This window comes from Thermomonas sp. (assembly GCF_041919455.1).
Lineage (GTDB): Bacteria > Pseudomonadota > Gammaproteobacteria > Xanthomonadales > Xanthomonadaceae > Thermomonas.
In genome coordinates this window covers 1-55,410 of sequence record NZ_JAYRTQ010000016.1, presented here as the reverse complement: position 1 = coordinate 55,410, position 55,410 = coordinate 1, and the positions used below count along the sequence as shown (strand labels likewise).

54 protein-coding genes, 2 tRNA genes and 1 pseudogene (1 of these 57 only partly in view) are annotated in these 55,410 nt (G+C 67.8%); 33 read left to right on the top strand and 24 right to left on the bottom strand.

What is annotated here, in order from left to right:
- The 8 genes from ACE3T8_RS11570 to ACE3T8_RS11535 form a co-directional block, all read right to left on the bottom strand.
- Positions 1-336, bottom strand: partial view of a carbohydrate ABC transporter permease gene (locus ACE3T8_RS11570; RefSeq protein WP_374609349.1) — the 5' portion only. It extends 486 nt beyond the left edge of the window; the window shows 336 of its 822 coding nt (coding positions 1-336); its start codon is at positions 334-336; its stop codon lies off the left edge, out of view.
- Positions 337-340: 4 nt separating this feature from the next.
- Positions 341-1,219 carry a carbohydrate ABC transporter permease gene (locus tag ACE3T8_RS11565; protein ID WP_374609348.1) on the bottom strand — a complete coding sequence of 293 codons (879 nt, stop codon included), beginning with the start codon at positions 1,217-1,219 and terminating at the stop codon, positions 341-343.
- Entirely contained in the window at positions 1,216-2,511 is a 1,296-nt protein-coding gene (locus ACE3T8_RS11560; RefSeq protein WP_374609347.1) for a sugar ABC transporter substrate-binding protein, read from the bottom strand. The genes ACE3T8_RS11565 and ACE3T8_RS11560 overlap by 4 nt, the downstream gene beginning before the upstream one ends.
- Before the next feature lie 3 nt (positions 2,512-2,514).
- Entirely contained in the window at positions 2,515-3,873 is a 1,359-nt protein-coding gene (locus ACE3T8_RS11555; protein ID WP_374609346.1) for a glucoamylase family protein, read from the bottom strand.
- Positions 3,874-4,034: 161 nt separating this feature from the next.
- The gene (locus ACE3T8_RS11550; protein WP_374609345.1) at positions 4,035-7,043 is read right to left on the bottom strand and encodes a TonB-dependent receptor domain-containing protein; all 3,009 of its coding nucleotides are present in this window, start codon (positions 7,041-7,043) and stop codon (positions 4,035-4,037) included.
- A gap of 75 nt (positions 7,044-7,118) precedes the next feature.
- Positions 7,119-8,132: a LacI family DNA-binding transcriptional regulator gene (locus ACE3T8_RS11545; RefSeq protein ID WP_374609344.1), complete on the bottom strand. Its 1,014-nt coding sequence runs from the start codon at positions 8,130-8,132 to the stop codon at positions 7,119-7,121.
- A 187-nt stretch (positions 8,133-8,319) separates the two neighbouring features.
- Positions 8,320-8,604, bottom strand: a complete 285-nt coding sequence (locus ACE3T8_RS11540; protein WP_374609355.1) for a BolA family protein — start codon at positions 8,602-8,604, stop codon at positions 8,320-8,322.
- Between the two features lie 23 nt (positions 8,605-8,627).
- Positions 8,628-8,927 (bottom strand): YciI family protein, encoded by a 300-nt coding sequence (locus tag ACE3T8_RS11535; protein ID WP_374609343.1) that lies wholly within the window; start codon positions 8,925-8,927, stop codon positions 8,628-8,630.
- Between the two features lie 295 nt (positions 8,928-9,222).
- On the opposite strand from ACE3T8_RS11535, the gene ACE3T8_RS11530 reads away from it, so the two are divergent.
- The 8 genes and pseudogenes from ACE3T8_RS11530 (at position 9,223) to ACE3T8_RS11495 (ending at position 17,438) form a co-directional block, all read left to right on the top strand.
- Positions 9,223-10,137, top strand: coding sequence for a ScpA family protein (locus ACE3T8_RS11530; RefSeq protein ID WP_374609342.1), 915 nt, complete (start codon positions 9,223-9,225; stop codon positions 10,135-10,137).
- Positions 10,138-10,262: 125 nt separating this feature from the next.
- A pseudogene (gene scpB, locus ACE3T8_RS11525) lies at positions 10,263-10,842 on the top strand (SMC-Scp complex subunit ScpB); the annotation flags it as partial.
- A gap of 238 nt (positions 10,843-11,080) precedes the next feature.
- Complete coding sequence (locus tag ACE3T8_RS11520) at positions 11,081-12,751, top strand: pseudouridine synthase (RefSeq protein ID WP_374609341.1); 1,671 nt, start codon at positions 11,081-11,083, stop codon at positions 12,749-12,751.
- A 25-nt stretch (positions 12,752-12,776) separates the two neighbouring features.
- Positions 12,777-13,184, top strand: coding sequence for a hypothetical protein (locus tag ACE3T8_RS11515; RefSeq protein WP_374609340.1), 408 nt, complete (start codon positions 12,777-12,779; stop codon positions 13,182-13,184).
- A gap of 148 nt (positions 13,185-13,332) precedes the next feature.
- Positions 13,333-14,256, top strand: coding sequence for a pirin family protein (locus ACE3T8_RS11510; RefSeq protein WP_374609339.1), 924 nt, complete (start codon positions 13,333-13,335; stop codon positions 14,254-14,256).
- 84 nt (positions 14,257-14,340) lie between these two features.
- Positions 14,341-14,769 carry an OsmC family protein gene (locus ACE3T8_RS11505; protein WP_374609338.1) on the top strand — a complete coding sequence of 143 codons (429 nt, stop codon included), beginning with the start codon at positions 14,341-14,343 and terminating at the stop codon, positions 14,767-14,769.
- Positions 14,766-15,326 (top strand): NADPH-dependent FMN reductase, encoded by a 561-nt coding sequence (locus ACE3T8_RS11500; protein ID WP_374609337.1) that lies wholly within the window; start codon positions 14,766-14,768, stop codon positions 15,324-15,326. The genes ACE3T8_RS11505 and ACE3T8_RS11500 overlap by 4 nt, the downstream gene beginning before the upstream one ends.
- 72 nt (positions 15,327-15,398) lie before the next feature.
- Complete coding sequence (locus tag ACE3T8_RS11495) at positions 15,399-17,438, top strand: diguanylate cyclase domain-containing protein (RefSeq protein WP_374609336.1); 2,040 nt, start codon at positions 15,399-15,401, stop codon at positions 17,436-17,438.
- Between the two features lie 3 nt (positions 17,439-17,441).
- Here the strand turns inward: ACE3T8_RS11495 and ACE3T8_RS11490 are convergent, their stop codons facing one another.
- Both ACE3T8_RS11490 and ACE3T8_RS11485 read right to left on the bottom strand, forming a co-directional pair.
- Positions 17,442-18,248 (bottom strand): amidohydrolase, encoded by an 807-nt coding sequence (locus tag ACE3T8_RS11490; protein WP_374609335.1) that lies wholly within the window; start codon positions 18,246-18,248, stop codon positions 17,442-17,444.
- Positions 18,249-18,314: 66 nt separating this feature from the next.
- Positions 18,315-19,463 (bottom strand): pyridoxal phosphate-dependent aminotransferase, encoded by a 1,149-nt coding sequence (locus ACE3T8_RS11485; RefSeq protein ID WP_374609334.1) that lies wholly within the window; start codon positions 19,461-19,463, stop codon positions 18,315-18,317.
- A 103-nt stretch (positions 19,464-19,566) separates the two neighbouring features.
- On the opposite strand from ACE3T8_RS11485, the gene ccmA reads away from it, so the two are divergent.
- The 13 genes from ccmA to ACE3T8_RS11420 all read left to right on the top strand — a co-directional run bounded on the left by ccmA (position 19,567) and on the right by ACE3T8_RS11420 (position 29,325).
- On the top strand, positions 19,567-20,214 hold the full coding sequence (gene ccmA / locus ACE3T8_RS11480; protein WP_374609333.1) for a heme ABC exporter ATP-binding protein CcmA: 648 nt from the start codon (positions 19,567-19,569) through the stop codon (positions 20,212-20,214).
- Positions 20,211-20,882 (top strand): heme exporter protein CcmB, encoded by a 672-nt coding sequence (gene ccmB, locus ACE3T8_RS11475; protein WP_374609332.1) that lies wholly within the window; start codon positions 20,211-20,213, stop codon positions 20,880-20,882. Before ccmA ends, ccmB begins: the two co-directional genes overlap by 4 nt.
- Before the next feature lie 82 nt (positions 20,883-20,964).
- Positions 20,965-21,537 (top strand): azurin, encoded by a 573-nt coding sequence (azu, locus tag ACE3T8_RS11470; protein WP_374609331.1) that lies wholly within the window; start codon positions 20,965-20,967, stop codon positions 21,535-21,537.
- 131 nt (positions 21,538-21,668) lie between these two features.
- On the top strand, positions 21,669-22,421 hold the full coding sequence (gene ccmC, locus ACE3T8_RS11465) for a heme ABC transporter permease CcmC (RefSeq protein ID WP_374609330.1): 753 nt from the start codon (positions 21,669-21,671) through the stop codon (positions 22,419-22,421).
- Complete coding sequence (gene ccmD, locus ACE3T8_RS11460; protein ID WP_374609329.1) at positions 22,418-22,588, top strand: heme exporter protein CcmD; 171 nt, start codon at positions 22,418-22,420, stop codon at positions 22,586-22,588. The genes ccmC and ccmD overlap by 4 nt, the downstream gene beginning before the upstream one ends.
- Positions 22,585-23,067 (top strand): cytochrome c maturation protein CcmE, encoded by a 483-nt coding sequence (gene ccmE / locus ACE3T8_RS11455; protein WP_374609328.1) that lies wholly within the window; start codon positions 22,585-22,587, stop codon positions 23,065-23,067. Before ccmD ends, ccmE begins: the two co-directional genes overlap by 4 nt.
- Positions 23,067-24,998, top strand: coding sequence for a heme lyase CcmF/NrfE family subunit (locus ACE3T8_RS11450; protein WP_374609327.1), 1,932 nt, complete (start codon positions 23,067-23,069; stop codon positions 24,996-24,998). Before ccmE ends, ACE3T8_RS11450 begins: the two co-directional genes overlap by 1 nt.
- Positions 24,999-25,219: 221 nt before the next feature.
- Entirely contained in the window at positions 25,220-25,759 is a 540-nt protein-coding gene (locus ACE3T8_RS11445) for a DsbE family thiol:disulfide interchange protein (protein ID WP_374609326.1), read from the top strand.
- On the top strand, positions 25,759-26,199 hold the full coding sequence (locus ACE3T8_RS11440; RefSeq protein ID WP_374609325.1) for a cytochrome c-type biogenesis protein: 441 nt from the start codon (positions 25,759-25,761) through the stop codon (positions 26,197-26,199). Before ACE3T8_RS11445 ends, ACE3T8_RS11440 begins: the two co-directional genes overlap by 1 nt.
- Complete coding sequence (locus tag ACE3T8_RS11435; RefSeq protein ID WP_374609324.1) at positions 26,193-27,212, top strand: tetratricopeptide repeat protein; 1,020 nt, start codon at positions 26,193-26,195, stop codon at positions 27,210-27,212. The genes ACE3T8_RS11440 and ACE3T8_RS11435 overlap by 7 nt, the downstream gene beginning before the upstream one ends.
- Positions 27,213-27,434: 222 nt before the next feature.
- On the top strand, positions 27,435-28,550 hold the full coding sequence (locus ACE3T8_RS11430) for a homoserine O-acetyltransferase (protein WP_374609323.1): 1,116 nt from the start codon (positions 27,435-27,437) through the stop codon (positions 28,548-28,550).
- Positions 28,551-28,603: 53 nt separating this feature from the next.
- Positions 28,604-29,209 carry a cysteine dioxygenase gene (locus ACE3T8_RS11425; protein WP_374609322.1) on the top strand — a complete coding sequence of 202 codons (606 nt, stop codon included), beginning with the start codon at positions 28,604-28,606 and terminating at the stop codon, positions 29,207-29,209.
- 30 nt (positions 29,210-29,239) lie between these two features.
- Positions 29,240-29,325 (top strand) — tRNA-Leu (locus ACE3T8_RS11420).
- A 71-nt stretch (positions 29,326-29,396) separates the two neighbouring features.
- On the opposite strand, the gene ACE3T8_RS11415 is transcribed toward ACE3T8_RS11420, so the two are convergent.
- Together ACE3T8_RS11415 and ACE3T8_RS11410 are read right to left on the bottom strand one after the other, a co-directional pair.
- A complete protein-coding gene (locus tag ACE3T8_RS11415; RefSeq protein WP_374609321.1) occupies positions 29,397-31,121 on the bottom strand; it encodes a hypothetical protein in 1,725 nt (574 codons plus the stop codon).
- A 15-nt stretch (positions 31,122-31,136) separates the two neighbouring features.
- Complete coding sequence (locus tag ACE3T8_RS11410; RefSeq protein ID WP_374609320.1) at positions 31,137-31,763, bottom strand: NfuA family Fe-S biogenesis protein; 627 nt, start codon at positions 31,761-31,763, stop codon at positions 31,137-31,139.
- Between the two features lie 88 nt (positions 31,764-31,851).
- Between ACE3T8_RS11410 and ACE3T8_RS11405 the strand changes: the two genes are divergently transcribed.
- Together ACE3T8_RS11405 and ACE3T8_RS11400 are read left to right on the top strand one after the other, a co-directional pair.
- A complete protein-coding gene (locus tag ACE3T8_RS11405) occupies positions 31,852-32,193 on the top strand; it encodes a 4a-hydroxytetrahydrobiopterin dehydratase (protein ID WP_374609319.1) in 342 nt (113 codons plus the stop codon).
- Positions 32,194-32,244: 51 nt separating this feature from the next.
- Entirely contained in the window at positions 32,245-32,751 is a 507-nt protein-coding gene (locus ACE3T8_RS11400; protein WP_374609318.1) for a hypothetical protein, read from the top strand.
- A 12-nt stretch (positions 32,752-32,763) separates the two neighbouring features.
- Here ACE3T8_RS11400 and ACE3T8_RS11395 read toward each other — a convergent pair whose 3' ends face one another.
- Together ACE3T8_RS11395 and ACE3T8_RS11390 are read right to left on the bottom strand one after the other, a co-directional pair.
- On the bottom strand, positions 32,764-33,366 hold the full coding sequence (locus tag ACE3T8_RS11395; protein WP_374609317.1) for a hypothetical protein: 603 nt from the start codon (positions 33,364-33,366) through the stop codon (positions 32,764-32,766).
- Complete coding sequence (locus tag ACE3T8_RS11390; RefSeq protein WP_374609316.1) at positions 33,359-34,339, bottom strand: RluA family pseudouridine synthase; 981 nt, start codon at positions 34,337-34,339, stop codon at positions 33,359-33,361. The genes ACE3T8_RS11395 and ACE3T8_RS11390 overlap by 8 nt, the downstream gene beginning before the upstream one ends.
- 451 nt (positions 34,340-34,790) lie before the next feature.
- On the opposite strand from ACE3T8_RS11390, the gene rne reads away from it, so the two are divergent.
- On the top strand, positions 34,791-37,892 hold the full coding sequence (gene rne, locus ACE3T8_RS11385) for a ribonuclease E (RefSeq protein ID WP_374609315.1): 3,102 nt from the start codon (positions 34,791-34,793) through the stop codon (positions 37,890-37,892).
- A 24-nt stretch (positions 37,893-37,916) separates the two neighbouring features.
- Here the strand turns inward: rne and ACE3T8_RS11380 are convergent, their stop codons facing one another.
- From ACE3T8_RS11380 to ACE3T8_RS11370, 3 genes are all read right to left on the bottom strand, one after another.
- Positions 37,917-38,570: a response regulator gene (locus ACE3T8_RS11380; protein WP_374609314.1), complete on the bottom strand. Its 654-nt coding sequence runs from the start codon at positions 38,568-38,570 to the stop codon at positions 37,917-37,919.
- A gap of 116 nt (positions 38,571-38,686) precedes the next feature.
- Positions 38,687-38,776: transfer RNA gene (locus tag ACE3T8_RS11375), tRNA-Ser, on the bottom strand.
- Between the two features lie 275 nt (positions 38,777-39,051).
- Positions 39,052-40,023: a LysR family transcriptional regulator gene (locus ACE3T8_RS11370; protein ID WP_374609313.1), complete on the bottom strand. Its 972-nt coding sequence runs from the start codon at positions 40,021-40,023 to the stop codon at positions 39,052-39,054.
- A gap of 114 nt (positions 40,024-40,137) precedes the next feature.
- Between ACE3T8_RS11370 and ACE3T8_RS11365 the strand changes: the two genes are divergently transcribed.
- Positions 40,138-40,719 (top strand): FMN-dependent NADH-azoreductase, encoded by a 582-nt coding sequence (locus ACE3T8_RS11365; RefSeq protein WP_374609312.1) that lies wholly within the window; start codon positions 40,138-40,140, stop codon positions 40,717-40,719.
- Between the two features lie 92 nt (positions 40,720-40,811).
- On the opposite strand, the gene serS is transcribed toward ACE3T8_RS11365, so the two are convergent.
- Positions 40,812-42,092 (bottom strand): serine--tRNA ligase, encoded by a 1,281-nt coding sequence (gene serS, locus ACE3T8_RS11360; RefSeq protein ID WP_374609311.1) that lies wholly within the window; start codon positions 42,090-42,092, stop codon positions 40,812-40,814.
- Positions 42,093-42,183: 91 nt separating this feature from the next.
- Between serS and ACE3T8_RS11355 the strand changes: the two genes are divergently transcribed.
- Both ACE3T8_RS11355 and ACE3T8_RS11350 read left to right on the top strand, forming a co-directional pair.
- Complete coding sequence (locus tag ACE3T8_RS11355; protein WP_374609310.1) at positions 42,184-42,819, top strand: energy transducer TonB; 636 nt, start codon at positions 42,184-42,186, stop codon at positions 42,817-42,819.
- Positions 42,820-42,970: 151 nt separating this feature from the next.
- Entirely contained in the window at positions 42,971-43,534 is a 564-nt protein-coding gene (locus ACE3T8_RS11350; protein ID WP_374609309.1) for an energy transducer TonB, read from the top strand.
- A 75-nt stretch (positions 43,535-43,609) separates the two neighbouring features.
- Here ACE3T8_RS11350 and aroA read toward each other — a convergent pair whose 3' ends face one another.
- The 4 genes from aroA to serC are packed head-to-tail and all read right to left on the bottom strand — an operon-like array spanning position 43,610 to position 48,284.
- Positions 43,610-44,923 carry a 3-phosphoshikimate 1-carboxyvinyltransferase gene (gene aroA / locus ACE3T8_RS11345; protein ID WP_374609308.1) on the bottom strand — a complete coding sequence of 438 codons (1,314 nt, stop codon included), beginning with the start codon at positions 44,921-44,923 and terminating at the stop codon, positions 43,610-43,612.
- A complete protein-coding gene (hisC, locus tag ACE3T8_RS11340; protein ID WP_374609307.1) occupies positions 44,920-46,035 on the bottom strand; it encodes a histidinol-phosphate transaminase in 1,116 nt (371 codons plus the stop codon). The genes aroA and hisC overlap by 4 nt, the downstream gene beginning before the upstream one ends.
- A 7-nt stretch (positions 46,036-46,042) precedes the next feature.
- On the bottom strand, positions 46,043-47,206 hold the full coding sequence (gene pheA, locus ACE3T8_RS11335) for a prephenate dehydratase (protein WP_374609306.1): 1,164 nt from the start codon (positions 47,204-47,206) through the stop codon (positions 46,043-46,045).
- Positions 47,199-48,284 (bottom strand): 3-phosphoserine/phosphohydroxythreonine transaminase, encoded by a 1,086-nt coding sequence (serC, locus tag ACE3T8_RS11330; RefSeq protein ID WP_374609305.1) that lies wholly within the window; start codon positions 48,282-48,284, stop codon positions 47,199-47,201. The genes pheA and serC overlap by 8 nt, the downstream gene beginning before the upstream one ends.
- Before the next feature lie 172 nt (positions 48,285-48,456).
- On the opposite strand from serC, the gene msrP reads away from it, so the two are divergent.
- Together msrP and msrQ are read left to right on the top strand one after the other, a co-directional pair.
- Positions 48,457-49,422 carry a protein-methionine-sulfoxide reductase catalytic subunit MsrP gene (msrP, locus tag ACE3T8_RS11325; RefSeq protein WP_374609304.1) on the top strand — a complete coding sequence of 322 codons (966 nt, stop codon included), beginning with the start codon at positions 48,457-48,459 and terminating at the stop codon, positions 49,420-49,422.
- 148 nt (positions 49,423-49,570) lie between these two features.
- Positions 49,571-50,221 (top strand): protein-methionine-sulfoxide reductase heme-binding subunit MsrQ, encoded by a 651-nt coding sequence (gene msrQ, locus ACE3T8_RS11320; protein ID WP_374609303.1) that lies wholly within the window; start codon positions 49,571-49,573, stop codon positions 50,219-50,221.
- Here msrQ and ACE3T8_RS11315 read toward each other — a convergent pair.
- Positions 50,193-50,465 carry a polyhydroxyalkanoic acid system family protein gene (locus ACE3T8_RS11315; protein WP_374609302.1) on the bottom strand — a complete coding sequence of 91 codons (273 nt, stop codon included), beginning with the start codon at positions 50,463-50,465 and terminating at the stop codon, positions 50,193-50,195. The genes msrQ and ACE3T8_RS11315 overlap by 29 nt on opposite strands.
- A 96-nt stretch (positions 50,466-50,561) precedes the next feature.
- Here ACE3T8_RS11315 and ACE3T8_RS11310 point away from each other — a divergent pair, with 96 nt between their 5' ends.
- Positions 50,562-51,353, top strand: coding sequence for an FHA domain-containing protein (locus ACE3T8_RS11310; protein WP_374609301.1), 792 nt, complete (start codon positions 50,562-50,564; stop codon positions 51,351-51,353).
- 7 nt (positions 51,354-51,360) lie between these two features.
- Here ACE3T8_RS11310 and ACE3T8_RS11305 read toward each other — a convergent pair whose 3' ends face one another.
- A complete protein-coding gene (locus tag ACE3T8_RS11305) occupies positions 51,361-52,080 on the bottom strand; it encodes a hypothetical protein (RefSeq protein ID WP_374609300.1) in 720 nt (239 codons plus the stop codon).
- 86 nt (positions 52,081-52,166) lie between these two features.
- On the opposite strand from ACE3T8_RS11305, the gene ACE3T8_RS11300 reads away from it, so the two are divergent.
- From ACE3T8_RS11300 to ACE3T8_RS11290, 3 genes are all read left to right on the top strand, one after another.
- Positions 52,167-53,453 (top strand): patatin-like phospholipase family protein, encoded by a 1,287-nt coding sequence (locus ACE3T8_RS11300; RefSeq protein WP_374609299.1) that lies wholly within the window; start codon positions 52,167-52,169, stop codon positions 53,451-53,453.
- Between the two features lie 74 nt (positions 53,454-53,527).
- A complete protein-coding gene (locus tag ACE3T8_RS11295) occupies positions 53,528-54,118 on the top strand; it encodes a phasin family protein (protein WP_374609298.1) in 591 nt (196 codons plus the stop codon).
- A gap of 153 nt (positions 54,119-54,271) precedes the next feature.
- Positions 54,272-55,261, top strand: a complete 990-nt coding sequence (locus tag ACE3T8_RS11290) for a restriction endonuclease (RefSeq protein ID WP_374609297.1) — start codon at positions 54,272-54,274, stop codon at positions 55,259-55,261.
- The last annotated feature ends 149 nt before the right edge of the window (positions 55,262-55,410 follow it).

Below are 55,410 nucleotides of genomic sequence, written 5' to 3'. Positions count from 1 at the left end.
CACCGCCAGCAGGCTACGGAACACTTTCTCGCGGCCGGCGAATTGCAGCTTGGCGAAGGCGTAGCCGGCCATGGTGTTGAGCAGCACCGACACCAGCGTCACCGCGATCGACACCATCAGGCTGTTGGCGAAATAGCGGCCCATGCCCGCGCGCACGAACAGTTCGCGATAGTTGTGCAGGGTCGGATCGGCGGGCAGCAACGGCGGCGGGAAATGGCTGGCCTCGCCCGGCTGCATGAACGAGACCGACAGCATCCACACCAGCGGGAACAGGCTGAGCACGGCCAGCGCCAGCAGCAGGCCGTTGACGATGGCGGCGGCGAGCCTGCGGTTCATGCGCTCACTCCACCCCGCGCCTGCGCGCCAGCCACAGCAGGCCGCTGGTGATGCTGGTCATGATCACGAACAGCAGGAAGGCGACCGCCGATGCATTGCCGAGGTTCCACCACTTGAAGCCCTCTTCGTACATCAGGTAAAGCACGCTGACCGTGCTCTGCAGCGGCCCGCCCTGGGTCATCACGTAGGGCTCGGCGAACATCTGGAAATAGCCGGCCATGGTCAGGATGCCGACAAGCAGCAGCACCGGGCCGAGCATGGGCAGGGTGACGTGGCGGAACTGCCGCCAGCCGGACGCGCCGTCGATGCGCGCCGCTTCGTAGAGGTCTTCCGGGATCGCCTGCAGGCCGGCCAGGAAGATGATCATGTTGTAGCCGAAGTTCTTCCACACCGCGAACAGGATGATGGTCGGCATCGCCCACGCGGGATCGCCCAGCCAGTCCACCGGCGCGATGCCCAGCGAGGACAGGCCCCAATTGACCATGCCGTACTGGGTGTGGAACAGGTAGCGCCAGATCACCGCCACCGCGACCACCGTGGTCACCACCGGTGCGAACAGCGCGGTGCGGAAGAACGGCCGCAGCCGCGACAGTTTCGAATGCAGCAGCAGCGCCGCGCCGAGCGACGCGGCGATGGACAGCGGCACACCGACCAGCACGAAGTAGAACGTGTTGCCGAGCGCCTTCCAGAACAGCGGGTTCTGCAGCAGCGTGATGTAATTGCCCAAGCCGACGAAGCGCAGGCTGCCGATGTCGGCTAGCGCGTAGATGTCGAAGTCGGTGAGGCTGAGCGCCAGCGCCGCCAGCACCGGCACGCCGAAGAACAGCGCTATCACCAGCAGCGCCGGTCCGGCGAACAGCCAACCCGCAAGCCGCGTGCTCATCGCGCAGGCTCCGCGGTCTTGTGGTCCAGCATCCAGCGCCGCTTGGCGAGGATCGCATCGGCGCGGCGGTCGAGTTCCGCGGCGGCCTCGTCCACGGTGACGCGATGGTTGGCCAGCTGTTCGCCGACGATGCGCATCTCCTGGGCGATGCGTTCCCACTCCGGCACTTTCGGCGCCGGCACCGCGCGCTCCAGCTGGTCGCGGTATGCGGCCGCATACGGATCATTCGCCAATGTCGCCGAGGTTGCCCACGGCGAGCGCCGTGGCGGCAGGTCGCCGGTCAGTTCGTGCAGGCGCAGTTGCTGTTCTGGTTCGGACAGGAAGGCGATCAGTTTCCACGCCGCGTCCTTGCGATTGGATTGCCTGAACACCACGAAGCTGGTGCCACCGGCGATCGAGGCACCAGGTCCATTGGGACCCGGAAGCGGCATCGTGGTCCATGCATCCTTCAGCGCATCCGGCATGCGCTTCTTGAACTCGGCGATGTTCCACGGTCCGCTGATGTAGAACGAAAACGTGCCCTTGCCGAATTCGTCCCAGACATTGGAAATGCGGGTGTTGTCGATGCGCGGCGCATAGCCCAGGTCGAACAGTTCAAGATAGAACGCCAGCGTGCGCTTGAAGCCGGCGCTTCGGAAATTCCCGTAGCGGCCGTCATCGCGCAGCAGCGGATCGGGCTGCTGCACGGCCAGGTTCAACAGCGGCTCGTATTCGTTCAGGGGCAACAGGATCGCGGACTGGTCCGGCCCGGCCTGGCGCTCGATCGCCGCCATCGCCGCCTTCCACTGCGTCCAGTCCTGCGGCAATGACTGCAAGCCTGCCCTCGCCAGCAAGTCCTTGCGGTAGTAAGGCACGCGGGTTTCCACGTACCACGGCACCGCATACGCGCGTCCATCAATGACGCCACTGTCCCAGGCGCCTGCGAAGAAATCCTCGCGGGCGAAACCGGGTGTCGCAGCGATGCGCGCATCCAGCGGTTCCAGCGCGTCGAGCGTGGCGAACTCCGCGATCCAGCTGTTGCCCAGCGGCACCACGTCCGGCAAGGCATCGCCGGCGAAAGCGGTCAGCAGTTTTTCGTGCGCCGCGGTCCACGGCAGTTGCTGCAGCTCGACCTTGATACCCGGATTGCGCCGCTCGAATTCCGGCAGCATGTTGGCGACGACTTCGCCTTCGTAACCCATCGCCCAGAAGCGGACGACCTGGCGCGAATCGGCCGGCTCACGCTTGCAGGCAGCCAGCAGCGCGACGAGCGCCAGCCCCGCCACGCCGCATGCGAGCCAGCGCGCGCGCATGCCTCAGCCGCCCTTGCCCGCCGCGTCCTTCGGCACCGTCGCTTGCTTCGGCAACGCATCCAGCCAGCCCCCGCTGAAACCGGCGCGCTGCAGGCCACGCTGGATATGCGGATTGCGCCGCATCACCTCCCAGATGAAGCCGCTGCGGTGGTTCTCGATCATCAGCACGATCGGCCCCTGGTCGATGCCCAGGTAGTCGCCATCGACCCAGCCGCTGCCCTCTGTGACGCGGCCATGCTGCAGGTCCGCTTCGGCGAAGGTGAAGCTGGGATTGAACGCATCCAGGAAACCGTACTCGCTGTAGATGTCCTTGCCGTAGCGTTCGTGCATGGCCTCGATGGCCGGGATCACGATCTCCGGCGCGAACGCGATCGAACCCGCCGCCGCCGTCGGCACGATGGTGCCGTCGTCCACCACGTGTTCGATGCCGGCACCGCGCGCGGTGTAGGTGCGGAACAGGCGGGTGGTGCCGTCGTACTCGAAGCTGGCGTCCACCGGGCCGTCGCTGGCGGTGAGCCCCCACACGTTCTTGCCGTAGCCCTTCCAGCCCGCGGGGTTTTCGATGGCATAGGCCTGCTGCGAGTACACCGCGCGCCGGCTGTTCTCGAAATAGTCGATGCCCCTGCCTTTCATGTAAGCGTCCTGGATACCGCGGAAGTCGATCCACACATGCGAATACTGGTGGCCGAACAGCGGCGGGAAGCTCAGGTGCTCCTGCCCGTGGAACTTGCCCCAGGTGCGGTCGTAGCTTGCGGTCCAGGCCTCGTACGCATCCTGGCCCACCGGGTGCGTGGGCGAACCCAATGCCAGCACGTACACCAGCAGCGCTTCGTTGTAGCCCTGCCAGTCGTACTTGAGCATGCCCTCTTCCGGGCTCCAGCCCATCGAGATCAGCGGCTTGCGTTCCTGCGCCCAGGTCCAGTCGACGCGGCGGTAGATCTTGTCGGCCAGGCGGCGGATTTCCGCCTCCTTGCGATCCTCGCCGTCGTAGTAGGTCTGCGCGAACAGCACGCCGCCCAGCAGCAGCGCGGTATCCACCGTGGACAGCTCGTTCTCGCCGGCGCGCAGGCCGTTGTCCATTTCCAGGAAATGGTAGAAAAAGCCCCTGTAGCCGGACGCGCCCCGCGCATGGGTGCCCTGCGGCGCGCGCGCGAAGAAACGCAGCGTGGCCAGGGTGCGGTCCACCGCCTGCTCGCGGCTGATCCAGCCGCGCTCCACGCCCACGCCGTACGCGGTCAGGCCGAAGCCCACCGCCGCGATGCTGGACGCCGACGGCGTGGGCCAGCGATCCGGCACCAAGCCGTTGACCGGGTTGCCGGTTTCCCAGAACCAGTCGAAGGTGCGCCGCTGCAGGTCATCCACCAGTGGCGGCAGTTCGCGGACCGGCGCGGGTTTCGACGCGGTGGCTGCGGATGCCGTTGGAGGGGGCTGACGCCCGCAGCCAGCCGCGACGAAAACGATTCCGATTGCTGCACCGAGCAGCGCGACACGGGCCAGTGCCCGTGTCGTCTTTGTCGCCGCTATTACCATTCAAGCCTCACCGACAACTTGAAGGTGCGGGTCGGGCCATCGATGTTGTTGCCGTTGACCACGCCAACGTTGGGATTCACCGGACCGCCGGCCGGGCCCCAGCCGGTGTCGAACTGGTTCCAGTTACGCCAGTTGAAGACGTTCAACACGTCCGCGCGCAGCTTGAAGGCGAAATCGCCGGGCAGTTGGAAGCGCTTCTCCGCTGCCAGGTCGAACTGCTTGTAGCCGATGTCGTAAACCGGCATGACCGGATCGTAGAACGAGTTGAGTGCGCCGCAATTGGCCGCACCGGTGATCGGCGTGCAGGTGCCGTTGGCCGGCGACAAGGTGTTGTTCACCGCGAAAATCGGCGTGGGCGCCTGCAGCACCAGCTTGCTGCTGAAGGTCAGATCCCAGCCCGGCGAATAGATGCCGGTCAGCACCAGGCGGTGCTTGGGCACACCGGTGGAGGTATAGAACTGGTCGCGAACCGATGCATAGTCGAACAGGTAGGTTTCGCCCTCTGAAGCGTTCGGCCGGTTTTCCTCGCCATCGGTATAGGTATAGGCGATACCCACGCCCCAGGGCGAGCTGTCGGTATACGGCTTGTCGATGGAGAGCAACAGCGAGTTCTGGTTGAAGGCGAAGCCGTTGTCGCCCAGGATCAGGTTGCCGTAACCGGGCACGGCGATGAACGGCGAGCCACCCCAGGTCTGCCCTTGCGCCTCGTACTGGTGGAAGCTGCCGTCCGGGCGGCGGCTACCCAGATGCATGTAGAAATTGTCGCGGCTGCGGATGTGTTGCAGCGTGACCGATGTATTCCAGTCCTGCCCCCACAGTTCGACCCGGTTGCGCATGCCCAGGCTGTACTGATCCGAATACGGCGTCTTGAAATCGTTGTTGAGCAGCTGGATCTCGCCACCGGCAACAGGATTGGCCGCCGCATACGCTGCAAGTCCTTCCGGCGTTGCCAACGCGGGATTGAACGCGATGCAGGCGGTGCCCGTGCACGGATGCAATGGCGTGCGGAAGTTGATGGTGTAGGTGGTGAACGCACCGCCATAGAACTCGCGCGCCATGTAATCGAAGATCGTGCGGTCGTAGGCACGGCCGGCACCGCCGAAGATCACATGGCGCTGGTCGCCGGTCAGGTCGTAGGAAAAGCCCAGGCGCGGCGCGAAATTGTTCTTGTCGTTGCTGCGGTTGCTGCCGTTGCCGATGTAGTCCTCGATGTCGTAGTCCGTGTTCTGGATGTTGGTCCAGTTGCGCAACGCGGCGGCGATCGTCGGATCCAATACCCGGTCGGTATAGCTGGGATTGTCCTCGACGTCCCAACGGATGCCCATGTTCACCATGAGCTTGTCGGTGACTTCCCAGTCGTCCTGGATGTAGATGCCGACCTGGGTGTTGCCGGTGCTGACGAAGGGATCGCGCCCGCTGCGCGGCGAGGTGTATTCGACGCGGAACGGCAAGGTCATGCTTTCATTGATGTCGTACCAGTAGCGCGGGAACGGCGGGAACTGCTGGAACGCCTTCAGGTCGATTTTCTTGTACTTGAAGCCAGCCTTGATCGTGTGCCCATCAATGCCGAACCAGGTGAAGTCGTCCTGGATCGCCCAACCCTTCTGCGACTTGTCCTGGAAGCTGGGGCCGCTGCCGGTGTTGAGAACGGTCAGCAAGTTCGGGTTGGACGCGGAGCCAGGATTGGTCGGGTTGATGACCACGTAACGGGCGCTCGTCCCGTTTTCGACCGGGCTGGGGTTGTAGCCGGCCGATTCGTAGGTGATGTGCGCGTCGTTCATCCAATCCTGCGCGGAATACACCGAACGCAGGTCGAGACGCGTTTCCTTGTTCGGAATGTCGGTGGCATAGCTGCGCGCACCAGTGCCGCCGATGCCGCTGAGGTTGAGCTCTTCCCTGCGGCGTGCGCTGAATTCGATCAGGTGGTCATCGCTCGCCTGGAAACTCAACTTGCCGAAATACAGGTCGGACTTGAACGGGCGGCTGGTCGCCCCGAACTCGCTGCGGATCGATTCCGGCAGGTTGGCCAGGTTGACCTGGGCCGGCGGCTCGATCGACACCGGACGGATGATGTCCTTGCCCTCATAGGACAGGAAATAGTGCAGGCGATCCTTGATGATCGCGCCGCCCACCCAGGCGCCGAACTGCTCGTATTTTTCCTCGGTCTTGCTGCCGGCGACTTCCTCGTCCGGCGTCGGCTTGCGCCAGGCTTCGGTATAGCGGTCCCAGAACACCGCGCCCTTGAAATCGTTGCTGCCCGAGCGGGTCACCGCGGTGATCGCAGCGCTGCTGATCTGGTCGTACTCCGCCTTGTAGTTGGAGGTGATGACCTTGAATTCACCGATCGCCGATTGCGGGAACGGATTGCCCGGGCTGTCGTCCTGGCCGGTGATGCCACCCGGCGTCACGTAGTTCTTCTGGCCCACGCCATCGATGAACACATTGATGTTGTTGGCGCCCTGCGCACCGCTGCGGATGCGCGATTCGCTGCCGTTGTCGGTGAACAGCATGCCCGGCACGGTATCGGCGAAGGCGAGGAAGTTGCGCGAGTTCTGCGGCAGCATCTCGATCTGCTTGGCCGTGACATACGTCGCCACTTCGGAGGTCTTGGTCTCCGGCACGAACTCGGCGGAGGCAACCACGCGATCGAGCGTCGTCACCCCGTCGGCGGGGATGGCGGGGGCCGCCTGTCCCAGATTCACCGTGGCCACCTGGCCTACCGCCAACGTGATGTCGCGCGTACCACCGGAGCCGCCCTCGACCCGATAGGTGCCCGGCGGCAGGCCGGGGATCGTGTAGCTACCGGTGGCGCCGCCCTGCGCGGTACGGCGCAGACCGGTTTCCACGTTGGTCACGGTGATCGTGCTGCCGGCGGCCACCTGGCCGCGCAAAGTCGCCGAAGTCGATTGCGCGAAGGCAGTCGGTGCCGCCATCAGCAGGCAGGCCGCGAGCGCGCAGCTCAGCATATTGAGGTTGTAGCGCTTGGAGTGGCTCTTCTTCATGTGGCATCCCCTCCCGGGACACGATCGATTGCGAAGTGGTGGTCTTGCTTGTTGCGGAGACAGGGAATCGGCCGCTCAGGAGCTGTCTGGCGATGCGCGCGCGCCACATGTCGACGCGCGCACCACCAGTTGCGGCTGGCGCAAGTTGTCCTCGGCTTGCCCGTCGACGGCAGGCGCCAGCAAGCGGCGCATCGCATCGGCACCAAGTGCGGCGATGTCCATGCGCATCGTGGTCAGGCCCGGCGGCACGTAACGCGCCAATGGGATGTCATCGAAGCCGGCCACCGCGATGTCGTTCGGTACCGCCACGCCGGCCGCGTTGAAGGCAGACAGGCAGCCCAGGGCCATCATGTCGTTGGCGGCGAACACCGCATCCGGCAGGGATGCTCCGGCCAACAGCGTCTGTGCAGCTTGCTCGCCAGACGCCTCGCGGAAATCGCCTTGCAACACCTCCGGGGTCGCGCCTGGCAGCAACTCGGCCAGCGCATCGCGATAGCCGCGCATGCGCTCGGCCGCTTCATGGTTGCCCGACGGGCCGGAAATGAAGGCGATTCGTCGATGCCCTAGCGAGACGAGATGCGTCACCATCGCGCGTGCGCCGGCATGGTTGTCGATCCCGATCTGCCGCTGCCCCGGCTTGCCGAGCTGCGAGCTGATCAACACGGCATCCGGCAATACCTCGAGTGCGGCTGCGAGATGGCCGTCACCATCGTCATACGGCGACATCACCAGCAGGCCATCGACCCGCCCGCGCATGCTGCGCAGGGCGTCGCCCTGTTCGCGCGGGTCGCCGTGGTAGCTGGAAACCAGCAGGTGGAGCGCATGCTCGCGGGCGACTTGGTCGATCCCGTAGATCAGTTCGGAGAAGAATTCGCCGTACACCTCGGGCAGCACCACCCCGATCGTGCGGGTGCGCCGGCTGCTCAGGCTGCGGGCGGCATGGTGCGGCATGTAACGCAGCCGGTCGGCCACTTCCTGCACGCGCTGGCGGACCGCCTCGGCGACGTTGCCCTGGCCGTTCAAGGCGCGCGAAACAGTGGCCACGGACACCTGGGCCTCGCGCGCCACATCCTTGATGGTGACCGTCATCCGCCGCCTCGCCCTGCTGGGACCAGGCGGACTGTAAACGTTTCCAGTCGAGTTGCAAGTAAACGATTACATGCCGACTACATCACGTTCCAATGACTTTTTAACTTGCTGTTTTTCCTGGAATTTGCAGGCCGGGCCAGGCTGCGCCACGCTGCAATGCAGCACGCCAGTCGGGACTGGATTCGACCTAGCCGGCTTCGCCCGGGGTGCGTGCCCGGATCGACAGCGCATGGATGTCGGTCTGCATCATGTCCCCAAGCGCGGCGTAGACCAGCCGGTGCCGGGCCAGCGGCAACTTGCCGGCGAATGCACTGCTGACGATGTCGACGCCGAAGTGCCCCTGCCCGCCGCGCGCACCGGCATGCCCGGCGTGCTTGTGGCTGTCGTCGGCGACGTCGAGCGATTGCGGGGCCAATGCTTCGGTGAGCAAGGCGCGGATGCGCTCGACCCGCTGCGGGTTGAGCCGTGGCAGGTCGGCCTCGGTCCAGCCGGTGCTCACGGCAGGACCTTGCGGAACGGGCGCACCTCGACCCGCGCGTAGACGCCGGCGGCCACGTAGGGGTCGGCGTCGGCCCAGGCGCGGGCGGCCTCGAGCGAAGCGAATTCGGCGATGACGATGCTGCCGCTGAACCCGGCCGGGCCCGGGTCCTCGGCATCGATCGCCGGGCACGGCCCGGCCAGCAGCAGGCGACCTTCGTCGCGCAATGCGTTAAGGCGGGCCAGGTGCTCAGGGCGCGCGGCGAGCCGCTTCGGCAGGACATCCGCTCCATCGAACCCTTCGATCGCGTACCACATCGGTGTGCCACTCCATGAACCGGTGCGGGCATTGTAGGCGGCGCGAGTGGACACGGCCGGCTGCAGCGCTTACCCTGCGGCTTCGTTCCAGGCCCGACCTTGCGGCCCCGCGCGACACCCGGCCCCATCAGGCCGCACCGCGCCCGCCAATCCGGCCTCTCCGCCACCCGTCCCGCCGCCGCCCCATCCGGGCGCCAGCGCACGCAGGCATGGCGGGATGCAGCTCCACGCAGCACTGCCCGGCCGCTTGCGGCCTCATGCGACGAAGGTGTGGCCCGGAGGGGGCCGCCGACCGATGACATCCCAACCGAGTTCCGGCGCCAGCGCCGACTTGCATGCCAGCCCGAATGCCCATCCGCAGCAGCAGGAAATGCCGCTGGCGGTGGTGCTCGGCCAACCGGTCCTGCAGATCCCGCAGGACCTGTACATCCCGCCGGACGCGCTGGAAGTCATCCTGGACGCCTTCGAGGGCCCGCTCGACCTGCTGCTGTACCTGATCCGCCGGCAGAACCTGGACATCCTCGACATCCCGGTGGCGTCGATCACCCGCCAGTACGTCGACTACATCCAGGGCATGCACGAACTGCGCTTCGAGCTGGCCGCCGAATACCTGGTGATGGCCGCGATCCTGGCCGAGATCAAATCGCGCCTGCTGCTGCCGCGTCCGCCAAGCGAGGAAGGCATCGAGGAAGACCCGCGCGCCGACCTGGTCCGCCGGCTGCAGGAGTACGAACGCTACAAGAAGGCCGCCGAAGACCTGGACACCCTGCCCCGGCAGGAACGCGACACCGCCCCGGTCAGCGCCTTCGTGCCGGACCGCGCGGAGATCCGCCTGCCGCCGCCGGTGGACATCCGCGAGATGCTGCTGGCCCTGCACGACGTGTTCAAGCGGGCGGAGCTGTACACCCAGCACGCGATCAAGCGCGATGCGCTCAGCGTCCGCCAGCGCATGGGCGAACTGCTGGAGCGGCTCGCCGACGGCCAGTTCCACCGCTTCGAATCGCTGTTCACCGTCGAGGAAGGCAAGCTCGGCGTGGTGGTGACCTTCCTCGGCCTGCTCACCCTGGCCAAGGAACAGTTGCTCGACATCGTCCAGGAAGGACCGGCGGCACCGATCTACGTGAAGTCGCTGGCTTCCGATGAGGGCGCTCCCGCCGTCACGGACCTGTCGAGCGAGTTCGACGACGAGCCGGCAGCGAACGACGGATGAATCGCAACGATCGCTGTCATCCCTGCGCAGGCAGGGATCCAGTGGCTTTCCTGTTCTGGCACTAACACAACCAATGACGCTGGATTCCTGCCTACGCAGGAATGACGGCAAAGACTCAAGAGCCAATGGATCAAACCCTCGTTACCCGCATCGTCGAAGCCGCCCTGCTCGCGGCCAGCCAGCCATTGACCGTGGTCCAGCTCAATGCCCTGTTCCCGCTGGACGAGCCGGCACCGGAAGGCAGCATCGAAGCCGGCCTGCAGTCGCTGCAGGATGCCTGCGCCGAGCGCGGCGTGGAGTTGATCGAGGTCGCGTCCGGCTGGCGCTTCCAGGTCAAGGCCGATGTCCACCCGTGGGTGGCCAGGCTGTGGACCGAGCGCCAGACCAAGTACACCCGCGCCACCCTGGAAACGCTGGCGCTGATCGCGTATCGCCAGCCGATCACTCGCGGCGAGATCGAGCAGGTCCGCGGCGTGGCGGTCAACAGCAGCATCATCAAGGCGCTGGAAGAACGCGAGTGGATCCGCGTGGTCGGCCACCGCGACGTTCCCGGCAAGCCCGAACTGCTGGCGACCACCCGCGCCTTCCTCGACTACTTCGGCCTGAAGCGCCTGGACGAACTGCCGCCGCTGTCCGAACTGCGCGACATCGGCGAACTCGAACCGCAATTGCCGTTGGCGGCGGCGATCCCGGCCGGCGCGGCTTCGGAAATGGTGTCAGGGACGATTTCACCTGATGACATTGATGTTGCTGGCGAAGACCAACCAGAAATCGTCCCCGGCACCCTGTCTGCCGACGGCAACGACCCGGACGAGGACACCACCTCGCCCGCCATTCCCGACACCGATACCGAAACCGATACCGCCGAATCCATCGGCGACATCGAAACCGACACTGACCACCCCGGAGACGACGCGAATCCCGCATCGTCGGAGCAGAACGCATGAGCAAGAAAGACGAATCCACCCGCCGCCCGCTGAGCCTGAAGGCGAAGGCCGCGCCGGAAGCCGCCGAGGCGCCGCGCATCGAGGAGCGCCTGCACAAGGTGCTGGCGCAGGCCGGCCTGGGCTCGCGCCGCGCGCTGGAGCAGCGCATCGCCGACGGCCTGGTCAAGGTCAACGGCGAAGTCGCGCGCACCGGCATGAGCATCACCGGCGGCGACAAGATCGAGCTGGACGGCAAGACCTTCGTCGCCAGCGCGCTGGTCGATGCCCCGCGGGTGCTGCTCTACAACAAGCCGGAAAGCGAGGTCACCACCCGCGAAGACCCGGAAGGCCGCCCGACCATCTTCGAGGCGCTGCCCACGCTGAAGGGCGCGCGCTGGATCGCGATCGGCCGCCTCGACATCAACACCACCGGCCTGCTGCTGCTCACCACCGACGGCGAGCTGGCCAACGCGATGATGCATCCGAGCTTCGAAGTCGAGCGCGAATACGTCTGCCGCGTGCGCGCGCCTGAAGGCGAGGACGTGGTCAACGAGAAGATCGTCGACCGCCTGGCCCGCGGCGTGGCGCTGGACGACGGCCCGGCCAAGTTCGACGAGATCGAGCGCATCGGCGGTACCGATTCGCACGATTGGTTCCGGGTGCTGCTGAAGGAAGGCCGCAACCGCGAAGTGCGCCGCCTGTGGGAATCGCAGGGCTGCCAGGTCTCGCGCCTGAAGCGCATCCGCTACGGCCAGGTGCGCCTGCCGCAGCCGCTGCTGCGCGGCCACTCGCAGGAACTGCCGCAGGCCGAGGTCGATGCGCTGCGCAAGTCGGTCGGCCTGGAGGACGGCACGCCGTCCGCATTGACCCTGATGCCGGTGCTCGGCCAGCGCAAGGCCAGCAAGACCGTGGTGACCGGCAATGCCCGCAGCCACGGTTACGTGGGCGGCCACAGCACCGCCGACGAAGGCCGCGAACTGCGCCGCTTCGACAACGTCCGCGAGGATCGCGGCCGCGGCCGTGGTGGTCCACGCAAGCCGGGCGGCCTGACCGTGAGTGGCGAAGCCGCCGCCAAGCAGGCCAACAAGACCTTCAAGCCGAAGGGTCCGCGCCCGCAGGGCCAGCGCCTGCGCCCGGGCGAGCAGCGCGGCGAGAACCCGACCGAGATGCGCACCTGGTACGTGCCGGACGGCGTGGACACCGGCCCCAGCGGGCACCGCAACCCGGATGCCGGCAATCGCGGCCCGAAGAAGTACGGCAGCAAGCCTCGCCCGCAGGGCGGCGGCTTCAACCCGGACGCACCGCGCGGCCCGCGCCCGCAAGGCGACAACCGGGGACCGCGCCGCGAGGGCAGCTTCAACGCCGACAACCGCGGCCCGCGTCGCGAAGGCAGCTTCAACGCCGGTGCCGGCGAAGGCCGTCCGGCGCGCGCGCCGCGTCCCTACGGGCATCCCGGCAATGCGCCGAGCTTCCCGTCCGACCACGCCAACCCGGGCAGCTTCAATCCCTACGCGGACCGCCCGCGCGGCGCTCGGCCCGGCGGCAACAAGCCCGCGGGTGCGCGCCCGAACAACGCCGGCCCACGTGGCCCGCGTCCGGGTGGTCCGGGCGGGAACAAGCCCGGCGGCAACCGTGGCGGCCCGCGCGGTGGCGGTGGCGGTGGCGGCAGCCCGTACGGCAACCGCTGATCGATTCCCTCACCGAGGCTTCCGCATGCGCCGCATCGCCATCGCCCTGTTGTCGCTCGCCTGCCTGTCGCCTGCACAGGCGCAGGTCGCGATGCCGGCGGAGATCAAGCCACTCGAGTACATCGATGCCAAGCGCCTGGCCGATGCCGACGAAAAGAGCGTCACCGGCGCTGCCCACGACGCGATGCTGGCCGCGCAGCGCAAGCTGTTGGACGAAGGCGTGGTGGAATGCTCGCTGGGCAAGCCGCAGAAGGACTTCAGCGGCTTCACCGTCGTCATGGCGCTGGACGCGAGCGGTCGCGTGCTGCGTACCTGGCGCGAGGGCGGCTCGCCGCTGGCGATCTGCCTGCAACGCTACGTGCGCGACAAGGTCGTGTTCGTGCCACCGCGCGCGCCGTTCCACACGTCTCTGGCGATCAGCTTCACCAAGTGACCGGCCGGCATCGATGCCACGAAGGGCGCCCACTGGGTGCCCTTTCCATTTGCGCGGTCATCCCAGGCAGGGAAACACGATTGATTGCAAATATGGAACGATTCGGTATCGATTGACCGACTAGATCCATCCATGCGCACAATCCAAGATGCCGGCCACGGAAACCGGCATCCTGCCGATCCGCGAAGGGAGCAGCATCATGGGCACCAAGAAGATCCTCCACGTCACCAGCGCCCCCGGCCGGCATTGGGTCGGCAACGGCTTCCAGGTGCATGGCATGTTCGGCTACAGCGGGCCGGGCGTGGCCGAGCGCAGCCCGTTCCTGATGCTGGATTACGCGGCGCCCTACGAATTCCAGCCCACCCGCGAGCGTCGCGGCGTCGGCCAGCATCCGCATCGCGGCTTCGAGACCGTCACCATCGTCTACGACGGCGAGGTCGAGCACCGCGATTCCACCGGCAACGGCGGGATCATCGGCAAGGGCGACGTGCAATGGATGACCGCCGCGGGCGGCATCCTCCACGAGGAGTTCCACTCTCCCGGCTATGCCGAGCGCGGCGGGCCGTTCGAGATGGTCCAACTGTGGGTCAACTTGCCGAAGAAGGACAAGATGGCGGCGGCCGGTTACCAGGGCATCACCGATGCGCAGATCCCGGCGGTCGCCCTGCCCGCCGGTGCCGGCACGCTGCGGGTGATCGCCGGCGACTACGACGGCCATCGCGGCCCGGCCAGCACGTTCAGCCCGATCAACGTCTGGGATGTGCGACTGGGCGCAGGCAAGACCATCGCCCTGCCGCAGCCGGAAGGCTGGACCACGCTGGTGGTGGTGCTGGCCGGCACGGTGCAGCTCAACGGCGAAACGGTCCTGCGTCCCGCGCAGATGGCGACGCTGTCCACGACCGGCACCGGCGTGACCATCGAAGCCAGCGGCGATGCCAAGGTGCTGCTGCTTGCCGGCGAGCCGATCGACGAGCCTGTGGTCGGCTACGGACCGTTCGTGATGAACAGCGAGCAGGAGATCCACCAGGCGATCGCCGACTTCAATGGCGGCAAGTTCGGCAACATGCACTGAGCAGCAAGCGTCCGTGATTCCGGTGCACACCGGGATCACGGCCATGCGCTTCAATGGGCATCCACTGACCAGGAGTTGCAATCCATGGCCGTTTCCACCGTCCGCGCCAGCATCGGCGCCACGCCCTACACCGTCGAACTGAGCGACAACCACGGCCATCACTGGCTGGGCGACGAGCCCGAGGACATGGGCGGCGCCAATGCCGGCCCGGCGCCGGAGCAGCAGTTGCTGGCGTCGCTGGGTACGTGCACGGCGGTCACCCTGATGATGTACGCGCAACGCAAGCAGTGGCTGCTGACCCAGGTGCACGTCGAGCTGGCCTTCAATCCGCAGGGCAAGCCCGCGTCAGGCACCGATATCCATCGCAGCATCCAGTTGGTCGGGCAACTCGATGACGAACAGCGCGCGCGGCTCATGCAGATCGCCGACGCCTGCCCGATCCACAAGGTGCTGACCGGCGAGATCCGCATCGCCACCGTTTCCGCCCACGACGACACCGGAGCCTCCGCATGACCCGCATCCTCGGCATCTCCGGCAGCCTTCGCGCCGGTTCGTTCAACACCGCGCTGTTGCGTGCTGCGCGTGAGGTCGCGGGTGGCGATATCGAAGTCGATACCGCCACCCTGCACGGCATCCCCCTGTACGACGGCGACGCCGAAGCCAGCGACGGCGAGCCCGCCGCGGTCACCGCGCTCAAGCAACGAATCATCGCCAGCGACGGCGTGCTGCTGGTCACGCCGGAATACAACAACGGCATCCCCGGCGTGTTCAAGAACGGCATCGACTGGCTGTCGCGCGGGACGCCGGATATCCCCGCAGTGTTCGGCGACCGCCCATTCGCGCTGATCGGCGCCTCGCCGGGCGGCTTCGGCACGATCCTGTCGCAGAACCACTGGTTGCCGGTGTTGAAGACCCTCGGCGTGCGCCTGTGGGCCGGGCAGAAGCTGCTGGTCTCGCGGGCAGGCAGCGTGTTCGATGCAGAGGGCAAGCTGGTCGATGCCAAGGTCCGCGAACAACTGGCCGGCTTCGTGCAGGGGTTCGCGGCATTCGCCAGCACTCGGCGGGACTGAAGCGCAGCCAACCGCTACGCCGTCCGCCCCGACTCTGGCAGACTGCCACGCAGGATCGGGGGGAACCCGGACATGGGCAGGCGCGGGAGCTGGCAGGCAGGCGGATCGTTGCGGCGCAGCGTCGCGTTGTCCGTGTCGTTGTGGCTGGGCCTGCTGGTCGCGTTCGCGGCCGTTGCCGCCAATCCCAGCGAGCCGGCGGCCATCGCCGCCTTGCGCGCAGACCAGACCCGCACCGCCGCCCAGCTGCAGGCACAGGCAGCACGCCTGCGCGCGGACTCGAAGGATCCGGCATTCCGCGCCTGGGCCACGCTGGCCGAGGCCGAATTCGCCAACGAGCAGGAACACGCCGACGAGGCCATGCAGGGGCTCGACCAGTCCCTCGCGCAGGCCGATGCCCTGCGCTTGCCCGACCTGCGTTTCGAGGCGCTGATCCGGCTCTCCACGATCCTGGTCAACCGCGGCCGCTCGAAGGACACGGAAGCGGTGCTGCTGAAAATGCAGGCGATGGTCGAGTCCGGCGGCAACGACCGCTGGCGCGCGCAGTGGCTGCACGAACGCGGCGTGCTGGAGCGCAAGCTGGGCCGCTTCGAGGAAGCGCGCAGCCTGTTCCTGCAGGCGCGGAGCCTGTTCGCGAAGCTCGGCGATCCGGTAATGGAAGCGCGCGAGATGAATTCCATCGGCAACCTGGACGGCCGCACCGGGCGGTTCTCCGATGCCGTGGCGATGCACAGCGATGCGCTGACCATCGCCCGCAGGGCCGGCGACAAGGCAGAGACCGCGCGCAGCCTGCGCATGCTCGGCGTGCTCTACCTCAACCTGGACGACGAGGAACTCGCCAGCCGCTACCTGCTGGAGGCGCTCGAGCATGTCGAGGAGCGCAACCGCCGGGAGGCGATCGCCCTGCATGGCGAATTGATCGGCACCTTCACCCGGCTCGAGAAACTGGCTGAAGCCGAATACCACGGTGGGCAGGCAGTGCGCCTGGCGGAGGCGTCCGGCAGCCATCCCAACCGCGTCAATGCCTTTACCCGCATGGCCGAACTGCGCCTGCTGCAGGGTCGCGTGGACGAGGCCGAGCAATGGGTCGCGCGGGCGAACGCATCCCGCGAGCACGTGGCGGTCCGCGACCGCAGCCTGATCGGCATCAGCCGGATGCGCGTGCTCGCTGCGCGCGACCGCACCACCGAGGCGTTGAAGGAAGCGGATGCGGTGCTGGCCGACGTGCGCGACCTCGGCGACCGGATCCTCGAGCGTTCGGTGCTGGACCTGATGTCTGAACTGCAACTGCGCGCCGGCGATGCCGCGAGCGCGTTCGCCACCCGCAAGGCACACCAGAAACTCGACAAGGAACTGGCGATCGATGTCGCCGCACGCCGGATCGCACTACTGGAGTCCAGCCTGGAACGCGAGCGTGCGAAGACCGAGCGCGAACTCCTGCAGCGCGACAACGACATCCAGGCGTTGCGGCTGAACCGGCAGCGGCTGATCGCCATCGCCCTGTTCGTCGGCCTGGCCACGGTACTCGTGGTGTCCGCCCTGCTCTACGCGCGCTACCGCAGCACGCTGCGCCACCGCAACGAGTTGCGTGCCAGCCGCGACGCGCTGGAGCGCGTGGCCAATACCGACGCATTGACCGGCCTGGCCAACCGCCACGCCGCCGCACGTGCGCTGGGCGAACGCCTGGGCCGCATTCCCGAACCGCTGACGGTGATGCTGCTCGACCTCGACGAGTTCAAGCGCATCAACGACAGCCACGGCCACCAGGCCGGCGATGCGGTGCTGCGCGAAGCCGCGGCACGCATGCGCGAAGCGTTGCCCGATGGCGCCCTGCTTGGCCGCTGGGGCGGCGAGGAATTCATCGCGATCCTGGACGGCGTGCCGGGCCGCGAACCGGCGTCGGTCGCCGAAGCCATGCGCGCTGCGCTCGCTGCAGCGCCGGTCACGTTCGAGGGCACGGCAATCCCGGTCACGGTCAGCATCGGCGTGGCCACCGCCTTCGCCGCCGACGGCATCGACACCCTGCTGGCCGAGGCCGATGCCGCGCTCTATCGCGCCAAGGGCGCTGGCCGCAATCGCGTGGTGTACGGGCGCGCGCCGGTCGCGCTGGCCTGAGCCTCAGCCCTCGTCGAGCAGGCGGAACGCATCGCCATCGAACATCGCCGGGAAACGCTGGCGATGCGCGGCCAGTTCGGCCGCCTGAAGCGTGGTGGTCGTCACTACTTCCTCGTCGGTCGCCTCGCTCACGGGATGGCCGAGGAAATCGATCACCGCACTGTCGCCGCTGTAGTGCAGGCCATTGCCGTCGGTGCCGACGCGATTCACGCCGACCACGTAGCAGAGGTTCTCGATCGCGCGCGCGCGCAGCAGGGTCTTCCACGGATAGGCGCGCGCCGATGGCCAGTTGGCCACGTACAGCGCCAGGTCGTAGTCCGGCGCGTCCACGCGCTCGACGTTGAATCGGTTGCGTGCGAATACCGGGAAGCGCAAGTCATAGCAGACCTGAAGCAGGATGTTCCAGCCCTTCCATGACACGACCACGCGCTCCTGGCCGGCGGCATAGCGCTCGTGTTCCTTCGCGAAGGAAAACAGGTGGCGTTTGTCGTAGTGCGTGAGCCCGCCGTCGGGGGTGGCGAACAGCATGCGGTTGAAGACGCCTTGGCCGGTGCGCAACTGCACGCTGCCGGTCACCGCCGCACCGAGCTTCGCTGCCTGTTCGCGGATCCATTCGACGGTCGGCCCGTCCATGGTCTCGGCATTGCCGATGGCTTCGTTGGAGAAGCCGCTGGTGAAGGTTTCCGGCAGCACCACCAGGTCGGTGGTGCCATGCAACGGCGCGATCAGTTCGCCGTAGTAGGCGCGATTGCCGGCGGGATCATGCCAGCGGGTCTCACCCTGGACGATGGAGACGCGGAGGTTTTGCATGTCGTTCTCCCGTAGGAGCGCCCTTCAGGGCGCGACCCGTGTTGTGTCGCGCCCTCAAGGGCGCTCCTACAAATTTTGCAGCCGTTCGATCGCGGCATCCAGCGTGGCGTCGTTCTTGGCGAAGCACAGGCGCGCGAGGCGCTGGCCGGCCGGCGCGCTTTCGTAGAACGGCGACAGCGGGATTGCGGCCACGCCCTTCTCGATGGTCAGCCAGCGGCAGAACGCGGCATCATCGAGGTCGCTGACCGCCGAATAATCGACCAGCTGGAAGTAACCGCCCGGAACCGCCAGCGGTTTCAGCTTCGTCGTCAGCAACTGCGTGCGGAAACGGTCGCGCTTGGCCTGGTAGAACGCGCCGAGCTCTTCGTAGTGCTCCGGCTCCTCCACCAGCATCTCGGCGAAGGCATGCTGGGCCGGGGCGAAGGTGCAGAACACGTTGTACTGGTGGACCTTGCGGAACTCCGCGCTCAACGCCGGCGGCGCGATGCAGTAGCCGATCTTCCAGCCGGTGCAGTGGTAGGTCTTGCCGAAGCTGGAGATCACGAACGCGCGTTCGCGCAGTTCCGGGTGGCGCAGCGCGGATTCGTGGCGCGCGCCGTCGAACACGATGTGCTCGTAGACCTCGTCGCTGAGCAGGACGATGTGGCTGCCGCGCAGGATCTCGATCAGCGCCCGGATGTCGTCGGCGCCGAACATCGCGCCGGACGGGTTGTGCGGGCTGTTGACCATCAGCATGCGGGTCTTCGGCGTGATCGCCGCGCGCACTGCATTCCAATCCGGGGCAAACGTCAGTGGATCCAGCGCGACATGCACCGCCTTGGCGCCGGCCAGGTCGATCGCCGGTTCGTAGCAGTCGTAACAGGGGTCGAGGACGATGACTTCATCGCCGGCGCGCACGACCGCATGGATCGCATCGAAGATCGCCTCGGTGGCGCCACTGGTGACCGTGACTTCGCTGTCGGCATCAGGCCGCCAGCCATAGCAGCGCTCGGTCTTGCCGGCGATCGCCTGCCGCAGCGCGGGCACGCCGGTCATCATTGCGTACTGGTTGTGGCCGGCCTGCATCGCCCGGCCCAGCGCATCGACCAGGCGTTGCGGCACCGGGAAATCCGGGAAGCCCTGGCCCAGGTTGACTGCGCCGTGCTCCATCGCCAGCTGCGACATCACGGTGAAGATGGTGGTGCCGACCTTCGGCAGTTTGGTCTCTGGCTGCATCGCGATAGGGAGATGGCGTGGGAGCCCGAGTTTACGGAATCCCGCCGGCCGCACGCGTGACCGATCCCATGCCGATGGTGCATGCCGCTAAAATCGGTGGCCCATGCCCGAGTCCAACGTCTCCGCCAACCCCCTGCTCGCCGTGCGCGGTCTGGCGTTCTCCCGCAACGAGACGCCGGTATTCGGGCCGCTGGATTTCGCGGTGGACGCCAACGAAGCGCTGCTGGTGCAAGGCGGCAACGGCGCCGGCAAGACCACGCTGCTGCGGGTGCTGGCCGGCCTGCTGCCGGCCGATGCCGGGCACATGCAGATCGACGGACGGCCCGCGCGGCATGACCTGCGCGCGCGCTTCGTCGCCTACCTGGGTCATCTCCCGGGGCTGAAAGCGGACTTGTCGGCGCTGCAGAACCTGAACTTCCTGTGTGGCCTGCACGGCCGTCGCACGGCGCAGAGTGCCGAAGCGGCGATGGCCATCGTCGGCCTCGGTGACTACGAAGACGCGCCGTTGCGCACGCTCTCCGCCGGCCAGAAGAAGCGGCTCGGACTGGCCCGCCTGTGGCTGTCGCCGGCACCGCTCTGGCTGCTCGACGAGCCCTACGCCAACCTCGACCTGGACGGCATCACCCTGGTCAACCGGATGGTGCAGGCGCATCTGCGCGGCGGCGGCGCGGCGCTGATCACCACCCACGGCGCGTATGCCGCACCCCCGGTGCGCACGCGGATGCTGGAACTCGGCGGTGCCGCGCCATGATGCGGCAGGCCGCCAATGCGCTGGTGCGTCGCGACCTGCGATTGCTGTGGGCGCGTCGCGGCGATGCCTTCCAGCCGGCGCTGTTCGCATTGCTGGCGGTCGTGCTGTTTGCGCTGGCACTGGGCGGCGATGCCGAATCGCTGGCCCCGGTCGCCTCCGCAGTGCTGTGGCTGGCGGTGCTGCTGGCCGGCCTGCTGGCGCTGGACAGCTTGTTCCGTGGTGATGCCGAGGATGGCTCGCTCGAGCAATGGATGCTGGCACCGGTACCGCTGTGGTGGCTGGTGCTGGTGCGCACGCTGATGCACTGGGCGACCACCGCCTTGCCGGTGATCGTGGCGGTGCCGCTGCTCGGCGAACTGCTGCACCTGCCACGCGCGCAATTGCCGGTGCTGATGGCCAGCCTGCTGCTGGGCACGCCGATCCTGAGCCTGCTCGGCGCGGTAGTCGCCGCGCTGACCGTGGGCATGCGCCGCGCCGGCGTGCTGGTCGCGTTGCTGGCCTTGCCGTTGTACGTGCCGGTGCTGGTGTTCGGCGCCGGTGCGGTGGCGGCATCGGCGCAAGGGCTCGATGCCGTCGGCGCACTGCTCCTGCTCGGTGCGGGATTGGTGCTGGCGCTGGTGCTGGCACCGCTGACCGCGGCCGCGGCCCTGCGCATCGCCCACAATTGATCGGGATCAAGGCATGCGGGGCTCCGCGGCGGGACGATGACTGGCATTCCGGCGCACCTGCCGGGCCAACGGAGTCCCCACGATGAAATCCCGCCACGTCCTTGTCGCCAGCGCACTGGCCCTTGCCCTCTCCGCTTGCGGCCAGTCGCCGGCACCCTCTGCCGAACCTCCGGTTGCAGCGCCCGCGACCGAGACGGCCGCCACGCCGGCACCCGTTGAAACCGCACCGGTCGAAGCCGCGCCCGTCGCTACCGGCAGCAAACCGGCCACCGTCGGCGACTGCGCCACCACGATCACCAGCAACGATGCCATGCAGTACGACGCGGATTCGATTGCGGTCCCCGCCACCTGCACGCAATTCACCATCACCCTCAAGCACGCCGGCACGATGGCGGTGAACGTGATGGGCCACAACCTGGTGATCGCGAAGGAAAGCGACATGGCCGGCATTGCCGCCGACGGCATGGCGGTCGCGCCGGAGCACGTGAAGCCCGACGACGCCCGCGTCATCGCCCACACCAGGATGATCGGCGGCGGCGAGTCCGCCTCGGTCACCTTCGACGTGGCCAGGATCAAGGACACCAGCCCGCTCAAGTTCTTCTGCAGCTTCCCCGGCCACCTGTCGCTGATGCAGGGCAGCCTGGCGGTGCAGTGAGTCCATCGCACGGCGGCACGGGTGGGTGGTACCAGGCCACCCGCGCCGCCGTGCGGAGGCCGGCCCCGGCATGGGCTGGTATCCTTGCCAATTGCCGCGGCCGCATGTGCGCCGCACCCGCACAGGCCGTGATGTCCCCGCTGATCCGCTGGTTCCACCAACTCGGTTCCCCGCCCACCTTCGATCGTTTCGCCGCCCGGTGGACGCCGTGGGCGTACCTGCTCGGCCTGCTCACGATGGGCATCGGCCTGTACGGCGCGCTGTTCCAGGTGCCGGCGGATTACCAGCAGGGCGACAGCTTCCGCATCCTCTACATCCACGTGCCCAGCGCGTGGATGAGCATGGCGGTGTTCGGGTTGATGGCGTTCTACGCCGCCATCGCGTTGATCTGGCGGATCAAGCTCTGCGAAATCCTGGCGATGGCTTGCGCACCCAGCGGTGCGGCCTTCACCCTGGTCACCCTGGCCACCGGCTCGATCTGGGGCAAGCCGATGTGGGGCACGTGGTGGGATTGGGATCCACGCCTGACCACCGAACTGATCCTGCTGTTCCTCTACCTGGGCGTGATGGGCTTGTACGCCGCCATCGACGACCGCCGCAACGCGGCGCGCACCGCCGGCCTGCTGGCGATCGTCGGCGTCGCCCTGCTGCCGGTGATCCGCTGGTCGGTGGTGTGGTGGAACTCGCTGCACCAGGGCCAGACCATCCGCATGTTCGGCGAATCCTCGATGGACGGCAGCATGATCGCGCCGCTGTGGTGGATGGTGGTCGGCACGCATCTGTGGTTCGTCGGTTCGCTGCTGGCGCGCGCGCGCGCCGACAACCTCCGCCGCGAAGCCGGCAAGGACTGGGTCGGCAAGCTCGCCATGGGTGACGCTCGATGAGCTACCGCGACTACGTCATCGCCGCCTACGCCGTCTTCGCCGTGGTGATGCTGTGGGACTGGCTCGCCCCGAAGCTGCAACTGCGCGCCGCCCTGCGCGCGATCCGCCTGCGCGCCGCCCGCAGAGCCAACCGCGCCCCCGCCGCGAACACGGACCTCGAACGATGAACCCGACCCGCAAGCGCCGCCTGTGGCTGGTGCTGGCCGTGGTGGCTGCGGCCGCCCTCGCCACCACGCTGATCGCGCTGGCCCTCCAGCGCAACGTCGCCTACCTGTACACACCGAACGAAGTGCTGACCGGCCAAGCGGGCGCGAACGTGACCTCGGGCGAAGCACGCTTCCGCCTGGGCGGGATGGTGGCCGCCGACTCGTTCAAGCGCACCTCGGGCACCCTGGAAGCGCGCTTCGAGGTCGATGACGGCGATGCGCGCATGCCCGTCGTCTACACCGGCATCCTGCCCGACCTGTTCCGCGAGAAGCAGGCCGTCGTCGCCACCGGTCGCATGCAGGGCGGCGTGTTCGTCGCCGAAGAAGTGCTGGCCAAGCACGACGAGGCCTATATGCCGAAGGAAGTCGCGGACAAGATGGGCATGGCGCACAAGAAGCACGACGTACCGGACGCGCAAGCCCCGGCGCCGCGCCCCTGATGGCCTTCCTCCCCGAACTCGGCCAGGTCGCGCTGATCCTGGCCTTGCTGGCCGCCATCGCGCAGGCCCTGCTGCCGATGCTCGGTGCGCAACGCGGCGTGGCCTCGCTGATGGCGGTCGCCCGGCCGGCGGCTTACCTGCAACTGGCGCTGGTCGCGCTGGCCTTCGCCATCCTCACCCACGGCTTCATCACCCAGGATTTCTCGCAGCGCTATGTCGCCGAGAACTCCAATTCGCTGCTGCCGATGGTCTACCGCTACACCGCGGTGTGGGGCGCGCATGAAGGCTCGTTGCTGCTGTGGGCGCTGATCCTGGCGGTGTGGACCGCGGCGGTGGCGCGGTTCTCGCGCGCATTGCCGATGCCGGTGGTCGCGCGCGTACTCGGCGTGCTGGGCGTGGTCGCGGTCGGGTTCCTCGCGTTCCTGATCTTCACCAGCAATCCGTTCGAGCGCCTGCTGCCGGCCGCCGTGGAAGGTCGCGACCTCAACCCGCTGCTGCAGGATCCGGGGATGATCATCCATCCGCCGATGCTCTACCTGGGCTACGTCGGGTTCTCGGTGCCGTTCGCGTTCGCGATCGCGGCGTTGCTGGAAGGCCGCGTCGATGCGCAGTGGCTGCGCTGGACGCGACCGTGGACGAATGTCGCGTGGGCGTTCCTGACCGTCGGCATCGCCCTGGGCAGCTGGTGGGCGTACTACGAGCTCGGCTGGGGCGGCTGGTGGTTCTGGGATCCGGTCGAGAACGCCAGCTTCATGCCGTGGCTCGCTGGCACCGCCTTGCTGCATTCGCAGGCGGTGACCGAGAAGCGCGGCAGCTTCGCCGGCTGGACCCTGCTGCTGGCGATCTCGGCGTTTTCGTTGTCGCTGCTCGGCACCTTCCTGGTCCGTTCCGGCGTGCTGACCAGCGTGCATGCGTTCGCCGCCGATCCGTCGCGCGGATTGTTCGTGCTGATCTTCCTGGGCATCGTCATCGGCGGCTCGCTGCTGCTGTATGCGCTGCGCGCACCGGACAACGACGCCAACGCCAAGCCCTTCGCTGCCGGTTCGCGCGAAACCCTGCTGCTGCTCAACAACCTGCTGCTGACCACCACCTGCGCGATGGTCCTGCTCGGCACGCTGTATCCGCTGCTGGCCGACGCACTGGAACTCGGCAAGATCTCGGTCGGCCCGCCCTACTTCGCGATGATGTTCCTGCTGCTGATGGCGCCGCTGGTGCTGTTGCTGCCGTTCGGCCCGCTGACCCGCTGGCAGCGCGAGGACATGGCGATGCCGCTGCGCATGCTGCTGCCGTGGGCGGTGCTGGCGCTGGTGCTGGGCGTGGCCACGTTCTTCCTGGCACCGCAGGGCGGATGGAAAACCGCGGCGGGCATCCTCGGCGCGACGTGGGTCGCCGCGGGGACGCTGCGCTTCCTGTGGTCACGCTGGAGGCTGCCGGGCGCACGCCTGACCCGCGAGATGTGGGGCATGACCCTGGCGCACCTGGGCATCGCGGTGTTCCTGATCGGCGCGCTGCTCGATGACGGCCTGGCCCAGCAACGCGAGGTCGCGGTGAAGCCGGGCGAGTCGGTGGCATTGGGCAAGCAGTGCTTCGTCCTCAAGGGCGTGCAACACATCGATGGCCCGAACTACAGCGCCGAGCGCGGCACCGTTGACGTGCTCCGGCATTGCTCGGACCACATCGCCACCCTGCATCCGGAAAAGCGCAGCTATCGCGGTGGCCAGGTGATGAGCGAAGTCGCGCTCGACCGGGGTTTTACCCGCGATCTCTACGTGGCATTGGGCGAACCGCTGGGCGAAGGTGCCTGGGCCCTGCGCGTGCACGTGAAGCCGTTCGTGCGCTGGATCTGGGCGGGTGCTTTCCTGATGGCGCTGGGTGGGTTGGTGACCGCGACTGATCGCCGCTTCAGGACTGTTCGAAAGGAGTCGATGTGAAAGCTTTAGGTTGGCTCCTCGTAGTCACGGGCATTGTTTTGTTTGCAACTGCGCTGCTTATGGACACTTCTGTAGCAGTTCCTCATAGCAACGTTCGCGTTAACAACTTTGGATTGCTTGCGGATCGTTCAAATCTATTTCTGATCGCCTTTGGCATCGAAATAATCGGCGTATTGATCCTACTGTTGGGCGGCAAAGGTCAACTTGTAGCAAGTGGCTCGTTGAATCGCTGGCTCCCGCTTGCGGTGTTCTTCGTGCTGGCCGCACTGCTCGCCGCCGGCGTGTGGATGAGCCGCAAGCCGGATCGCGATGCATTGCCCTCACCGCTGATCGGCAAGCCGGCGCCGGCGTTCGAGTTGCCGGTGCTGCACGATCCGAAGCACACGGTGCGGCTCGCCGACCTGCGCGGCCAGCCGTTCCTGCTCAATGTCTGGGGCAGCTGGTGCGTGGAATGCCGGGTCGAGCACCCGGTACTCACCCGTTTCGCCGAGACCAAGCGCCTGCGCGTGGTCGGCTACAACTGGAAGGACGAACCGGCCGACGCGCTGCGCTGGCTCGAACAATTCGGCAACCCGTTCTGGCTGGTATTGGCCGATGTCGAAGGCCGCGCGGCCATCGACTGGGGCATCTACGGCGCGCCGGAAACTTTCCTGGTCGATGGCACCGGCATCATCCGCTGGAAGCACGTCGGCGCGCTGACCGAAGACGTCATCGCCGATGAATTGATGCCGGCGCTGCAGCAGGTCGAGGCATCGCGCTGATGCGGCTCGTCCTTGCCCTGTTGCTGTGGCTGGCCGCACTGCCAGCATTCGCGCAGGCCAACCAGAAGGCTGACGCCGCGCCGCTGCAATTCCGCGATGCCGCCGAGGAAACCCGTTTCCATGACCTCGCCGCGGAACTGCGCTGCGTGATGTGCCAGAACCAGTCGCTGGCGGATTCCAACGCGCTGATCGCGCTGGAGCTGCGCCGCGAAGTGCTGGACCTGATCCGTGCCGGCAAGACCGACGCGCAGGTCAAGGATCACCTGGTCCAGCGCTACGGCGAGTTCGTGCTGTACAAGCCGCGGGTCGAAGGCCGCACCTGGTTGCTGTGGCTGGGCCCGGCCCTGATCCTGCTGGCGGGCGCGGCGCTGGTCGTGGCGCTGGTCCGCCGCAAGTCCTCGCAACCCGTTCCGCGCAACGACGAACCCCAGGAGTGGTGATGGCCGTTTTCATCGCGATCGCCGCCCTGCTCTGCCTCGCCACCGTCGCCGTGTTGCTGCGGCCGTTGTGGCGCGATGCACGCGGGGTGGCACTGGGCATGGGCGTGGTGATGCTGGCCTCGACCGGCCTGCTGTACGTGCTGGTCGGCACGCCGCGCGCGCTGGATGGCAACGCGCAGCAAACCCCGAAGACCCTGGGCGATGCGATCGCGCAACTGGAAGCGGAACTGCAGCGCGACCCGCGCCAGGCCGAAGGCTGGCGATTGCTCGGCCAGGCCTACCAGCGCGAAGGCAAGGCCAAGCAATCGCGCGATGCCTTCGCGAAAGCCGTGGCACTGCTGCCCGACAATCCCGACCTGTTGAGCGAAGCGGCGCAGTCGCGTGCGTTGGCGCATCCGCAGCGGTTGTTCGATGCGCAGGCGGTGGACCTGCTGAAGCGCGCCATCGCGACCGAACCCGCGCACCAGCGCGCGCGCTGGTTCCTCGGCATCGCCCAGCGCCAGGCTGGCGACAACGCCACCGCCGCGGCAACCTGGGAACCGTTGCTGGCGCAGGTCGATGCCGCCACTGCCGCCAGCCTGCGCAAGGAAATCGATGCCGCCCGCGCCGATGCGGGCCTGCCAGCACTCGCGGCTGCGCCGGAGGCACCGGCAGCCGAAGCAGGCAACGCACTCGCCGTGCAGGTCACGCTGGATCCCGACTTCGCGGCGCGCGTGCGCCTGCGTGGCGACGCCACCGTGTTCGTGATCGCGCGTGCGCCGGACGGCCCGCCGATGCCGGTCGCCGTAGAGAAGCGCAACGTGTCCGAGCTGCCGTTCACCGTGAGCCTCGACGATGGGGACAGCCCGATGCCCACGCTCAAGCTGTCGCAGCTCAAGGAAGTCGTGCTGATCGCGCGACTGTCTCAGAGCGGCATCGCCAACAAGCAGGACGGCGATATCGAATCGAAGCCGGTGCGGATCGCGTTGCCGATGCAGGAACCGGTGGCGCTTGTCATCGGGGAGGCGGAATAAGCATCGCGGCTTTGCCGCGGGTATCGCGAGCAGGCCATGGGTGAGTCCAAAGGCGCTCTCGCGGCACTGCCGCGTCTTTGGACGAACGCACAGCGCGCCTGCGCTGGGGCCGGGGGAGCTGCAATGCAGCGTGCCTGCGCCCGCGCATCGAAGCCGGATGCGAAGCCCAAGCGGCGCGATACCCGCGGCAGAGCGGCGATGCGCGCCGGATACACTTCACCGATGACCGAATTCATTCCCCCCGGCACCCGTTGGTTCGACCTGCCCTCGCCGTTCCCGATCAAGCGCGGTGGCGCCCTGCATGGCGCGCGCCTGGCCTACGAGACCTGGGGCACGCTGGATGCCCAGCGCGGCAACGCGATCCTGATCGTCACCGGCCTGTCGCCGGACGCTCATGCCGCGGCCAACGCCGGCAATCCCGCGCCGGGCTGGTGGGAATGGATGGTGGGTCCGGGCAAGCCGATCGACACCGACCGCTGGTTCGTTGTCTGCGTGAACTCGCTGGGCAGTTGCAAGGGCTCGACCGGGCCGGCCTCGATCAACCCGGCCACCCGCGACACCTACCGCCTGGACTTCCCGGAGTTGTCGATCGAGGACGGTGCGGATGCCGCGGCCGTCGTGGTGCGTGGGCTTGGCATCGAACGGCTGGCCTGCGTGGTCGGCAATTCGATGGGCGGGATGACCGCACTGGCGTTGCTGCAGCGGCATCCGGGCATCGCCCGTTCGCACGTCAACATCTCGGGGGCGGCGCGCGCGCTGCCGTTCTCGATCGCGATCCGCTCCCTGCAGCGCGAGGCGATCCGCCTCGACCCGCTGTGGAACAACGGCCACTACGGCGACGACGCCTACCCCGAATCCGGCATGCGCATGGCGCGCAAGCTGGGCGTGATCACCTACCGCTCCGCACTGGAATGGGACGGGCGTTTCGGGCGCGTGCGGCTGGAGTCCGATCGCCGCGACGACGAGGATCCGTTCGGCCTGGAGTTCGAGGTGGAAAGCTACCTGGAAGGCCACGCGCGCCGCTTCGTGCGCAGCTTCGATCCGAATTGCTACCTCTACCTGAGCCGCTCGATGGACTGGTTCGACCTGGGGGAAAGCTGCGCCGGTACGACCGCGCAGGGGTTGGCCGGGATCCGCGGCCTGGAACGTGCGTTGGCGATCGGGGTGCAGACCGACATCCTGTTCCCCTTGCAGCAACAGGAAGAAATCGCCGATGGGCTGCGCGCCAGCGGCTGCGACGCCACGTTCCTGCCGCTGCCATCGCCGCAGGGCCACGACGCCTTCCTGGTGGACAGCGAACGCTTCGGCCCGGCGGTACGCGCGTTCCTGTCGCCCTGACCGCCGATCATGCCGCGCAGGCATGACGACATAACCTTTAGTAGACTTCGGGCATGACTTCGTCCTGTTCCGACCTCCAGTTCGTCCCGGTCGAATTCCGCGGCCGCGACAAGTTCATCGCGATGGTCGATGCCGCGGTCGGTGCCGGCGATACGCATGCGGTCACCGCAGCCCTGCGCTCGGCGCTGTGCCAGCTGATCCGCGACCCCGAGGTGCACCTGCCGGACTGCGTGCACGAACCCATCCTGGACCACTACGCGCGCCGCGAGCTGTATCGCAGCGCCGAGCATGGCTATAGCGTGGTGGCGATGACCTGGGGACCGGGACAGGGCACTCCGCTGCACGACCACTCCGGCCTGTGGTGCGTGGAAGGCGTGTGGCATGGCGACCTGGAGATCACCCAGTACGAATTGCTGGAACAGGCCGGCGAACGCAGCCGCTTCCGCGCGGCAGGCGGCATGCATGCCGGCCCCGGCAGCGCCGGCAGCCTGATCCCGCCGCACGAGTATCACACCATCCGCAACACCAGCACCGATGCGGTCGCGGTGTCGCTGCACATCTACCAGGCACCGATGGGCTGCTGCGCCAAGTTCGCCCATCGCGAGGGCGAGTGGTACGCCTGCGAGACCACCCAACTCGCCACCGACAAGGCCGCCTGAGCCGCGCACTGGGCTATACTTCGCGCCCGTGCCGGTGTGGCGGAATGGTAGACGCAGCGGATTCAAAATCCGCCGGCAGCGATGTCGTGGAGGTTCGAGTCCTCTCACCGGTACCAAGATGAAAAGCCACGCAATGCGTGGCTTTTCTGTTTCCGGACTGCGTGCGATCCCGCACGGAACCGTGCGCTCAACCTGCAGGCGGATCCTGCGGCTTCACGCTGCCGTTGTCTTCCTGCAATTGCGGCTTGAACGGGATGTCCGGCGGCGGCCGCGCCATAGCGGGCTGCTCGTTCACGTCATCGCTTACCGGCATGCAGGCACCACCCAGAGCCAACAGTGACACGACGCATTGCAGGCGCCGACTGCTACCGGGAATCGGGATCGACACTTTCTTGATGCCACGCCGCACCCACTCCTCAAGCAAGTTGCCTTGCGGGATCCAATATTGGTCGAAGCGCGTGGCCTTGTATTCCAGCCCTGGTCGCTTCAGCCACGTGCCAGAACGATCCAGGTCGAGGCCGCTGATCTGCGTCCATTCATCCGGCAGACGCAGGCTGCCGTCGTCGTTGTAGAGCCCGGACTTGCCATTGCCGTCCCCGTTGCGGCCATTGCCTGTCCCGGTCCCGGCCACGTTGCGGCTGGAGGCGCCCCAGTCGTCGGTCTTGGCCGTGCCCGGCCAGCCACCGGGTGCCGGCTTGTTGCCAGGACCGGCGCCGGTGCCGGCGGTGGTCACGCCGCGCCCGCCCTTGGTCGCCGCCTTGCTGCCCTGCCCGTTGCCCGCCGCGGCCTTGCCGGCGGATGCCGCATTGCCGCGCTCGCCACCGGCCCCATTCGCCGCAGCGGTGGAACTCGCCGACGTGCCCCTGCCCGGTTGCGTAGCCGGCGTGGGTGCGCCACCGGGCGGCATCGGGATGTCGCGCACTTCGCCGCGCAGGGCCGGCACCTGCACCTGGCGGGTGGCGATATCGGGTGTCGCCCGCGCCGCGACCGCCTGCATCCGTTGCGGCGTGGGTACGTCGAGCGATTGCGGCTGGTTGCGCAATTCCGGCACGCGCAGTTGCGCCTGCCGCTCGCTCGGCTGCAGCGTCCGCACCGGTTGCGGACGCAGGGTGGCGACCTCGTCCACCTGCTCGCGCGGCTGGACCTCGCGCAATTGCACCTCCGGCACCTGCACACTGCGCTCGCGCACCGGCGGCAACTGGAAGGCCGTCGGTTCCGGTGGCCTGGGCGACTCGCTGACCTGCAAGGGCTGCGCGGCTTCCGCCGGCAGTGGAGGCACCACCGCGCGCACCTGCGTGGGCGTTTCCGCCTCGACCGGCATCGGCGGCTGCGCCGGCATCGGCACCTGCGCGATCGCCGCATCGGGACGCCCGCTCGCGGGCGACGGCGTTGCCGCGCGTTGCGCCGGGGCCGCCGCGGTCGGGGCGGAATCCGCGCCCGCATTCGCCAGTGCGCCGCCGCCTTCGGCGACATTGCCCCGGCCGATGAATTCGACCTGCACTGCCTCGTCTTCCTCGTCCAGCTTGTGCGCCAGCGCCAGGTAACCCAGGTACATCAGCCACAGCAGCGCGCCGGCCAGCAGCAGGTGCAGGACCATGTCCAGCACGCGCACGCCGATGCGCAGGTTGCGGTCTTCGCGAAGGTCGGGCTCCCAGTTCTGCTGCCACAGCACGCCGAAGGCCTGCCAGCGGTTCAACCGGCGCGGGCTGCGCGGGATCGCGCGCAAGGGCTTGGCCGCGGCGGCATCGACCAGGCTGGCGACCGCCGCACCCGGCGCATGCGCGTCGACGCGCGGCATGGCATCGAACCAGTCCTGCCAGCCCGACGGGAACTGCCCGGGCGCCTCCGGGCGCAGCGATTTGCGTTGGCGGCGCTGGTTGAGCGCGGCGATGACGTCAGTGGCTGTCGTCACGCGCGGGCGATCCGGTCAGGCCGCGCCGAGCGGCGACGTGCCGGATTCGGATCCCGCGCCGCGCGGGATGAAGGGTGCGTGGCCGGTGTCGTGGTCGGTGGCGTCGCGCACTGCGGTCACCCCCGGCACCTTCTCCATCAGGGTTTTCTCGATGCCCTGCTTGAGGGTGACATCGGCCATGCCGCAGCCGTGGCAACCGCCGCCGAAACGCAGCAGCACGACGCCGTCGGCGGTGACTTCCTGCAGGCTGACGTGGCCGCGATGCTGGGCGAGCTGCGGATTGATCTCCTGCTCGATGGTCCAGCGCACGCGCTCGACGATCGATGCGGCATCGCCGGGTGCCACGCCCTTGATCTTCGGCGCGCGGATCTGCAACTGGCCGCCGGTGGCCATGCTGGTGTAGTCGATCTCGGCGCCATCGAGGAACGGCACGCTGGGCGCATCCAGCCAGAGGGTGAACCCCTCGCAGTCGATCGCCCATTCGTCGCCGCTGAGGTCTTCGCTGCCGGCGAATTCCAGCCGCACGTCGGCGCGCGGGGTGCCCGGGTCGCGTGCGGAAAGACGCACGCCCAGGCCGGGCGCGGATTCGCGTTCGATGAGTTTGCGGAAGTGCGCCTGTGCGGCTTCGGAAATGAGGATCATGCCGGTATTCTAACGATGCCGTCGCGATGCGCATCCCTTGCGCGCCGGCGTGCCGACATTCCCGGTTCATTCCCGAAAGGACATCGCCATGGCCGACCTGATCCCGCTCGCACGGGCGCACTGCCTGCCGCGCCACGGCCACGAGCACCGGCTGACCGATGCGAGCATCCGCGAGCTGATGCCGCAGTTGCCGGGCTGGGAACTGACCGAGCAGGGGCGCGCGCTGAGCCGCACGTTCGCGTTCCCTGACTATTACCGGACGATGTCCTTCGTCAACGCGCTGGCGCATGTCGCCAATGCGGAGAACCACCACCCCGACCTCTCGGTGCACTACGACCGCTGCGTGGTGCGCTGGTCCACCCACGATGTCGGCGGCCTGTCCGAGAACGACTTTATCTGCGCCGCCAAGGCCGACGCGCTCGCCGGCTGACACGCCGCGCTGCGCTGTCCTGCGGCATCGGCGCGCTGCGTTGGTGCAGGGATGGACCATCGACCGAACGCCACCACCCGACCCGCGCCCTGGATGTATCGGGGCAAACCCGTGCACCGGGTCATCCTGCTCTGGGTAGCCCTGGCTGCGGCCACGTTCTGCGCACTGCAGGTCGGCTGGCGGGTCTGGCTGCTGGATGCCGGCGAGCCGGTCATCGGCGAGGTCACGGTGGCCGCCGACAGCTGCCGCACCCGCCATCGCGCCAACTGTTTCCTGGGCCGTGCGGTGGTCAACCCGCGCATGCAGGCGCATCGCTTCAAGACCAGCAAGATCCCCGGCGGCCGCTTCTACGACGTGGGCGAAGAACTCCCGATGCGGGTCCATCCGCACACGCGGATGTACCTGGCCGCGGTGTACACGCCGGTGAACTGGCTGCTGGGGCCCGGGCGCAGCGCCGCAGTCGCACTGCTCTTGCTGTTCGCGGCATTGATGCCGGCGCGTCGCAAGGCCCTGTGGATCGTGCCGGTGCTGGTCGCGATGTTCCTTGTGCTGGGCTGAGCGCGACGCAGGTCAATCCGGATTCACGCGATGCAGCCGCCGCACCGCATCGAACGCGACCGGGTCGATGGCCGCCTTGCGCCGCAGGATCGCCAGCGAATCGCAGCTGCCCAGCCAGTCGGTGAAGGCCAGCACAGGGTGATAGTGGGTCCTGTTCCAGAAATCGTGGAACAGCAGGATCGCGTGCGGCCGGGCGCGGGCCAGCGCTTCCAGCGCACAGGCCACGCGGAAGCGGCCGTCGACCAGCACCAGGTCGGCCTCGATGGCCGCGGCATCGTCCCAGACCGCCTGGTAATACCGCGGCCACGCGGACTGCGCCGATCGGTCGACGGGAAACCCGTAGCCGCCCACCGGCCCTACATCGGCCGCCAGCAGGTGCAAGCGCCCCGACCGTTCGGCACTGGCGACCTCGGCATTGGCGCGCAGCCGCTCGATCCAGGCAGGGTCGCTCTCCACCGACCAGATCCGCCGCAGCGAGGGACTGCGCACGGCCAGCAGGGTGCTGCCACCGCTGCCGAACTCGACCAGGCTGCTTGCCTTGGAGAAGCATTCGCGGAGCACGCCGATCTCCGCATCGCTCATCTCAGGTCGCAGGTCGGCGGCATGCTCAGCCATGGAGGCGATCCAGCACGGCCACCAGGTCCGGGGCCAGTGGCGCGTTCAACAGGTAGGGCTGCTTGCCACCATCCAGCGCGAACTCGAGGGTGGAAGCATGCAGGAACAGACGCCTCAGGCCGGCCTGCTCGCGCAGCTTGCGGTTGGCGGCCTCGTCGCCGTATTTGTCGTCGCCGGCGACCGGGTGGCCGATGTGCTTCGCGTGGACGCGGATCTGGTGGGTGCGACCGGTCTCGATGCGGACCTCGCAATAGCTCTGCCCGCTGCAGCGCTCCAGCAAGCGGAAATGGCTGAGCGAGGGCTTGCCGCGGAAATTCACCTGTACATGCCGCTCCCCGCCCTGGCGCAGGCCGACATGCAGGGGCGCGTCCACCGACATCGTCCCGTCCGGCATCCGCCCGCTGAGCAAGGCCAGGTAACGCTTGGTGATGCCGGCACCGTGGTCCTCGCGCAGCAGGGCCTGCAGCTCGACCAGTGCCGAGCGCTTCTTGGCCACGATCAGCAGGCCGGACGTGTCCCGGTCCAGCCGGTGGACCAGTTCCAGCGATTCACGGGGACGCAGCGCGCGCAGGGACTCGATCGCCCCGTGGCTGATGCCGCTGCCGCCGTGGCTGGCCAGCCCGCTGGGCTTGTTCAGGGCCAGCAGGCGCGCATCCTCGAACACGATCGCAGCCTCCAGCGCATCCAGCAGCCCCTTCGGCGGAGGCGATTTGTCGCCATCGCCTTCGATATTGAGGCGAACCGGCGGAATCCTGACCTCATCCCCCGCTTCCAGCCTGCGTTCGGCCTTGCAGCGGCCACCATTGACCCGAACTTGCCCCGATCGCAGCAACTTGTAGACCAGGCTGCGCGGGGCCCCTTTCAGGTAGCCGAGCAGGAAATTGTCGATGCGCTGCCCGTCGCGGTCTTCGGCGATGCGCACGGTCCTTGCGCCGGTGCCTTGCGAGGGGAGGTCCGGCTGTGTCGTGGTCATGTGATCTGCTACACTCGGCGGGCGTTGCAAGGGTTTGATTTCGCAGGAAGTGTCAGCTCCCAAAGAGCCTCCGGCCGAAAGCCGGCCTTCCCGTGAGCCCCGCCGCAGTGTCGTTGCCACCGCCCACGGGGCGGCCATGTTAACGGCTGCGCGGCAAGCCCGCCCATCGCCGGCCATGCCGTGACGCCACTTGCTGAACAACGTCCCGTGCGACGCGCCCTGCCCTCACCGGCGTGCGGCGGCGGTCGCCGGCCCTGCAACACGAACAAGGAACAAGCGCTCCCGCGGTTCGCCGTGGTGTCGTAGCGCTGGACCACTTGGAGCGACGCGGCGCGCATGCGCTGCCACGGCGCTTGCGGTATCCAGAGGCAAAACGCCGCAGGCGTTCCGCGCAATGCGAGCAGGGGCGAGCCATCGCCCATGCACGCCGAGAGCGCGCGAGGAACGCACAATGAAGCGAATGCTGATCAATGCCACCCAGGCGGAAGAACTGCGGGTGGCCATCGTGGACGGCCAGAACCTGTACGACATCGACATCGAACAGCCGTCCAAGGAAAACAAGAAGTCCAACATCTACAAGGGCCGGATCACCCGGCTCGAGCCGTCCCTCGAGGCGGCCTTCGTCGAGTACGGCGCGGAACGCCACGGCTTCCTGCCGATGAAGGAAATCTCCCGCGACTACTTCCAGGCCGGGGTCGACCCCAACAAGGGCACGATCCGCGAGCTGCTGCGCGAGGGCCAGGAAGTCGTGGTCCAGGTCGACAAGGAAGAGCGCGGCAACAAGGGCGCCGCCCTGACCACGTTCATCTCGCTGGCCGGCCGCTACATGGTGCTGATGCCGAACTCGCCCACCGCCGGCGGCGTGTCGCGCCGGATCGAGGGCGACGACCGCGCCGAGCTGAAGAAGGCGATGGATGCCCTGAACATCCCCGACGACATGGGGGTGATCATCCGCACCGCCGGCGTCGGCCGCGATGCCGAGGAACTGCAGTGGGACCTCGATTACCTGCTGAGCATCTGGCGGGCGATCGCCGAGGCCGCGCTGAGCAAGCCGTCGCCGTTCCTGATCTACCAGGAGTCGCGCCTGATCGTGCGCGCCCTGCGCGACTACATGCGCAGCGACATCGGCGAGATCCTGGTCGACACGCCCGAGATGTACCGCGAGGCGCTGGACTTCGTCGAACAGGTGATGCCGCACAACAAGCGCAAGCTCAAGCACTACACCGACGACACCCCGCTGTTCAACCGCTTCCAGATCGAATCGCAGATCGAGTCCGCCTATGAGCGCACCGTGCGCCTGCCCTCCGGCGGCGCGCTGGTGATCGACCAGACCGAGGCGCTGACCGCGATCGACGTGAACTCGGCGCGCGCCACCAAGGGCGGCGACATCGAGGAAACCGCGTTCAACACCAACCTGGAGGCGGCCGAGGAAGTGGCCCGCCAGCTGCGCCTGCGCGACCTCGGCGGGCTGGTGGTGATCGACTTCATCGACATGTCCAGCAACAAGCACCAGCGGGACGTCGAGAACAAGCTGCAGAACGCGCTCAAGTACGACCGCGCGCGTGTGCAGATCGGCCGCATCAGCCGCTTCGGCCTGCTCGAGATGAGCCGCCAGCGCCTGCGCAACAGCCTGGGCGAAGCCAGCCAGATCGTCTGCCCGACCTGCGAGGGCCACGGCCGCATGCGCAGCGTGGAATCGCTGGCGCTGTCGATCATCCGCGTCGCCGAAGAGCATGCGATGAAGGACAACACCGGCCAGGTGCTGGTGCAGGTGCCGGTGGAAATCGCCAACTTCCTGCTCAACGAGAAGCGCAGCGCGCTGCGCGAGATCGAGCAACGCCACGACGCGCCGATCGTGATCGTGGCCGACGAGCAGTTGCATACCCCGCACTACGAAGTCACGCGCATCCGTGAAAACGAGATGGGCGAAGAGACCGCGAAGCCCAGCTACCAGCGCGGCACCCCGCGCAAGCTCAACACGATCGCGCTGAGCAAGGCGCAGCTCAACATCCCGCCGGCACCGGCGGTGACCAAGGTCAGCCCGGCCCAGCCGGCACCGCTGCGCGAACCCAAGCCGATGCCGGCGGAAGCGCAGCAGCCCGCGCCCATACCGGCCGCGCAAGTGGCCGCACCGCAGCAGGTGCAAACCGGCACCGGCGTGATCGGCTGGTTGCGCGGCCTGTTCGCCGGTACGCCCGCTCCCGCGCCGGAGCCGGTCAAGGCCGAGCCGCAGGGTGGCCGTCGCGAGGAGCGCGGCAACCGCGGCCGCAATGACCGCGATGGCCGCGGCAACCGCGATTCCCGTCGCGAGGAGCGGGGCAACCGCGATGACAACCGCCGCAATGCGCAGGGCGAGAACCGCGGCAACAAGCCGCAGGGCGAGCAGAAGCAGGCACAGCCGCAGTCACAACAGAAGCAGCGCAACGACAAGCAGCCGCAGCCGCCCAGGCAGGACAAGCCGCAAGCCCAGCCGCAGCAGGACAAGCAGCCGAAGCAGCCGCAGCAGCAGAAGCCGCAGGGCGACAAGCAGCCGCAGCCGCCCAGGCAGGACAGGCAGCAGGCACCTAAGCCGATCGTGGCCGAGGTCGATGCCGAGATCGTCGCAGCGCCCGTGGCTGTCGCCGTGCCGGCGATGAGCGCGGCGGCACCGGATCTGGCCGCGCAGGACGAAGTCGCCCTGGCCACGACCAGCGTCGGTGCATCGCAGGACGAAGGCCAGGCGGCCGACGATGCCAACGGCGAAGCCGGCGGCAAGCGTCGTCGCGGCCGTCGTGGTGGTCGTCGTCGTCGTCGCGGCGCCGGTGAAGCCGGTGGCGTGGCCGATGACGGTTTGCTCGACCAGGACGGCAGCGCGGACGAGGCCCTGGGCGTCGACGGCGCGCAGCCCGAGTTCGACTTCGACGACATCGCACCGGCGGCACCGCAACCACCCGTCGTCGCGGATGAAAGCGCCAACGTGCCCTCGCCCGCCGTCGCCGCTGTGGCCGCCATCGCGGCTGCCCCCGTGGTCGAGGATGTCGTTGCAGCGCCCGACGTGGTGCCGGTGGCAGAGGCCGTCGCCGTTGTTGTACCCGTCGAAAACACGGCCACCGCCGAAGAACAGGCTGCGCCGGTCGCGCGCGCCGAACCGGAATCCGAAGCCCTGATCGTGGAGAGCGCCAGCTTCGACGCCACGACCACCGCGCCCGCAGCGATCATCACCGCGACCGAGACCAGCGTCGAGGCGATGGCCGACGTGGTGCCACCGGTCGACGAGACCACTGCCACGGCAGCCGTCGAAGTGGCGCTCGAACCGACGCCGGTTGCCAGCGCGACAGCGGACGCACCTGCCGCGGTCGAGGCTGCGAATGTCGAAGCGACCATCGAACACCCGGTATCCGACGTCGTTGCCGACGAGCCTGTCGTCGCCGCGGCCGAGGCCATTCAAGCGGACGACGAGGCGGCACGCCGCGCCGAACAACTGCGCGGCCTGTTCCAGACCGCCCGCCACGATGCCGCCAATGCACCTGCGGCACAGGACGGTGCCGCAGCCGAGGTCAACCGCGGCACCTGATGCCGCCGCGATCCGCGCGCGCCGTCAGTGCACGGCGTGCGCGGGATCGACCAGTCCGTACTGGCTGACAAGCCGCGCCAGCGCAATGCTGTCGCGGATGCCCAGTTTCTCGAACAGCCGCGACTTGTGCGTATTGATGGTCTTCGCGCTCAGGCTCAAGCGCCTGGCGATGGCCTCCTGGCGCATGCCCTGGTTCAGCAGCAGGGCGACTTCCATCTCGCGCGGCGTCAGCATGTCGAACGGCGAGGCGGCATCGCGGGTCATTCCCGACAGCGCGATGCCCTGGGCGATGGCGCTCGCGAGGTATTTCTTGCCGCGCGCCACGTCGCGCACCGCACGCAGCAGTTCGGCCGCATCGCAGGCCTTGCCGAGGTAGCCGGACGCCCCCGCCTCCAGCAAGCGCCGCGGCAACGGCCCGTCCTCCAGCACGGACAGTGCGATGACCTTGCAGCCGTAGTCCCCGCGCACGATGCGCTCGGTCACTTCCAGCCCGCTGATGCCGGGCAGGTTGAGGTCGCACAGGACCACGTCGGGCTTGAGCTTGCGGATCTGCGGCAGCGCTTCCTCGCCGCTTTCGGCCTCGCCGAGCACCTCGATGTCGACTTCGCGACCCAGGATCAGGCGGAAGCCGGTGCGCACCAGCGCATGGTCGTCGACGATGAAAACCTTGATGCTCATGGCCCGCTCCCCGGTTCGATGGGGACACGCTACCGAGCCCGCGCGCCCCATTCCAGCAGCGTATGCCGCGGCGACGAGTAGGAAAAGCCCTACCCGTATGCCAATACGTCGAGATGTGGCGGAGAGAGTGGGATTCGAACCCACGGTAGGCTCGCACCTACGGCAGTTTTCAAGACTGCTGCCTTAAACCGCTCGGCCATCTCTCCGAATTTTTCGACACGCGCCCTAGCGCGGTTTTACTCGGCGCATCCTGCGCCTCGCCCTTCGGGCCAGCAGCTGCGCTGCTGTTCGCTCCGGCGTCCTGCCTTCGCGAGCAAGACCGCTGCCTTAAACCACTCGGCCACACTTCCGTAGTGCAATTGTCGCACGCGCTTTGAGTTCGACAAATCGGCATGGAATGCCGATTTGGACAGCCGTAGGCTGCCCGCGCAGCGGGTGAGGGCCATGGATGGCCCGAATCTATCTCACCGCTTCCGCCACATCACGCTTTCTTCGAGCCCTGCTTGGCCTTCGCCTTGAGGCAGGCCGGGTCGCTGCATTCCAGGCGCGCGGCCTCGAGCAAACCGGGCAGGCGCTCGGCGAGGAAGTCGATGAACACCCGCACCGCCGGCAGCAGGCCGCGGCGGGAGGCGAACACCGCATGGGCGATGCCCTGCGGAAGGCGCCAGTCCGGCAACACCACTTCGAGGTCGCCGCGGCGCACTGCGTCGGCGCACACGGTTTCCGGCAGCAAGGTGATGCCGATCCCGCCTTCGGCCATCGCCTGCATCATCGGGAAATCGAAGCCGGTGATGCGCGGCTGCAGGTCGATGCGGCGCACTTCGCCGTCTGGGCCATGCAGTTCCCAACGCTGGCGGGCTTCGTCCTCGCTGATGCTGAGGGTGACGTGCTCCGAGAGTTGCTCCGGCGACGTCGGCCGGCCGGCACGATCAAGATACTTCGGACTGGCGACCAGCAGTTCCTGGATCTGGCCGAAGCTGCGCATCACCAGGCTGCCGTCGTCGTCGAGCTTGGCACGCACGCGCAGGGCGACATCGACGCCCTCATTGATCACGTCCACGCGGCGGTTGCCGACGATCAATTGCACGCGCACCTTCGGGTACAGCGCCATGAATTCAGGCAGCAGTTTCGGGAATTGCTGCTGCGCCATCGACACCGGCACGCTGACCCGGATGGTGCCGCGCGGCTCCGCACTCAGGCGGTCCACTGCCTCGCGGGCGGCCTGCGCCTCGGCCAGCATCGACTGCGCATGGCGATGCACGCTGGTGCCGACGTCGGTCACCGCGAACCGGCGCGTCGAGCGTTGCAGCAGGCGCACGCCGAGTTCGGTTTCCAGAGCGCTGATGCGCCGGCTCAGGCGCGACTTGGGAATGCCGAGCGCGCGTTCCGCTGCGGCGAAACCACCATGGTCCACGACGGCGGCGAAATAATAGAGATCGTTGAGATCCTGCATGGCGATAATTCCGAATATGGAACGTATCGTGATATTCAACTGTCTTTATTCCGAAAATGCAACATAGGAGCATGCCCTCCAACGCGGCGCTGCCGCACCCGATGGAGCATCACCATGAAACTCCTGCACCTCGACTCGAGCATCCTTGGCCAGCACTCGGCCAGCCGCGAACTGGGCGCGGCGATCGTTGCCCGCTGGCAACGCGACGTGCGCGGTATCGAGGTCACCTACCGCGACCTCGCCGCGAATCCGCTGCCGCACCTGAGCGGTGGATCGCTCGCACAGGCCAATGCCGACGAAGCCGCGACAGCCGCCGCGGTCATGGATGAATTCCTGTCCGCCGACGTGATCGTGGTCGGTGCCCCGATGTACAACTTCGGCATTCCCAGCCAGCTCAAGGCCTGGATCGATCGCGTCGCCGTGGCCGGCAAGACCTTCCGCTATACCGCCGATGGCCCGCAAGGGCTGGCCGGCGGCAAGCAGGTGATCGTGGCCGCGACCTACGGCGGCAAGCATCCGGTCGAGAGCGGCCGCAACTTCGTCGAGCCCTATCTGGGCCAGGTCTTCGCGTTCCTCGGCATCGACGATGTCGAATTCGTCAGCGCCGACGGACTGTCGGTCTCGCCGGAGCAACGGGTGACGTCGATCTCGGCCGCACGTGCCCGCATCGATGTCGCGCTCCCGCTCGCAGCCTGATCGAACATCGCTTTCGCGTTCCTCCCTCCCCTCCCCGGAACGCAACGGGCCCGCACTGCGGGCCCGTCTTTTTATCGCGATTGCCGGAACGGTCAGGCGATGCGTTCGAGTCCGCCCATGTACGGGCGCAACGCGTCCGGCACGTCGATGCTGCCGTCGGCGTTCTGGTAGTTCTCCATCACCGCGATCAGCGCGCGGCCGATCGCCACGCCGGAACCGTTCAAGGTGTGCACCGGCTCGGGTTTTCCGCTCGCCGGGTTGCGCCAACGCGCCTGCATCCGCCGCGCCTGGAAATCGCCGCAATTGGAGCAGGAGCTGATCTCGCGATAGGTCGCCTGCGACGGCAACCAGACTTCCAGGTCATACGTCTTGGTCGCACCGAAGCCCATGTCGCCGGTGCACAGCAGCACCTTGCGATACGGCAGGCCCAGCGTTTCCAGCACGACTTCCGCGCAACGGGTCATGCGTTCGTGCTCGGCATCCGACTCGTCCGGCCTGGCGACGCTGACCAGCTCCACTTTCTCGAACTGGTGCTGGCGGATGAAGCCGCGGGTATCGCGACCGGCGCTGCCGGCCTCCGAGCGGAAGCACATCGAATGCGCGGTCATCCGCAACGGCAGGCGCTCCGCTTCCAGGATCTCGTCGCGGACGATGTTGGTCAGCGGCACTTCCGAGGTCGGGATCAGGTAGCGCCTGTGTTCGCCGAGCTGGGTGGAGAACAGGTCTTCCTCGAACTTCGGCAACTGGCCGGTGCCGCGCATGGCCTCGGCATTCACGATGACTGGCACGTTGGTTTCTTCGTAACCGTGCGTGCCGGCGTGCAGGTCGAGCATGAACTGCGCAAGCGCACGATGCATCCGCGCCAGCTGGCCGCGCAGCACGGTGAAGCGCGCGCCGCTCAGCTTGGCGCCGGCGTCGCCATCCAGCCAGCCGTTGCGCGCGCCGAGTTCGACGTGATCCTTCACCTCGAAATCGAAGGTCCTTGGCTTACCCCAGGTTTTCTGCTCGACGTTGCCGGTTTCGTCGCCGCCCAGTGGCACCGACGCATCCGGAATGTTGGGAATGCCCAGCGCGATGGCTTCGATCTGGCCGCGCAGCTCGTCGAGTTCGACCTCGGACGCCTTCAGCTCGTCGCCGAACGCCGCGACTTCGGCCATCACCGCGGACACGTCCTCGCCCTTGGCCTTGAGCATGCCGATCTGCTTGCTGCGCGTGTTGCGCAGGTTCTGCAGCTCCTGGGTGCGCACCTGCAACTGCTTGCGGCGCGCTTCCAGCGACTCGAGGTGGCCGACGTCCAGCTCGAAGCCGCGGGTGGTGCGCAGGCGTTCGGCGAGTTCGGCGGGATTGGCACGCAGCAGGGCGGGATCGAGCATCGCGAAGGGACTTCCGTGGGCGAACGCACATTATCGCCCGAGCGAAGCCGCATTGGCGCTGGCCAAACGATGCGCTGTGCCAGAATGCGGCATGGCCGATCCCGCCGTTCCGCGCAAGCCGCTGTTGCCGCCCCGGGCGGTCAAGGTCCTCGCCATCGCGTTCGGCGCGGGCTTGTTGCTGTTCCTGTTGCTGTGGCTGGACCAGCGCAACGACACCGAATTCTTCAAGGGTGGCGGCCCCGAGACCGCCGCGGGCAGCACAGATGGCCTGCCCGCGCCGTTGCCGGCCGATGTCGCCAGCGAGGACGGCAACGCCAGCGGCCTGCGCCTGCCGGACACGGCCAAAGGCAAGCCGCTGCCCGCCACCGAACAACCGCGCATCATCGACGAACCGCCTCCGCCTCCACCACCGCCGGTTGCGCCCGTCGCCCCGGCCGCCCCGATCGCCAGGGGGAGCGACACCCCGGTTCCGATCAGCCAGCCGCCGCCGCGCTATCCGCAGGAAGCGCTGCGCCGCAATGCAGGTGGAACCGTGCGGGTGAAGGTGACGGTGGCCACCGATGGCAGCGTGGATCGCCTCGACGTGGCGGAAAGCAGCGGCAACCGACATCTCGATCGCGCGGCGATGGAAGCCGTGCGTCGCTGGCGTTTCCAGCCGGCGGTGCGCGATGGCCAGCCCGTCGTCGCCGACGTGGTGGTGCCAATCGTGTTCAATCCCGGCGGGTGATTTCACCCGCGCGCAACGAAACGCGGACGCGAGCAAGACATCGCTGAATCCCCGCCTGGCTGCGGCCACGCAATCGATACGGATTGATGCCCGGCTAACGAACCGATCCGGACACTCGGTCGCGTGACACCCACACGACGAGGAGATCGACATGACGAATGTCCAGACCGACTTTGATCCGCAGTTGCAGCAGGAAGCGCCGCAGGACCTGCAGCCACAGCCGACGCGTGCCCGCAAGACGATCTTGCTGCTCGGCTTGCTCGCCATCACCGGCGCAGCCTGGTGGACCCTGCAGGATCGCAGCGAGCCCCTCGACGCCGCGCCTTCCTTCGCGTCCACGGAACCGCTGCCGGCCCCGATCGACGAATCGCCGATCACGCCAATTCCCGAACCCGCTGCCAAGTCCAGCGCAAAGGCACCGGCCGCTGGCCGCACGCGTGATGCATCCCTGATCGCCAGCAGCCAGGTGCTGCCGAAGTACCCGGCATCCGCGCTGCGAGCCGGTGAAACCGGCACCGTGCTGGTGATGGCCAGCATCGATCGGAATGGCGTGCCGATCGAGGTCAGCCTGGACGACCGCAGCGGCAATCGCGAATTCGATCGCTCCGCCCTGCAGGCCGTGCGCCAGTGGCGTTTCCAGCCGGCACTGCGGGATGGCAAGCCAGTGGCTGCCACGGTGCGTGTCCCGGTCGAGTTCGCGCTGGAACGCGGCTGATCCCGTACGGCACGTTGGCTAACGAAACGGCCCGCATTTCGCGGGCCGTTTCACTTGGATCACGCGTTTTTCCGATCAGGCGTCAGCCAAGGCGAAACCCACGCCGCGCGCCAGCGCATCGAAGCCGGGGAACGACGTGGCCACGTTGGCGACATCGCCGATGCGCACGTCACCACGCGCACGCTGCGCGCCCACCGCGAACGCCATGGCGATGCGATGGTCGCCTACGCTGTCGACCAGGCCGCCCTGCAGCGCGCCGGGATGGATCGTGGCGCCATCGGGCGTTTCATCGACCTGCAAGCCCAGTGTGCGCAAGCCGTTGGCCATCGCGGCCAGGCGGTCGGATTCCTTGACCCGCAACTCGGCCGCACCGCGCACGACCGTGGCACCCTGCGCATGCGCGGCGGCGATGAACAGCGCCGGGAACTCGTCGATCATGTCCGGCACCAGCACCTCCGGCACGTCGATGCCATGCAGCGGTGCGTGGCGAACCACCAGGTCGGCCACCGGTTCGCCGCCGTGTTCACCGGCGTGTTCCTCGACGATGTCGGCTCCCATCATCCGCAATGCCTGCAACAGGCCGGTGCGACGCGGGTTCAGGCCCACTTGCTTCAAGCGCAATTCCGAACCCGGCACGATGCTCGCCGCGACCAGGTAGAACGCCGCCGAGGAGAAATCCGCAGGCACCGCGATATCGGTCGCACGCAGCCGTTGCCCGCCGCGCAACCGCGCGAAGCCGGGCGAAAATTCGATGTCGACGCCGAACGCGGACAACATGCGTTCGGTGTAGTCGCGGGTCGGATGTGGCTCGCGCACCACGGTTTCGCCACCGGCATACAGGCCCGCCAGCAGCAGCGCGGACTTCACCTGCGCGCTGGCGACTTCCAGCGTGGTGTCGATGCCGACCAATGTGGCGCCACCATGGATGCGCAGCGGCGGCAGGCCGCCCGCTTCGGTGTCGATGCGCGCGCCCATCTTCGCCAACGGTTCGGTCACCCGCCGCATCGGCCGCTTCGACAACGACGCATCGCCGACCAGCACGCTGTCGAAGCGTTGCGCGGCCAGCAGGCCGGCGAGCAGGCGCATGCCGGTGCCGGCATTGCCGCAATCCAGTACGCCATCGGCGGGCTGCAGGCCATCGATGCCGACGCCATGCACGATCCGCCGCGACGGTGATGGGGTTTCGATGCGCACGCCGAGCCGCGAGAAGATCGCCGCGGTCGCGCGGGTGTCCTCGCCTTCCAGGAAACCGTCGATGGTCGAGACGCCATCGGCCAGCGCGGCGAACATCACCGAGCGATGCGACACCGACTTGTCGCCGGGAATCTCCAGCGCACCGTGCAGCGGGCCACCGGCGGACGCGATCCAGTCATGCGATCCGCCGCTCACTTCATCACCTCGTCCAATGCAGCCAGCAGGCGCTGGTTCTCGGCCTCAGTGCCGACGGTGATGCGCAGGCATTCGCCCAGGCCGTAGCCGCCCATCGGCCGCAGGACCACGCCGCGCCCGACGAGTCGTGCCTCGATCCGCGAACTGTGGTCGCCGAATTCGACCAGCAGGAAATTGGTCTGCGATGGCGCGACCTTCATGCCGCGTGCGCGCAACGCATCCGCAAGCGCTTCGCGCTGCGCGCTGTTGCCGGCGATCGAAGCCTGCAAATGATCGACATCGGCCAATGCGGCTTCCGCCGCGACCAGGCCCAGCGCATTGACGTTGAAGCTCTCGCGCACGCGCTCCATCACCGCGATCAGGCCTTCGTCCGCCACCGCGAAACCGACACGCAGGCCGGCAAGCGCATACGCTTTGCTGAAGGTACGGGTGACGACCAGGTTCGGATGGCGCGTGACCAGCGGCAACGCGGAGGCGTAGTCCGGCGCGTCGGTGAATTCGGCATAGGCCTCGTCGACCACCACGATCACGTCGGCCGGCACCGAAGCGATGAAGGCCTCGAAGATATCGGCCGAATACCAGGTGCCGGTGGGATTGTTCGGGTTGGCCAGGTAGACCAGCTTGGTGCGCGGGCCGATGCTGGCGCGCAACGCGGCCAGGTCGTGGCCGCGCGGCATGGCGTTCTCGCGCGGGAGTGCGGGTGCCGGCCGCAGGGTCGCGCCCGCGGCCTGCGCGGCGAGCGCATACACCGCGAAGCCGAACTTCGATGCCACCACTTCATCGCCCGGCCCGGCGAAGACCTGGGCGAACTGCATCAGCAATTCGTGCGAGCCGTTGCCCAGGAGCAGGTTGGCCGGTTGTACCCCGTGGTGCGCGGCCAATGCGCGCTTGAGGTCGCCGCCGAGCGGATCCGGATAGATGTGGATGCCGTCCAGTGCACGCTGGATCGCCTCGCGCGCCTGCGGACTGGCGCCATAGGGATTCTCGTTGCTGCCCAGCTCGACCAGTTGTGCCTCGGCGAAGCGACGGCGCAGCGCGACCAGGTCGTGGCCCGGGTCGTAGGCGCGCAACTCGCGCACGCCGGGCCGGGCCAATCGTTCGAAGTCGACCATGCGGGCCTCAGAGGATCGCGACAGGATAGGAACCGAGGACGCGCACTTCGTCGCCCTGGCTGGCGATCTCGTCCAGCGCGTCCTTCAGCGGCGATTCGTCGCGATGACCGGCCACGTCGATGAAGAATGCGTATTGCCAGAGGTGCCCGTGCGCCGGGCGCGACTCGATCCGGTTCATGCTGATGCCGCGCCGCGCCAGCGGCTCGAGCACGCCATAGAGCGCGCCGGGACGGTCGCGGATGAACACCAGCAACGAAGTACGGTCGTGGCCCGACGGCGGGAACGACTCGCGGCCCAGCACCAGGAAGCGGGTGGTGTTGTCGCTGCGGTCCTCGATCGGGCCCGCGATCTTCTTCAGGCCGTACACATGCCCGGCCGATTCGCCGGCGATCGCCGCCGCATCGTCCGCGTTGCGCGCGCGACGGGCGCCTTCGGCGTTGCTGGAGACCGGGATCTTTTCCGCCTTCGGCAAGTGCGTGCGCAGCCAGCCGCCGGTCTGCGCGAAGGCCTGCGGATGCGCATAGATGCGTTCGATGTCCTCGATCCGGCCGCTGCGCGACAGCAGGTGCTGGTGCACCCGCAGTTCGACTTCACCGCAGATCCGCAACGGCGAGGTCAGGAACAGGTCCAGGGTCACCTGGATGGTGCCCTGCCCCGAGTTCTCCACCGGCACCACGCCGAAATCGGCATTGCCGGCGGCGACTTCCTGGAACACTTCCTCGATGCTCGCCAGCGGCAGGCCATGCGCGGAATGGCCGAAATGCTTGTGCACCGCCTGCTGGCTGAACGTACCTTCCGGGCCGAGGTAGCCGATCTTGAGCGGCTCCTGCTGGGCCAGGCAGGCCGACATGACTTCGCGGAACAGCCGCACCAGGACTTCGTCCGACAGCGGGCCGTCGTTGCGGTCCACGACCTTGCGCAACACCTGCGCTTCGCGCTCGGGCCGGTAGTAGTCGACCGCGGCGGCGAGCTTGCCCTTGGCCTTGCCGACCTGGTGCGCCCACTGCGCGCGCTCGGCGATCAGTTCCTGGATGCGCCGGTCGATGCCGTCGATCTGCTCGCGCACGGCGCCGAGGTCGGGCTTCGGCTCGCCCTTGACGGCGGCATCGACCTGCGGCTTGGCCGGCTTTTTCGCCGTCGCCGGCTTGCGGGTGTCGTTTTTCTTAGCCATGGCGCTGCTGGAACTCCTGCATGAAGTCGGCCAGGGCCTGCACGCCGGCCTCCGGCATCGCGTTGTAGATGGAGGCGCGCATTCCGCCGAGGACGCGATGGCCCTTCAGCGCGACCAGGCCGGCCGCCTTGCTCTCAGTGAGGAAGGCAGCATCGAGCGCTGGATCATGGAGGAAGAACGGCACGTTCATCCGCGAACGCGCATCGGCAGCCACTTCGTTGCGGTAGAAGCCGCCTGACCCGTCGATCGCGGCATACAGCGCGGCGGCCTTGCGTGCGTTGCGGCGGGCGAACTCCGCCACGCCCCCTTCGTCGAGCATCCATTTCACGGTCAGCCCGAGCATGTACCAGTTCCAGCTGGGCGGGGTGTTGAGCATCGATTCGCCCTCGAGCTGGGCGCGGTAGTCGAAGATCGGCGCGCGCGGCTGGCCGGCGCGCTCCAGCAGCTCGCGGCGGACGATCAGCACGGCGATGCCGACCGGCCCCAGGTTCTTCTGCGCACCGGCATAGATGGCGCCAAAGCGACTGATGTCCAGCGGCTCGGACGCGATCGAGGAACTGAAATCGGCGATCAGCGGGACGTCGCCGACGTCCGGGATGTCGCGAAACTCGACGCCATGGATGGTCTCGTTCGCGGTGACGTGCACGTAGGCGGCATCGGCCGACAGCGACCACGCGCTGCGCGGCGGCAGGCTGCGAAAGCCGCCAGCCTCCGTGCTGGCAGCGATGCGCGCATCGGCGGTGGGCGCGGCCTGCTTCAGCGCGGTCTTGCCCCAGTGGCCGGTGACCACGTAGTCCACCGGCTGCCCGGCGTTGGCGAAGTTGAGCGGCAACAGGGCCTGCACCGTGGTCGCGCCGCCGGCGGTGAACAGCACCGCGTAGTCGTCCGGTATCGACAGCAATGTGCGCAGGTCGGCTTCGGTGCGGCGGGCGACATCGAGGAAATCCTCGCCGCGGTGGCTGATCTCGACGATCGAAGCCCCGGTGTCGCGGTACTCCAGCATCTCCGCCTGGGCCTGGCGCAGGACGGGTTCCGGCAGGGCGGCAGGACCGGGGCTGAAATTGAAGGCACGCGACATCGCAAGAGATCCGACAGGTCGAAACCCCGAGTATGCCGCAGTGCAGCACCATGCGCGGCCATGGTTGCTGCGGCAACATATTGCGGACGATTGGGCCGGTATGCGTGAAACTTCGCACACCGTCTTGGTTCTAAGCTTGCGACACCCTCCGCAACGCTGGGACAAGGACGCCATGAACCTGCGTGACGCACTCCGCATGCCCTCCTCCGACGTGACCGAAGAATCGGTCTACCGCGACCGCCGCCGCGTGCTGGCGATGCTGGGCGCGGTGCCTGCGTTGGGCATCGCCGGCTGTTCCGAGGCAGCGCCCCCACCCTCGACCGCCACGGTGACGCCCGAGCAGGCCAAGGCCGGCTTCCGCACCGCGGAAGAACAGACCCGCGAACTCGACGCGACCACCTACAACAACTTCTACGAATTCGGCACCAACAAGGATGACCCCTCCAACGTCGCCAAGACCCTGCGCACGACGCCGTGGACGGTCGCTGTGGGCGGACATTGCGCCAAGCCCGGCAAACTCGCATTGGATGATCTGCTGAAGGGACTGGCGCCGCAGGAACGGATCTACCGGATGCGCTGCGTGGAAGGCTGGTCGATGGTGATCCCATGGCTCGGCGTGCCACTGGGCGCTGTACTCAAACGGTTCGAGCCGACCTCGAAGGCGAAGTACGTGGCGTTCACCAGCCTGGCCGATCCACGGCAGATGCCGGGCGTTCGCTCGCCGGTGCTGGACTGGCCATATCGCGAAGGCCTGCGCATCGACGAAGCGATGCATCCGCTGACCCTGCTGGCCACCGGCATGTACGGCAAGACCCTGCCTCAGCAGAACGGCGCGCCGCTGCGGCTGGTGGTGCCGTGGAAATACGGGTTCAAGGGGATCAAGTCGATCATCGCGATCACCTTCGTCGAACGCATGCCGAAAACCTCGTGGAACATGTCGCAGGCGTCCGAATACGGATTCTTCTCCAACGTGAATCCTGCGGTCGCCCATCCGCGCTGGAGCCAGGCGAGCGAGCGCCGCATCGCCGGCAGCGCCAGCAAGCTGTTCGCGGAGCGCATCCCCACCCTGCCTTTCAACGGTTATGCCGCGCAGGTGGCATCGCTGTATGCGGGCATGGACCTGAAGAAGTGGTTCTGATGCTTTCACGGATGCCGCCAGAACGTCTCGGGTGCATCGGGGTGGCAGGCCTGTACGCGACTCTCGGCGACATGGATGTCGCCGAGAAGCCTACATGGACGTATTCACGGCGTGTCGCGCACAGGCTTGCCGCCCCGGTGCGCGCGCCATGACACCACACAAGCTGATCTTCGCCAAAGTCGCCGTCCACCTCGCCGCGCTTACGCCGCTGGCGATCCTGCTGTGGCAGATGTGGGGTGAAGTGAAGGGCTTCAGCCACGCGCTGGGTGCCGATCCCGTGGCCGAGATCGAGCATCGCTTGGGCATATGGGCGTTGCGCTTCCTGATGATCACCCTGGCGATCACCCCGCTGCGCCAGCTGACCGGCTGGAACGTGCTGATCCGCTTCCGACGCTTGCTCGGGCTGTACGCCTTCGCCTACGCCAGCCTGCACTTCGCCGCCTACCTCGGGCTGGACCTGCGCGGCTACTGGATGCAGGTGTTCGAGGACATCGTCAAGCGTCCCTACATCACCGTGGGCTTCCTGGCATGGCTGCTGCTGGTGCCGCTGGCGGTCACCTCGACGGCCGGCTGGATCAAGCGACTCGGGCGCAACTGGTCGCGCTTGCACAAACTGGTCTACGTGATCGCGGTGCTCGCGGTGCTGCATTTCTGGTGGCTGGTGAAGTCCGACCTGCGCGAGCCCGCGCTGTATGCCGCGATCGCCGCCGTATTGCTGGGCTGGCGCGCCTGGAAAGCGCTCAAGGCGCGTGCCAGCGCGAAGGCGAAGGCTAGAAGCGCTCCTTCAGCACGCGCCTGATCTCGTTCTCGATCGGATCCTTGAACATCGCGGTCAGGAAGCCGAGCTTGGCATGCACGTGTAGGTCGTCCTTGCCCAGTTCGATCTGGCCATCCACGCCCGAGCGGGTGAAGTTGAGGATGTCGCCGTCCCATGCGCATTCCATCTGGAAGCGCTCGGCCAGCTTCTTCGCGACTTCGTCGATCGCCTTCTTCGCCTTGGCCTTGGGCAGCGCGTGCGGGTGGCGGATATCGATGCGGGACATGCGGCGATCCAGTGAGGTGGGCAGTCCGCATTGTGCCGCCCGCGGATCGGCACAACCAGCCTGCACGGCACGACGCGCGTGCTAGATTGCCGCCCGATGAGCGAATTGCGCCTGCGTTTCAGCGATGGTGACCAGCCCGACCTGGCGGTCGGCGCCGGCGTGCATGCGCTCGGCCGCCTGCCCACCGGACTGGGTCCGGTCGATGGCGAACAGCCCTGGCTGCTGCGGGTCAGCAATGATCGCCGCGGCCTGTGGCTGACCGTGGCCGAAGGCCTGCGCGGCGTCCACGTCAACGGCCGCCCGGTGCAGCACGTGGCGATGTTGCGCGCCGGCGACAGCATCCATGTCGATGGCGGCGAGCTCCTGCTGCTGGCCGCCAACGCGGACCGGGTGGCGGCGCCCGTGATCGCCGGGCGCGACCCGGTGGGCAACCTGCGGCTGGTCCTTCGCGGCGTGGGCGGCAACCACCACGGGCGCAGCCTGAACCTGGAGAAGCCGCGCCGGATCGGCAGCGCCGCCGACGCCGACCTGCGCATCGATGGCCCCGGCATCGCCCCACACCATGCGTTGATCGAAGCGGTCAACGGACAGGCCGTCTTGCGCGATGCCAGCGCGGACGTGCAGGTCAACGGGCAACGGGTGCGCCAGGCGCTGCTGCAGGCCGGCGACCAGGTGGCGTTCGACGTGCAGCACCGTTTCGTGCTGGAAGGTCCGCCGCCGGCCGCCGTGGTGCCGCCGCCACGGGTCCGCGATGGCAATGGCGACGGGTTCGACGATGCGCCCGTCGAGGGTCGCCGGCACTGGACGCTGCGGATCCCGTGGCTGCTGCTGGCGGCAATCCTGCTGTCCGGTGCGCTCTCGGTGTTGCTGCTGTTCGGCGAGCGCTGAAGCGCGGTCAAGGCTGCCGGAACGGATCCGGATCGCCGGCGAACAGCCGTTCCATCACCCGCGTCTCGTTGTCGCCGATGTCGTCGAGGAAGCTGCGGATGTCGCCCAGTTCCGCAAAGGCGGCATAGCCGCGCTCCAGGAACGACTGCAATTCGCCCAGCCCGGCCGCGCGAGCGGGCACCCGCGAGAGTTTCAGCAACGTGCCGATACCCGGCATCCGCAACGCGCTGCCAAGCGTGGTGCCGACCTGCCCGATCAACGCGATCTGACGCGCGCGCAGGCGTGGATGCCCGACCTTGCGATAGGCCTGCGCGTACAACGCCGCATCCAGTGCGCGCCGGCGCGGCGCGAGCTGGTGCAGGGCCTCGGCCATGCGCAGGTCCAGCGCATGGGTCAGCGCGCCCAGTTCGATGCCGGTGGCGATCGCGTCCAACAGCGGCGCCGGCAACAACCGCTGCATCATCGGGATGACCCTGGCGATGTCGGCGTCGCGCTGGCTGAAATCGTGGTCGCCGTAGACGTCGGTCAGGAAGAATCGCGCTGCCGGGCGCCGCGCCGGATCGCGCAGGAAGCCGTCGAAGCTGCGCTCGAGGCGCAACGCCTGCCAGGACTGCAACGCCTTCAGCCAGCGCAGGCGGTTGCGCGGCTCCAGCGCCGGGTCGAGCACGTGCTGGTGCCACGCCAGTCGGCATGAGAGTCGCGCGATGGGATCGGGCCGTGCGGGCATCGCCGCAGTGTCCGGGCCGCCATGCGTCGACGCAATACTCCAACCCGCTCCGCTACACTCGAGCGCGACCCACGCGAGCGAACCGAATGCTGTCACTACACGCTGCCCAGCAACGCCACCCCGGCCGCAGCCATGCCCCGCGCATCGGCCTGGCCATCGCCGGCGGCGGGCCGATCGGGGCGATGTACGAACTCGGCGCACTGCGCGCCCTGGACGAGGCCTGCGACGGCCTGGACCTGACCCGGCTGGACTGCTACGTGGGCGTGAGTTCCGGCGCGTTCTTCGCCGCCGGCCTGGCCAATCGCATGGACACCGCCGAGCTGTGCCGGATCTTCATCACCGGCGAAAGCGACGACGTGGTGTTCCGCCCGGAAACTTTCCTGCGCCTGGCCACCGACGAATACCTGCGGCGGGCCGTCGCGTTCCCGAAGCTGGCCGCACGGCTCACCCACGACATGCTCTCCGGGCGCGGCGATTCGCGCTGGTCGGACATCGTCACCCGCATCGGCGGGCTGGTCCCGACCGGCATCTTCGACAATGCCGGTGTCGAGCATTTCCTGCGCGAGGTGTTCACCCGGCGCGGTCGCAGCAACGATTTCCGCAAGCTGGAGCGCCCGCTGTACGTGATCGGCGTGGACCTGGACAGTGGCGAGGCCGTGCGCTTCGGCGGCGAAGGCTGGGACAACGTGCCGATCTCGCGCGCGGTGCAGGCCAGCGCCGCCCTGCCAGGCCTGTATCCACCCGTCGACATACGCGACAGGAGCGGTCGCGTCCGCCATTTCGTCGACGGCGCGCTGCGCCGGACCATGCATGCCTCGGTGGTGCTGGAGCGCGACGTCGACCTGATGCTTGGGATCAATCCGCTGGTGCCGTTCAATCCAGGCACCGATGCCTATGCCGACGCACAGGCACACCGCTTCAGCGACCGCCGCATCGCCGAGGGCGGTTTCCCGGGGGTGATTTCGCAGGCGCTGCGCACGATGCTGCAGTCGCGCATGCAGGTCGGGCTGGCGCGCTATCCGGGCCAGTACCCGCACATCGACCAAGTCGTGTTCGAGCCCAACGCCGACAACCGCGAACTGTTCTACACCAACATCTTCAGCTTCGCCGCGCGCCGCCGCATTTCGCAGCTCGCCTACCGCAACACCCTGGCGGACCTGCGCAAGCGCCGCGACGAACTGGAACCGGTGCTGGCGCGCCACGGCATCCGCCTGCGCGCCGACGTGATCGCCGACCGGCCGCGCTCGATCATCGCCCACCTGCCGGCGCAACCGCGCAGCACCGAGACCACCGCGATCCTCGATCGCGCGCTCGACGAAATCGAGCATCGCCTGCGCACCGGCAAGCGCGCGCAGGCCCGCGGCATGGTGTGAATGCTCTAGACGCCGACGCGATCCTGCGTCGCAATCCAATCCCCGCGCGTCGCCGACGCACATAGAGAATCGACATGGCCAAGCTCAAGAAAACTGCGCGCAAGACCGCCTCGGGCACCAAGCAGGCGTCCCAGGACCAGGCCGAACGCCTGGGCAAGTCGATCACCGAGTCCGCGCAGCAGATCTGGCTCGCCGGGATGGGCGCGTTCAACCGCGCGCAGGCCGAGGGCGGCAAGCTGTTCGAGAGCCTGGTCCGCGACGGCCTGTCGCTGGAGCAGACCGCGCGCAAGCTCGCCGGCAACCGCGCCAACGTGGTGCGTGACGTCGTCGAGGGCCGCGTGGGCCAGGCGCGCGAACGCGCCGTCGACACCTGGGACAAACTGGAAAAGGTGTTCGAGGATCGCGTGCAGCGTGCGCTGGTCAAGCTGGGCGTGCCGGGCCGCGACGACCTGAATGCCCTGACCCACCGCGTCGAGCGGCTGACCGAGGAGCTGCGCAAGGCCAATGGCGGCAGCGCCCCGAAGACCGCCAAGGCTCCCCGCAAGCCGGCCGCGCCGAAGCCGGCCAAGGCACCGCGCCAAGCCAGGGCCCCCAGGGCTGCGAAGGCGACCAAGGCCCCGGCTCGCAAGGCCGCCAAGGCCGTCGCCGAAGCCCCGGCCGGCTGATCCGTCCAAGTCCCGCCAGTCCGTTGCTTCGCTCGCTCCCTCCCCCTGCGATTCCCGGACTGGCGGGCTTTTCCCCCGCCGGTGATCGCGTCGATGACGCCGCATTGGCCCGGCAAGGGCTATAGTCCCTGCCCCGTGTTTGCTTTTGCCTTTATGTCCCCGATCCTGATCGCGTTGCTGGTGTTCGTCGCCCTCGGGCTGGCGGCCACGGCCTGGTTGCGGCGCACGCCGTCGTCCCCTTCCGCTTCGCAGGCAAGCGAGCGTGGCGCCGCCCAACTGGGCACCTTGCGCTGGCGCGACTTCACCCGCCTTGTGCTGCAGGCCATGCATGGCCGGGGCTATCGCACCGTGGTCGAGGACGGCATGCCGGCCGACGGCATCCCGACCGATGGCGGCGACATCGTGCTGGAACGTGGTGGCGAGCGCACGCTGCTTTCCGTGAAATACGGAAGTGCCTCGATCGTCGGTGCCCAGGCCCTGCTCGGGCTGGTCGGCTCGGCGACCCTGCGTGGCACCCAGAAAGTGATCGTGGTGACGCCTGGGCGCTTCGACGAGGAAGCCACGCGCCTGGCCCGCCAGCAGGACATCGAACTGATCGACGGCGAAGATCTCTGGCCTGAAGTGCGTCCGTATGTCGCCCGACCTGCGCAGGACGCCGCTCCCGCACCCGCACCGGTGGAGACAGCGACTCCCGCGAATCCGAAGATGCTGGGCATCGCCTGGGGCGCCGCCGCAGTGGTCGCCGCGGTGGCCTGGATGATCGCGCAGGGCCTGGAACCTGCGTCGACGGCCTCGCCCGCCGCACCGGACACTGCCTCACAGACGCCGGCCGCCCCGGCCGCACCGGTGGCGGCCACACCCGCCATCGAGCGCGTGGATGTAGTTCCCACCGATCCGGCTGCGCTCGAGCAACGACGCAAGGAAACCGCGAACGCGATCTCGACCCTGTTCGGGGTGGATCGCGCGTTCTGGTCGACACAGTCGACCCTGCTGGTCTACCTGTCCACCGACGTGGCGGATCCGTCCAGCGAACTCTGCCCGTTGCTGGAGCGCTATCCCGAACTGGCGGCGTCACGCGTGCAGATGCAGCCGCCGCAGGGCAGCACCAAGCCGGTCCGCTTCAAGCAGTGCCGCTCGTATTGAGCCAGCGACGCGGATTTCTTCCTGTAGGAGCAACTGTCTTGAGCCTAAGCGGCTAGCGTTCTCCATTCGGAGCCATCGCGAAGCATGGCGTTGAGCCGGATCAGGAGCACCCGCATGCACGCCACGAGTGCGACCTTGGCGCACTTCCC

Bases quoted from the DNA above. Each gene is read 5' to 3' on its own strand.
- ACE3T8_RS11425 (WP_374609322.1), top strand. From the start codon at position 28,604: ATGACTTCGTCCTGTTCCGACCTCCAGTTCGTCCCGGTCGAATTCCGC.
- ccmC (WP_374609330.1), top strand. From the start codon at position 21,669: ATGTCCCCGCTGATCCGCTGGTTCCACCAACTCGGTTCCCCGCCCACC.
- ACE3T8_RS11380 (WP_374609314.1), bottom strand. From the start codon at position 38,570: ATGAGCATCAAGGTTTTCATCGTCGACGACCATGCGCTGGTGCGCACC.
- pheA (WP_374609306.1), bottom strand. From the start codon at position 47,206: ATGGCTAAGAAAAACGACACCCGCAAGCCGGCGACGGCGAAAAAGCCG.
- ACE3T8_RS11505 (WP_374609338.1), top strand. From the start codon at position 14,341: ATGGCCGTTTCCACCGTCCGCGCCAGCATCGGCGCCACGCCCTACACC.
- hisC (WP_374609307.1), bottom strand. From the start codon at position 46,035: ATGGTCGACTTCGAACGATTGGCCCGGCCCGGCGTGCGCGAGTTGCGC.
- ACE3T8_RS11500 (WP_374609337.1), top strand. From the start codon at position 14,766: ATGACCCGCATCCTCGGCATCTCCGGCAGCCTTCGCGCCGGTTCGTTC.
- ACE3T8_RS11450 (WP_374609327.1), top strand. From the start codon at position 23,067: ATGGCCTTCCTCCCCGAACTCGGCCAGGTCGCGCTGATCCTGGCCTTG.
- rne (WP_374609315.1), top strand. From the start codon at position 34,791: ATGAAGCGAATGCTGATCAATGCCACCCAGGCGGAAGAACTGCGGGTG.
- ACE3T8_RS11300 (WP_374609299.1), top strand. From the start codon at position 52,167: ATGCTGTCACTACACGCTGCCCAGCAACGCCACCCCGGCCGCAGCCAT.
- ACE3T8_RS11490 (WP_374609335.1), bottom strand. From the start codon at position 18,248: ATGCAAAACCTCCGCGTCTCCATCGTCCAGGGTGAGACCCGCTGGCAT.
- ccmB (WP_374609332.1), top strand. From the start codon at position 20,211: ATGATGCGGCAGGCCGCCAATGCGCTGGTGCGTCGCGACCTGCGATTG.
- serC (WP_374609305.1), bottom strand. From the start codon at position 48,284: ATGTCGCGTGCCTTCAATTTCAGCCCCGGTCCTGCCGCCCTGCCGGAA.
- ACE3T8_RS11290 (WP_374609297.1), top strand. From the start codon at position 54,272: ATGTCCCCGATCCTGATCGCGTTGCTGGTGTTCGTCGCCCTCGGGCTG.
- ACE3T8_RS11315 (WP_374609302.1), bottom strand. From the start codon at position 50,465: ATGTCCCGCATCGATATCCGCCACCCGCACGCGCTGCCCAAGGCCAAG.
- ACE3T8_RS11550 (WP_374609345.1), bottom strand. From the start codon at position 7,043: ATGAAGAAGAGCCACTCCAAGCGCTACAACCTCAATATGCTGAGCTGC.
- ACE3T8_RS11400 (WP_374609318.1), top strand. From the start codon at position 32,245: ATGGACCATCGACCGAACGCCACCACCCGACCCGCGCCCTGGATGTAT.
- ACE3T8_RS11390 (WP_374609316.1), bottom strand. From the start codon at position 34,339: ATGACCACGACACAGCCGGACCTCCCCTCGCAAGGCACCGGCGCAAGG.
- ACE3T8_RS11395 (WP_374609317.1), bottom strand. From the start codon at position 33,366: ATGGCTGAGCATGCCGCCGACCTGCGACCTGAGATGAGCGATGCGGAG.
- ACE3T8_RS11305 (WP_374609300.1), bottom strand. From the start codon at position 52,080: ATGCCCGCACGGCCCGATCCCATCGCGCGACTCTCATGCCGACTGGCG.
- ACE3T8_RS11515 (WP_374609340.1), top strand. From the start codon at position 12,777: ATGCGCCGCATCGCCATCGCCCTGTTGTCGCTCGCCTGCCTGTCGCCT.
- ACE3T8_RS11430 (WP_374609323.1), top strand. From the start codon at position 27,435: ATGACCGAATTCATTCCCCCCGGCACCCGTTGGTTCGACCTGCCCTCG.
- ACE3T8_RS11510 (WP_374609339.1), top strand. From the start codon at position 13,333: ATGCCGGCCACGGAAACCGGCATCCTGCCGATCCGCGAAGGGAGCAGC.
- msrQ (WP_374609303.1), top strand. From the start codon at position 49,571: ATGACACCACACAAGCTGATCTTCGCCAAAGTCGCCGTCCACCTCGCC.
- ccmA (WP_374609333.1), top strand. From the start codon at position 19,567: ATGCCCGAGTCCAACGTCTCCGCCAACCCCCTGCTCGCCGTGCGCGGT.
- ACE3T8_RS11485 (WP_374609334.1), bottom strand. From the start codon at position 19,463: ATGCAGCCAGAGACCAAACTGCCGAAGGTCGGCACCACCATCTTCACC.
- ACE3T8_RS11310 (WP_374609301.1), top strand. From the start codon at position 50,562: ATGAGCGAATTGCGCCTGCGTTTCAGCGATGGTGACCAGCCCGACCTG.
- ACE3T8_RS11410 (WP_374609320.1), bottom strand. From the start codon at position 31,763: ATGATCCTCATTTCCGAAGCCGCACAGGCGCACTTCCGCAAACTCATC.
- azu (WP_374609331.1), top strand. From the start codon at position 20,965: ATGAAATCCCGCCACGTCCTTGTCGCCAGCGCACTGGCCCTTGCCCTC.
- ACE3T8_RS11535 (WP_374609343.1), bottom strand. From the start codon at position 8,927: ATGTGGTACGCGATCGAAGGGTTCGATGGAGCGGATGTCCTGCCGAAG.
- ACE3T8_RS11495 (WP_374609336.1), top strand. From the start codon at position 15,399: ATGGGCAGGCGCGGGAGCTGGCAGGCAGGCGGATCGTTGCGGCGCAGC.
- ccmE (WP_374609328.1), top strand. From the start codon at position 22,585: ATGAACCCGACCCGCAAGCGCCGCCTGTGGCTGGTGCTGGCCGTGGTG.
- ACE3T8_RS11530 (WP_374609342.1), top strand. From the start codon at position 9,223: ATGACATCCCAACCGAGTTCCGGCGCCAGCGCCGACTTGCATGCCAGC.
- ACE3T8_RS11355 (WP_374609310.1), top strand. From the start codon at position 42,184: ATGGCCGATCCCGCCGTTCCGCGCAAGCCGCTGTTGCCGCCCCGGGCG.
- ACE3T8_RS11405 (WP_374609319.1), top strand. From the start codon at position 31,852: ATGGCCGACCTGATCCCGCTCGCACGGGCGCACTGCCTGCCGCGCCAC.
- serS (WP_374609311.1), bottom strand. From the start codon at position 42,092: ATGCTCGATCCCGCCCTGCTGCGTGCCAATCCCGCCGAACTCGCCGAA.
- ccmD (WP_374609329.1), top strand. From the start codon at position 22,418: ATGAGCTACCGCGACTACGTCATCGCCGCCTACGCCGTCTTCGCCGTG.
- ACE3T8_RS11370 (WP_374609313.1), bottom strand. From the start codon at position 40,023: ATGCAGGATCTCAACGATCTCTATTATTTCGCCGCCGTCGTGGACCAT.
- ACE3T8_RS11350 (WP_374609309.1), top strand. From the start codon at position 42,971: ATGACGAATGTCCAGACCGACTTTGATCCGCAGTTGCAGCAGGAAGCG.
- ACE3T8_RS11440 (WP_374609325.1), top strand. From the start codon at position 25,759: ATGCGGCTCGTCCTTGCCCTGTTGCTGTGGCTGGCCGCACTGCCAGCA.
- ACE3T8_RS11545 (WP_374609344.1), bottom strand. From the start codon at position 8,132: ATGACGGTCACCATCAAGGATGTGGCGCGCGAGGCCCAGGTGTCCGTG.
- ACE3T8_RS11565 (WP_374609348.1), bottom strand. From the start codon at position 1,219: ATGAGCACGCGGCTTGCGGGTTGGCTGTTCGCCGGACCGGCGCTGCTG.
- ACE3T8_RS11295 (WP_374609298.1), top strand. From the start codon at position 53,528: ATGGCCAAGCTCAAGAAAACTGCGCGCAAGACCGCCTCGGGCACCAAG.
- ACE3T8_RS11560 (WP_374609347.1), bottom strand. From the start codon at position 2,511: ATGCGCGCGCGCTGGCTCGCATGCGGCGTGGCGGGGCTGGCGCTCGTC.
- msrP (WP_374609304.1), top strand. From the start codon at position 48,457: ATGAACCTGCGTGACGCACTCCGCATGCCCTCCTCCGACGTGACCGAA.
- ACE3T8_RS11365 (WP_374609312.1), top strand. From the start codon at position 40,138: ATGAAACTCCTGCACCTCGACTCGAGCATCCTTGGCCAGCACTCGGCC.
- ACE3T8_RS11520 (WP_374609341.1), top strand. From the start codon at position 11,081: ATGAGCAAGAAAGACGAATCCACCCGCCGCCCGCTGAGCCTGAAGGCG.